The organism is Flagellimonas olearia, from assembly GCF_009184425.1.
Classification (GTDB): domain Bacteria; phylum Bacteroidota; class Bacteroidia; order Flavobacteriales; family Flavobacteriaceae; genus Flagellimonas; species Flagellimonas olearia.
On the sequence record NZ_WELG01000002.1, the window covers coordinates 805,186 to 862,856 of the forward strand.

Annotated in this window: 49 protein-coding genes (2 of these 49 only partly in view); 26 read left to right on the plus strand and 23 right to left on the minus strand. The window is 45.6% G+C overall.

Going from position 1 to position 57,671, the window contains the following annotated elements:
* The 4 genes in view from hemH to F8C76_RS13055 are tightly spaced (at most 57 nt apart) and all read left to right on the plus strand, a layout consistent with a single transcriptional unit that may run on beyond the window.
* Window positions 1–705, plus strand: partial view of a ferrochelatase gene (gene hemH / locus F8C76_RS13040; protein WP_152132164.1) — the 3' portion only. 342 nt of this gene lie to the left of the window's left edge; 705 of the gene's 1,047 nt are visible here — the last part of the coding sequence; the start codon falls outside the window, past its left edge; its stop codon occupies window positions 703–705.
* Window positions 706–731: 26 nt separating this feature from the next.
* Window positions 732–1,523, plus strand: a complete 792-nt coding sequence (locus F8C76_RS13045; RefSeq protein ID WP_152132166.1) for a DUF3050 domain-containing protein — start codon at window positions 732–734, stop codon at window positions 1,521–1,523.
* Between the two features lie 57 nt (window positions 1,524–1,580).
* Window positions 1,581–2,969, plus strand: a complete 1,389-nt coding sequence (locus F8C76_RS13050) for an MATE family efflux transporter (protein WP_152132168.1) — start codon at window positions 1,581–1,583, stop codon at window positions 2,967–2,969.
* A 35-nt stretch (window positions 2,970–3,004) separates the two neighbouring features.
* A complete protein-coding gene (locus F8C76_RS13055) occupies window positions 3,005–4,117 on the plus strand; it encodes a lactonase family protein (RefSeq protein WP_152132169.1) in 1,113 nt (370 codons plus the stop codon).
* A 43-nt stretch (window positions 4,118–4,160) separates the two neighbouring features.
* Here F8C76_RS13055 and F8C76_RS13060 read toward each other — a convergent pair whose 3' ends face one another.
* From F8C76_RS13060 to F8C76_RS13095, 8 genes are all read right to left on the minus strand, one after another.
* Window positions 4,161–5,093: an SMP-30/gluconolactonase/LRE family protein gene (locus F8C76_RS13060; RefSeq protein WP_152132170.1), complete on the minus strand. Its 933-nt coding sequence runs from the start codon at window positions 5,091–5,093 to the stop codon at window positions 4,161–4,163.
* A 71-nt stretch (window positions 5,094–5,164) separates the two neighbouring features.
* Window positions 5,165–5,629 carry a DUF4440 domain-containing protein gene (locus tag F8C76_RS13065; protein ID WP_152132171.1) on the minus strand — a complete coding sequence of 155 codons (465 nt, stop codon included), beginning with the start codon at window positions 5,627–5,629 and terminating at the stop codon, window positions 5,165–5,167.
* 90 nt (window positions 5,630–5,719) lie between these two features.
* Window positions 5,720–6,484, minus strand: a complete 765-nt coding sequence (locus tag F8C76_RS13070; protein ID WP_152132172.1) for a LytR/AlgR family response regulator transcription factor — start codon at window positions 6,482–6,484, stop codon at window positions 5,720–5,722.
* A 45-nt stretch (window positions 6,485–6,529) separates the two neighbouring features.
* On the minus strand, window positions 6,530–7,618 hold the full coding sequence (locus F8C76_RS13075) for a TFIIB-type zinc ribbon-containing protein (protein ID WP_152132173.1): 1,089 nt from the start codon (window positions 7,616–7,618) through the stop codon (window positions 6,530–6,532).
* Window positions 7,619–7,735: 117 nt separating this feature from the next.
* Window positions 7,736–8,875: an SPFH domain-containing protein gene (locus F8C76_RS13080; protein WP_152132174.1), complete on the minus strand. Its 1,140-nt coding sequence runs from the start codon at window positions 8,873–8,875 to the stop codon at window positions 7,736–7,738.
* Window positions 8,876–8,999: 124 nt separating this feature from the next.
* Complete coding sequence (locus F8C76_RS13085; RefSeq protein WP_152132175.1) at window positions 9,000–10,118, minus strand: DmpA family aminopeptidase; 1,119 nt, start codon at window positions 10,116–10,118, stop codon at window positions 9,000–9,002.
* A gap of 12 nt (window positions 10,119–10,130) precedes the next feature.
* Window positions 10,131–11,558, minus strand: coding sequence for a Gfo/Idh/MocA family protein (locus tag F8C76_RS13090; protein ID WP_152132176.1), 1,428 nt, complete (start codon window positions 11,556–11,558; stop codon window positions 10,131–10,133).
* A gap of 17 nt (window positions 11,559–11,575) precedes the next feature.
* On the minus strand, window positions 11,576–12,364 hold the full coding sequence (locus tag F8C76_RS13095; RefSeq protein WP_152132177.1) for a 3-keto-disaccharide hydrolase: 789 nt from the start codon (window positions 12,362–12,364) through the stop codon (window positions 11,576–11,578).
* A 105-nt stretch (window positions 12,365–12,469) separates the two neighbouring features.
* On the opposite strand from F8C76_RS13095, the gene F8C76_RS13100 reads away from it, so the two are divergent.
* The 11 genes from F8C76_RS13100 to F8C76_RS13150 all read left to right on the plus strand — a co-directional run bounded on the left by F8C76_RS13100 (window position 12,470) and on the right by F8C76_RS13150 (window position 29,410).
* Window positions 12,470–15,604: a VPS10 domain-containing protein gene (locus tag F8C76_RS13100; RefSeq protein WP_152132178.1), complete on the plus strand. Its 3,135-nt coding sequence runs from the start codon at window positions 12,470–12,472 to the stop codon at window positions 15,602–15,604.
* Between the two features lie 24 nt (window positions 15,605–15,628).
* Window positions 15,629–18,751, plus strand: a complete 3,123-nt coding sequence (locus tag F8C76_RS13105) for a VPS10 domain-containing protein (RefSeq protein WP_152132179.1) — start codon at window positions 15,629–15,631, stop codon at window positions 18,749–18,751.
* An 18-nt stretch (window positions 18,752–18,769) separates the two neighbouring features.
* Window positions 18,770–19,315, plus strand: a complete 546-nt coding sequence (locus F8C76_RS13110) for a CopD family protein (protein ID WP_152132180.1) — start codon at window positions 18,770–18,772, stop codon at window positions 19,313–19,315.
* A 183-nt stretch (window positions 19,316–19,498) separates the two neighbouring features.
* Entirely contained in the window at window positions 19,499–20,908 is a 1,410-nt protein-coding gene (locus F8C76_RS13115; RefSeq protein ID WP_152132884.1) for a sensor histidine kinase, read from the plus strand.
* Window positions 20,909–20,953: 45 nt separating this feature from the next.
* Complete coding sequence (locus F8C76_RS13120; RefSeq protein ID WP_152132181.1) at window positions 20,954–21,736, plus strand: enoyl-CoA hydratase/isomerase family protein; 783 nt, start codon at window positions 20,954–20,956, stop codon at window positions 21,734–21,736.
* Between the two features lie 27 nt (window positions 21,737–21,763).
* Complete coding sequence (locus F8C76_RS13125) at window positions 21,764–23,314, plus strand: hypothetical protein (RefSeq protein ID WP_152132182.1); 1,551 nt, start codon at window positions 21,764–21,766, stop codon at window positions 23,312–23,314.
* A gap of 158 nt (window positions 23,315–23,472) precedes the next feature.
* Window positions 23,473–24,426, plus strand: coding sequence for a DNRLRE domain-containing protein (locus F8C76_RS13130; RefSeq protein WP_152132183.1), 954 nt, complete (start codon window positions 23,473–23,475; stop codon window positions 24,424–24,426).
* A 337-nt stretch (window positions 24,427–24,763) separates the two neighbouring features.
* A complete protein-coding gene (locus tag F8C76_RS13135) occupies window positions 24,764–25,777 on the plus strand; it encodes a hypothetical protein (RefSeq protein WP_152132184.1) in 1,014 nt (337 codons plus the stop codon).
* A gap of 703 nt (window positions 25,778–26,480) precedes the next feature.
* On the plus strand, window positions 26,481–27,554 hold the full coding sequence (locus tag F8C76_RS13140) for a PA0069 family radical SAM protein (protein ID WP_152132185.1): 1,074 nt from the start codon (window positions 26,481–26,483) through the stop codon (window positions 27,552–27,554).
* A gap of 145 nt (window positions 27,555–27,699) precedes the next feature.
* Entirely contained in the window at window positions 27,700–28,050 is a 351-nt protein-coding gene (locus tag F8C76_RS13145) for a YciI family protein (protein ID WP_129654937.1), read from the plus strand.
* A 79-nt stretch (window positions 28,051–28,129) separates the two neighbouring features.
* A complete protein-coding gene (locus tag F8C76_RS13150) occupies window positions 28,130–29,410 on the plus strand; it encodes an RNA polymerase sigma factor (protein ID WP_170284028.1) in 1,281 nt (426 codons plus the stop codon).
* Between the two features lie 18 nt (window positions 29,411–29,428).
* On the opposite strand, the gene F8C76_RS13155 is transcribed toward F8C76_RS13150, so the two are convergent.
* The 5 genes from F8C76_RS13155 to F8C76_RS13175 all read right to left on the minus strand — a co-directional run bounded on the left by F8C76_RS13155 (window position 29,429) and on the right by F8C76_RS13175 (window position 34,372).
* Window positions 29,429–30,910, minus strand: a complete 1,482-nt coding sequence (locus F8C76_RS13155) for a vanadium-dependent haloperoxidase (RefSeq protein ID WP_152132187.1) — start codon at window positions 30,908–30,910, stop codon at window positions 29,429–29,431.
* A gap of 87 nt (window positions 30,911–30,997) precedes the next feature.
* Window positions 30,998–32,422, minus strand: coding sequence for a Gfo/Idh/MocA family protein (locus F8C76_RS13160; RefSeq protein ID WP_129654943.1), 1,425 nt, complete (start codon window positions 32,420–32,422; stop codon window positions 30,998–31,000).
* A 55-nt stretch (window positions 32,423–32,477) separates the two neighbouring features.
* The gene (locus F8C76_RS13165; protein WP_152132188.1) at window positions 32,478–33,137 is read right to left on the minus strand and encodes an HD domain-containing protein; all 660 of its coding nucleotides are present in this window, start codon (window positions 33,135–33,137) and stop codon (window positions 32,478–32,480) included.
* Window positions 33,134–33,877, minus strand: a complete 744-nt coding sequence (locus tag F8C76_RS13170) for a lysophospholipid acyltransferase family protein (RefSeq protein WP_152132189.1) — start codon at window positions 33,875–33,877, stop codon at window positions 33,134–33,136. The genes F8C76_RS13165 and F8C76_RS13170 overlap by 4 nt, the downstream gene beginning before the upstream one ends.
* A gap of 84 nt (window positions 33,878–33,961) precedes the next feature.
* The gene (locus tag F8C76_RS13175; protein ID WP_152132190.1) at window positions 33,962–34,372 is read right to left on the minus strand and encodes a BrxA/BrxB family bacilliredoxin; all 411 of its coding nucleotides are present in this window, start codon (window positions 34,370–34,372) and stop codon (window positions 33,962–33,964) included.
* 122 nt (window positions 34,373–34,494) lie between these two features.
* On the opposite strand from F8C76_RS13175, the gene F8C76_RS13180 reads away from it, so the two are divergent.
* Complete coding sequence (locus tag F8C76_RS13180) at window positions 34,495–35,232, plus strand: TerB family tellurite resistance protein (protein WP_129654950.1); 738 nt, start codon at window positions 34,495–34,497, stop codon at window positions 35,230–35,232.
* On the opposite strand, the gene F8C76_RS13185 is transcribed toward F8C76_RS13180, so the two are convergent.
* A complete protein-coding gene (locus F8C76_RS13185; RefSeq protein WP_152132191.1) occupies window positions 35,229–36,383 on the minus strand; it encodes a PepSY-associated TM helix domain-containing protein in 1,155 nt (384 codons plus the stop codon). The genes F8C76_RS13180 and F8C76_RS13185 overlap by 4 nt on opposite strands.
* Window positions 36,384–36,436: 53 nt before the next feature.
* Entirely contained in the window at window positions 36,437–38,821 is a 2,385-nt protein-coding gene (locus tag F8C76_RS13190) for a TonB-dependent siderophore receptor (protein ID WP_152132192.1), read from the minus strand.
* Window positions 38,822–38,981: 160 nt separating this feature from the next.
* On the opposite strand from F8C76_RS13190, the gene F8C76_RS13195 reads away from it, so the two are divergent.
* The 3 genes from F8C76_RS13195 to F8C76_RS13205 all read left to right on the plus strand — a co-directional run bounded on the left by F8C76_RS13195 (window position 38,982) and on the right by F8C76_RS13205 (window position 41,732).
* On the plus strand, window positions 38,982–39,566 hold the full coding sequence (locus F8C76_RS13195; RefSeq protein WP_152132193.1) for a HupE/UreJ family protein: 585 nt from the start codon (window positions 38,982–38,984) through the stop codon (window positions 39,564–39,566).
* 86 nt (window positions 39,567–39,652) lie between these two features.
* Window positions 39,653–40,090, plus strand: a complete 438-nt coding sequence (locus F8C76_RS13200; RefSeq protein ID WP_152132194.1) for a deoxycytidylate deaminase — start codon at window positions 39,653–39,655, stop codon at window positions 40,088–40,090.
* A gap of 16 nt (window positions 40,091–40,106) precedes the next feature.
* Window positions 40,107–41,732: a S41 family peptidase gene (locus F8C76_RS13205; protein WP_152132195.1), complete on the plus strand. Its 1,626-nt coding sequence runs from the start codon at window positions 40,107–40,109 to the stop codon at window positions 41,730–41,732.
* Window positions 41,733–41,736: 4 nt separating this feature from the next.
* Here F8C76_RS13205 and F8C76_RS13210 read toward each other — a convergent pair whose 3' ends face one another.
* Both F8C76_RS13210 and F8C76_RS13215 read right to left on the minus strand, forming a co-directional pair.
* Window positions 41,737–41,940 carry a hypothetical protein gene (locus F8C76_RS13210; protein WP_129654962.1) on the minus strand — a complete coding sequence of 68 codons (204 nt, stop codon included), beginning with the start codon at window positions 41,938–41,940 and terminating at the stop codon, window positions 41,737–41,739.
* Window positions 41,941–41,949: 9 nt separating this feature from the next.
* The gene (locus F8C76_RS13215) at window positions 41,950–42,534 is read right to left on the minus strand and encodes a MarC family protein (RefSeq protein WP_129654964.1); all 585 of its coding nucleotides are present in this window, start codon (window positions 42,532–42,534) and stop codon (window positions 41,950–41,952) included.
* A gap of 121 nt (window positions 42,535–42,655) precedes the next feature.
* Here F8C76_RS13215 and F8C76_RS13220 point away from each other — a divergent pair, with 121 nt between their 5' ends.
* Window positions 42,656–43,234 carry a DUF3109 family protein gene (locus F8C76_RS13220; protein ID WP_152132196.1) on the plus strand — a complete coding sequence of 193 codons (579 nt, stop codon included), beginning with the start codon at window positions 42,656–42,658 and terminating at the stop codon, window positions 43,232–43,234.
* Here the strand turns inward: F8C76_RS13220 and F8C76_RS13225 are convergent.
* Complete coding sequence (locus tag F8C76_RS13225) at window positions 43,224–45,125, minus strand: tetratricopeptide repeat protein (RefSeq protein WP_249042414.1); 1,902 nt, start codon at window positions 45,123–45,125, stop codon at window positions 43,224–43,226. The genes F8C76_RS13220 and F8C76_RS13225 overlap by 11 nt on opposite strands.
* Before the next feature lie 81 nt (window positions 45,126–45,206).
* On the minus strand, window positions 45,207–45,941 hold the full coding sequence (locus tag F8C76_RS13230) for a LytR/AlgR family response regulator transcription factor (RefSeq protein ID WP_129654970.1): 735 nt from the start codon (window positions 45,939–45,941) through the stop codon (window positions 45,207–45,209).
* Window positions 45,942–46,842: 901 nt separating this feature from the next.
* Between F8C76_RS13230 and F8C76_RS13235 the strand changes: the two genes are divergently transcribed.
* Both F8C76_RS13235 and F8C76_RS13240 read left to right on the plus strand, forming a co-directional pair.
* Window positions 46,843–47,829: a ribonucleotide-diphosphate reductase subunit beta gene (locus F8C76_RS13235; RefSeq protein ID WP_129654972.1), complete on the plus strand. Its 987-nt coding sequence runs from the start codon at window positions 46,843–46,845 to the stop codon at window positions 47,827–47,829.
* Between the two features lie 132 nt (window positions 47,830–47,961).
* Window positions 47,962–50,433, plus strand: a complete 2,472-nt coding sequence (locus F8C76_RS13240) for a ribonucleoside-diphosphate reductase subunit alpha (protein ID WP_152132198.1) — start codon at window positions 47,962–47,964, stop codon at window positions 50,431–50,433.
* Between the two features lie 173 nt (window positions 50,434–50,606).
* Here F8C76_RS13240 and F8C76_RS13245 read toward each other — a convergent pair whose 3' ends face one another.
* Together F8C76_RS13245 and F8C76_RS13250 are read right to left on the minus strand one after the other, a co-directional pair.
* Window positions 50,607–51,260, minus strand: coding sequence for a gluconate 2-dehydrogenase subunit 3 family protein (locus F8C76_RS13245; protein ID WP_152132199.1), 654 nt, complete (start codon window positions 51,258–51,260; stop codon window positions 50,607–50,609).
* Entirely contained in the window at window positions 51,260–52,978 is a 1,719-nt protein-coding gene (locus F8C76_RS13250) for a GMC oxidoreductase (protein WP_152132200.1), read from the minus strand. The genes F8C76_RS13245 and F8C76_RS13250 overlap by 1 nt, the downstream gene beginning before the upstream one ends.
* A gap of 137 nt (window positions 52,979–53,115) precedes the next feature.
* On the opposite strand from F8C76_RS13250, the gene F8C76_RS13255 reads away from it, so the two are divergent.
* Genes F8C76_RS13255 through F8C76_RS13270 form a run of 4 tightly spaced genes read left to right on the plus strand, consistent with a single transcriptional unit; the run spans window position 53,116 to window position 56,980 of the window.
* Entirely contained in the window at window positions 53,116–54,114 is a 999-nt protein-coding gene (locus tag F8C76_RS13255) for a sugar phosphate isomerase/epimerase family protein (RefSeq protein WP_152132201.1), read from the plus strand.
* Window positions 54,115–54,138: 24 nt separating this feature from the next.
* The gene (locus F8C76_RS13260) at window positions 54,139–54,582 is read left to right on the plus strand and encodes a DinB family protein (protein WP_152132202.1); all 444 of its coding nucleotides are present in this window, start codon (window positions 54,139–54,141) and stop codon (window positions 54,580–54,582) included.
* 16 nt (window positions 54,583–54,598) lie between these two features.
* The gene (locus F8C76_RS13265) at window positions 54,599–55,828 is read left to right on the plus strand and encodes a nucleoside permease (protein ID WP_129654984.1); all 1,230 of its coding nucleotides are present in this window, start codon (window positions 54,599–54,601) and stop codon (window positions 55,826–55,828) included.
* A 12-nt stretch (window positions 55,829–55,840) separates the two neighbouring features.
* Window positions 55,841–56,980, plus strand: a complete 1,140-nt coding sequence (locus F8C76_RS13270; protein ID WP_152132203.1) for a Gfo/Idh/MocA family protein — start codon at window positions 55,841–55,843, stop codon at window positions 56,978–56,980.
* Between the two features lie 45 nt (window positions 56,981–57,025).
* On the opposite strand, the gene F8C76_RS13275 is transcribed toward F8C76_RS13270, so the two are convergent.
* Both F8C76_RS13275 and F8C76_RS13280 read right to left on the minus strand, forming a co-directional pair.
* Complete coding sequence (locus F8C76_RS13275; RefSeq protein ID WP_152132204.1) at window positions 57,026–57,490, minus strand: ASCH domain-containing protein; 465 nt, start codon at window positions 57,488–57,490, stop codon at window positions 57,026–57,028.
* 9 nt (window positions 57,491–57,499) lie between these two features.
* A protein-coding gene (locus tag F8C76_RS13280) for a GMC oxidoreductase (protein WP_152132205.1) crosses the window boundary here: on the minus strand, window positions 57,500–57,671 show its 3' end. 1,535 nt of this gene lie beyond the right edge of the window; only the last 172 of its 1,707 coding nucleotides appear in the window; its start codon lies off the right edge, out of view — the gene reads right to left on this strand; its stop codon occupies window positions 57,500–57,502.

Below are 57,671 nucleotides of genomic sequence, written 5' to 3' on the forward strand. Positions count from 1 at the left end.
GTGGATGAGGTGTTGTTGGTGCCCCTGTATCCCCATTATGCCATGTCATCATACGAAACGGTAGTGGTAAAGGCCATGGAAGTGCAGCAAGAGCATTTCCCTAGCATGCAGTTGACCACCTTGCCAGCCTTTTATAGCAATCCGGATTACATCAAAATATTGTCCAATAGTATAGCAGAAGGTCTAAAGGGTTTTGATTATGACCATATCCTTTTCTCCTATCATGGGATTCCCGAGAGGCACATTAAAAAATCGGACCCCACAAAATTCCACTGCCAATTGAATGGGGCCTGTTGCAAGGTCAATTCGGTGGCCCATCATACCTGTTATAGACATCAATGTTATGATACCACCGAGTTGGTGATAGCACAATTGGGATTGCCCAGGGATAAAGTGAGTACTTCGTTCCAATCCCGATTGGGAAGCGACCCTTGGCTACAACCTTTCACCGACCATGAATTTGAACGATTGGGCAAGGAGGGCATTGAGCGTTTGGCGGTAATCACCCCTGCTTTTGTAAGTGATTGTCTGGAGACCTTGGAAGAAATCGCCATGGAAGGCAAGGAACAATTTGTAGAGGCCGGCGGGAAAGACTACATCCATGTCCCTTGTTTGAACGATAGGGATGATTGGGCAGGTCTTATGGCACAGTGGATCAATACTTGGTCAGCAAATCAAACCCTGCCGGAATATAACATCCAATAATTTTTGGAGTATCGAAAAGCAAGTATATGAGCATTGAAAACTTGGAGCAGAGCCTCAAAGAAGTACGGGAACAACTCAAAAACCATGAGCTTTACGCACAGCTGGATTCTGTTGAGGACATCAGGACCTTTATGGAGAGCCATGTGTATGCCGTTTGGGATTTTATGTCGCTATTAAAGGCCCTTCAAAGAGAGCTTACCTGTACGGACCTGCCATGGAAACCCGCTTCGGATACAGTAGTGGCAAGGTTCATCAATGAGATTGTTTTGGAGGAGGAAAGCGATTTCAATGAAGAAGGAGTGGCCAAAAGCCATTTTGAAATGTATCTGGACGCCATGGAGGAAGTCAATGCCAATACCTCCAAGGTCAAGGATGTCATTGGAAGCTTTGGGAATCTTGAAGAAATTACAGGGCAAATCAAAAAGGCGGATTTGAATCTGGCTGAAAAGAACTTTTTAAGCTTCACTTTTGAAGTCATCAATACTCAAAAACCGCATATAGTTGCTGCGGCCTTTACCTTCGGAAGGGAAGAATTGATTCCGGATATGTTCTTGGGCATCATAGAACAATCTGGAAAAAAAGGACCGGAACAGTATGCCAAACTTTCCTATTACCTAAAACGGCACATTGAACTGGATGGGGATGAACACGGACCCATGGCGGTGAAAATGATGAAGATGCTCTGCGGTCAGGATGAGCAGAAATGGACCGATGTCGCTGAGTACAGCCAAAAGGCTTTGGAGCATAGAGTGGCTTTATGGGACAGCATCACCAAAAAACTAAGGGAGAACAAAGGTAATTTGATCGAGGCATTGTAGATTTGGGTCAGATTTAGCACTCACACAAAGCCTTATACCCAAAGAATAACCATTGGCATGGCCAAAGCAACCTCTGACGCACTTGGGAAAGAACCCATCGGAAAATTATTGATCAAACAGGCCGTCCCTGCATCCATAGGCATTCTGGTGATGTCCTTGAACGTGCTGGTCGACTCCATCTTTGTGGGCAATTGGATTGGCTCCATTGCCATTGCCGCCATTAATGTGGTGTTGCCTGTTTCCTTCTTTATTGCTGCTTTGGGAATGGCCATAGGTATTGGAGGTTCCAGTATTGTGTCCCGAGCCTTGGGGGCCAACAACAAGGAAAAAGCCCTCAAGACTTTTGGAAACCAAATCACGCTGACCCTTTTGGTTACGGTGGTCATGGTGGCCTTGGGACTTTATTTTGTGGACACCTTGATACCGGCCTTTGGTGGCAAAGGTTCCATTTTTACCCCGGCCAAAATTTACTATACCATTATCCTGTATGGGGTCCCATTTTTGGCGCTTTGTATGATGGGAAATACCGTGATCAGGGCCGAAGGGAAACCCAAATTTGCCATGGTGGCCATGATCATCCCTTCGGTGGGGAACCTGCTCATGGACTACATTTTTATCTATGTGTTTGATTGGGGCATGCACGGTGCCGCTTGGGCCACTACTGCTGGGTATTTAATGTGTTTTGGGTATATTCTCTACTTCTTTCTATCAAAAAACTCCGAGTTAAAGATTAGTCTTTCCCATTTTGGGTTGGACAAATCCATTCTTCAAGAAATCAGCTCCCTAGGATTTGTGACCTTGGCGCGCCAGGCCGTGACCAGTATCACCTATCTGCTCATGAACAACATCCTCTTTAATTTGGGAGGGGAGGCCATGGTGGCGGTCTATGCCATTATCGGCCGAATGCTCATGTTTGCCCTTTTTCCTGTTTTTGGGGTCACCCAAGGGTTTTTGCCCATTGCAGGCTTCAATTATGGGGCAGCACAATATAATCGAGTGAAGGAATCCATTTACACGGCCATAAAGTATGCCGCTTTGGTGGCGACCCTGGTCTTTGTGGTCCTCATGGTTTTTCCGGTTGAGATAGCATCACTTTTCCTGAGCAACAAACCCCATATGCCTGCAGAGGAATTGGCCACCAATGCGTTTGTGTTGCAGCACTCCCCTTTAGCCATGCGGTTGGTCTTTGCGGCTACGCCAATTATTGCCCTACAATTGATAGGTGCCGCGTATTTTCAAGCGGTGGGGAAGGCCATTCCAGCATTATTGCTCACACTTACTCGACAGGGCTTCTTTTTTATACCGCTCATCCTTTTACTGCCCCAATTTATGGGGGAGATGGGCGTGTGGCTATCCTTTCCCATAGCCGATGTTCTTGCCACCATTGTCACAGGGATTTATTTGGTCCGTGAGATTAAAACAAAGTTGTCTGGATTAGTTGCATAAGATTGCTTAATTTGGGACAAACATTTTAATCATCCATGAAGAAAACACTATTGCTCGGTCTAGTACTAATAGCCGGAATTGCCTGTAAGGAAAAAGCAGAGAAAAAATCAGAAGAGAAAACCACCCACACCCTATTTGTTGGAACGTATACCAATGGAGACAGTGAGGGAATCTACAAATATACCTTGGATGCCACTACGGGTGCACTTGGCACGCAAGAATTGGCCGCCAAATTGAAAAGCCCTTCCTATTTGACGATTTCCGAGGACAAGAACAATCTATATGCCATACAGGAGACCGGCGATTTTGATAGTCTTGGGGGAGGAGTCACTGCATTCCGCTTGAATGAAGGTGTTTTGGAAGTCCAGAACAGCAAAGGGACCCATGGAAATGGCCCTTGCCATGTTTCCTTGTCAGGGGATGGTTATTTGGCCGCTGCCAACTATGGTGGGGGCAATGTGGCCCTGTATCAATTGAATGAGGATGGATCGCTTGCCGGAGAAGCCCAGGTAATCGATCATAAGATTTTGGATACCACCAAAACCTCCCGCGCACACATGGCAAAGTTTACCAAGGACGGACTTTTTGTGGCGGATTTGGGATTGGATGGCATAAAGCGCTACAAAAGGGAAGGGGACCAATACGTGGTTGGGGACCAAGCCTCAATCGATTTGGCCGCTGGGGCTGGCCCTAGACATTTTACCTTTGGTAAGAATAGCAACATCCTATATGTGATCAGTGAGTTGAACAGCACGGTTTCCGTTTTTGAAAAAGATAACCAAGGGTCTTACCAAGAAATTCAAACAGAATCTACATTGGCCGAAGGCTATGCTGAAAAAAGCTATTGCGCCGATATCCACTTATCGCCTGATGGTAAGTTTTTGTATGGTTCCAATCGAGGGGAGAACACCATTGTCATCTTTGCCGTGGACCAAGAATCCGGAAAGCTGACCTTGGTGGGTAGGGAATCGGTTCGTGGAGACTGGCCCAGGAATTTCTCATTGGACCCCACAGGTGAATTTTTATTGGTGGCCAACCAAAGGAGCAATAACATCATTGTTTTCAAAAGGGATGCCGAAAAAGGAACCTTACAATTCTTAAGCGAGACAAACTTGGGCAGTCCGGTTTGTATTGCCTTTTTGGATTAGAATCCATTTAATGGGTTTACAGGGCTAATCAGGAAAGAAGACCTTAGATTTTTAGACGGACCAAGGTATACTGCTTCAATTGGTCAGGATGGATAATGGCATTTTTTTCCTGATCAAAGTTGTCCAACTGGGAATCTGAAACAAAGTACATATGGTCATCATGGATGGCAAATGTCGTTGGAATGTCAGATGGATCGAAAAACGACATGATCCTCTTTTCGGATAGGATTTCGGTACGTTCCGGATTCAGCTCAAATTGAAAGACCCCATTTTGGGACAAGTCCCTTTTCCCATTGACTATGGCAATCAATGTGTTCTTATGGAATTTCATTCCATCAATTCCCTTGAACTCATTGGGTGGGTTCAACAACTTCTTTGAGACAATGTCCAAAATCCGGATGCCGGAGGTATAGGTGGCCAAATAGAGGTATTTGCCATCATCGGATGCTGCGATGCCATTGGAATGTTTGATCTCTTCATGGGTAAAGAAGACCTCCAAGGCCTTTTTGGCCCCGGTTAGGGCATAGAGGGTATCACTTTCAGAATCGGTGATGTAGGCGTCCCCATTTGGCGTTGTGGCAATGTCATTCAGATAGATAACCTCATCCGAGTTTAGGGTGTATGAGGCAATGAATTCTCCAGAGGTGCTGTTCATCATCAAAAGAACGGATGAATTGTTGCTTTTGGGCAAACTGTTTCCCAGGGCGAAGAGGGTATCTCCTTGAATGGTCATCCCAAAACCGGAGAGGTACCCATATTCCTTGCTTCCAATAAAGTCTTCGGCATGGGTCCCATCCAAATTACAGCGTACAATTTTATCCTTCTTCAAACTGTTGAGGTATACCTTTTTGGAGGAAGGGTCAATGGCGATGCCTTCGGGAATCAAATCCTTTTTGAATGTAAGTGGAACGGAATGGGTTTCTTGCGCGCCGGCAAGGGTACAGACCAACAGCAAAAGCCCCATAACCATTTTCATTGAATAAGGATTTTTAGGGAAAATACTAAAATATGGATTTGTTTAGGGAGACATTACCAGAACTTTAAGGTTTAGGGTACCTGTTTGATGCCGGATACATGGGAAGCAATCGCCTTCCATTGCCCTTCCCTTTTTATTAAGACATTGCTGGACTGATAAATGGTTTTAACGGAGTCCTTGAAGATATGCCCGGTACCACAGATCATGGCTGTGCCGTTGGGCAGGATGTCCAAGCGTTTTATTTCATAAAAAAAGGAATCATGGGTACTGGCATGTTCCTTGATCCAGGCGATTTCTCCTTTTTTATCGGACCAGTTTCCTTGGTCGTCGATCATTTGAAAATCATCCCCTAAGATAGAATCGAGCAAGAGAGTATCCTGTTCCCGATAGGCTTTGGGCCATTTCACCTCTTTCAATTGGGTCAAGAGTTGCCGATCTTGCCCAGTGATGCGGTTTTGTTCTGTTTCGTCTTCCGTTTTGGAGGTACAGGACCATAGGATGAAACAGCCCATGGTTACACTCAGAAAAGTCTTCATGTGTTCAGTTTTCCCAAATGTAGCAGGAGTGATACAAGAGATGTAATAACACTGGGTAAGCTGCGGGAAAATAAGGGCAGGTTGATGCCGTTAAACCTCCACCAAGTTCTTTCGGTAGGTCCTGCTGAATTTAATTTTGTCCCCATTTTTTAAGTGGAGCACCCCATCGCCACTACTGTTTTTCTGATGGAAATCCATAAAATTCATATTCACCAAATAGGAACGGTGTACCCGTTTAAAGGTTTTTGGACACAGCATTTTCTCCACTGACCTAAGGCTTTGGTATTTTACAAAAACCCCTCTTTCCGTATGGAGCACAATGCAGTTGTTGCTGGTTTCAATATAGAAGATTTCTTCAGGAATCAGTAAAAAATGGGAGCCGTTCCTGGACACTTCCATTTGAATTTTCGCTCCAGAAATGGGTGTGATTGGAGTGTCAATTTTTTGGTTGTGTTCCTTGTTTACAAAGTAAAATAGGAGTGCAAAATAGCAAAATAGGTTAACGGCGATATTGTTGGTAAGCCCGGCATGCAATAGATTGAAATTGGGGGAAGCACAACGAAATACCACAGTCATCATAAAGACTACCAAGGCCTGTCCAATAAGAATGTTCGTTGCCGTGGCGGTGATGCCCAATCCTCCTTGAAGGACCAAGGTTTTGCCAACAGGCTTTTGCCCACAATTTTGGGCCCAAACTTTTATGTGTTGGGCGGAGAAACTCCAAAAAGCAAAGCTGGTAACGGCCAAAATGGTCAATTCAGAAAAGCAGGTCGTTCCCAAACTTACTTGGAACATACGGCCAATGCCCATATTGAGCAGCACAAAAATCGATATCAGCGAAATGGGCCTGACCATATTTAAAGATACGGATTTTACAACTGTGAAGTCAAGCAAGGAAAATTACCCTGCAAAGTAAATCAGCAGTGCAATGACTGTCAGCCCGAATAGGACGGCCAAGAAAATCTTCCAAGCACTGTACGGACGTGTACCGGAAATCTGTCCATTTTCACCATTGATAAAGAAATTATACTCTTTGCCCTTATAGCGATAGGCACTTACATACACGGGCAACAAGATATGTTTGAAGGTCTCTTCGGAGAGCTGCATGTCCATATGGGTCACCCGTTGGGTGTCCCCACCAATATCCTGTCGGCACCAGCGCATGGCAATGTCACGCGCCACATCTTTGGAATGGAGATGACCTTCCTTCAGCGGGATGGTATATTTTTCGGTAACAAAGCCTGAAAGAAAACCACTATTGAATGGTTGCAGTCTTTGAAGGTTCCAATGGGCGATTTTTTGGGGAATCCTCCCCGATTTTTGTTGGGATGCCTTGATAAGGGTATCATCCACAAAACCAGAAATCTCCCCTGAAGCAGGATACCAACGGGTTTTGCGAACCTGTTGGGTCACCATTTTGCCGTTGGAGTTCCGGACCCTTCGGGTTTCGTAATAGTATTCGCCCCGTTGACCCGTATAGCTTGCCGCAAGTTGGGCATCAAAAGTCCAATACGGTAAATAGAGCCCTTTGGTAAATTGGGGGTCCAAAGCGGCCTTCTTCAGTTTATTTGGGGCAAACCACAAGCGTTTTACCCAATTCTTGAAAATGATAAAGGATTTCTTTTGATCAATCTGAAAGGGGAGTACCGCGCCGGGTAAGATCCAATCTTCCTTATAGGCATCTTCAATTACCAGAGGCATGCCGCAGTATACACAATGAAGCGACTTATAGTTTTCTTCCACATGTTGATTGGCCCCACAATTCTTGCAGTGTAACATGGAAATTTCCTCGCTGTTCCTTTGCTCCCCCATTTCCTTGAGATAGGGATACAGCTCCAGCTCCTCAAACCCGGAATCACCAGTTTTGATGACTTCCTCGTAACCGCAATATTCACAACTGATATTGGTCGTGCCCGGTTTGTACTTGAGCTCTGCACCACAATTGGCACAGGCTTTTTTAAGCTCGGTTTTTTGGATGGATGGCTCCAAAGACGTGTGTTCTTTTAGTGTTAAAGGTCATTTCGAACGAATGTGAGAAATCTCAAAAGAGTACTTGATGATAAGATTTCTCAGTCGCTAGCTCCTTCGAAATGACAACGAATGTGATTATTCCGTTGGCAATGGCGGCGGCGTGTTGCCTCCCAAGAACGATTTCAATTCTTCCACTTCTTTTAAAGAAGCCCATGTGGACATTCCCTGCTTCCATACCAAACTATCTCGGTTGATGGCCCGCGATGCAAAAAGAGATTGCATTTGCTCAAAGGTCACTGGTCCATGTTGTACCCCGTTGGAGGCATAATAATATAGGGTTTGTGTTGGCATTGGCGGAGGAACGGCGCCTCCAACAGGTTGGGCGGTTTGTTGTGGTGAGGCTTGAGAGTTTCCGCCCATCATTCCACCCATTTGTTGAGCCAAAACAAAGCCCATACCCATGCCCATTCCGGCTCCAGCGGTTCCCCCTTCATTTTGGGCAGCGGCCTCAATGGCCTTGGCAGTTTTGAATTTGGTCAATTTGTCCAAATCAAGCTTGTCAATACGGCTGTATTCGAAGATTTCCTTTTTGAGATCTTCGGGCATGGAGACATTTTCGATATAGAATTTTTCCAAGGAAATGCCCACACTTTCAAACTCAGGTGACATCACTTCGCGGCAGGTGTCTGAAAGTTCGGTGGTATTGGCAGCATACAATTCAATAGGCAAATTGGCTTGGCCCACGGTATTCGTGAATCGTGTGGCAATCAAACTCTTAAGGTGCTCGTTGATCTCAAAATTGGTGAAATTGCTATCCGTACCAACTATGTCTTTGATAAACTTGCCTGCATCTGAAATTTTAAAGGCATAGGTGCCAAAAGCGCGAATTTCAACCAGGCCAAATCGGTCGTCACTTAACGTAATCGGACTTTTGGTGCCCCATTTTTCATCAGTGAACAAATGGGTGTTCACAAAATACACTTCGGCCTTGAATGGGGAATTGAATCCGTATTTCCAACCTTTCAAGGTTGCCAAAATTGGTAAGTTTTGCGTGATAAGGTCGTAGGTGCCTGGTTCAAAGACATCGGCCAATTGACCTTCGTTGATAAAAACAGCGGTCTGTCCTTCACGAACAATCAACTTTGCGCCGTTTTTTATTTCATTCTGATAGCGCTCAAACCGATAGGCAATGGTGTCATCGGTATAGTCGAGCCATTCAATAATGTCAATAAACTCGTTAGTGAGTTTCTCCTTGATCTTTCCAAAAATATCCATGGTAGTGTTTTTTAGGTATTATGCTTTTAAAACTATAAAAAAACTATAGAGTTTCTATTAGGTTAGTGTAAAATTCAAGGGGAATGTTACGCCACATGCGAAGAAAAAAGGATGGAATGAAGTGTTAGTCCATTTTATGGGCCGCTTGGAGCATTTTAAGGACTTTTTCCTTGGGAAGTGACTCAATGGTATGGCCATCGCGACCTGTCATGGTTTCCGCAGCGAAAAGAGAATTGAGGATGGCCTCTTCGGTGGCTTCAATGGTGGCTAGAAAAAGTGGGGTCATGGCCTCATTGCGCAAGGTCGGTACAGTTTGAACGGGATTTTCACTTTCATACGGGATTCTACATTCCTCTGCTGTGGAAACCGCAATCACATAATCCCCACTGCCGTTACTGGCAATCCCTCCGGTTTTTGCCAAGCCCAGCATGGCCCGTTTGGCCAATCGCTCCAAATTGCGGGTATCCAATGGAGCATCGGTCAGAACCACCATCATGCAGGAACCATCTGCTGAATATTTGAACGTTTCAGAATAACGGTTGAGCTGCTTGTCCACATCCACTCCCGCTATTTGCAAAACACCACCAAAATTGGTCTGCACCAATACACCTATGGTGTATCCTCCCAGTTTTTTGGGAAGTATACGGGAAGAGGTTCCTATCCCTCCCTTGAATCCAAAACAAATGGTGCCCGTTCCCGCACCAACATTGCCTTCAGGAACTGCTCCTGTTTTTGCTTTTGAAATGGCTTGCAGTACATCCGTTTCGCTGACATGGCGTCCTCGAATGTCGTTTAAGTACCCATCATTGGTTTCACCCACTACCGCATTTACGGAACGAACCGTTTCGTTGCCTTCTTGATGTAAAGTGTATCCAATCACGGCATTGACTGCTGTGGGCACACTCAAGGTATTGGTTAGGATGATAGGGGTTTCCAAATTGCCCAATTCCTTCACTTGGGTGCTGCCGGCCAGTTTTCCAAAACCGTTGCCCACATGTACGGCTGCCGGAACTTTTTCCTGGAAGAGATTCCCGGAATGGGGAAGAATCGCCGTGACCCCGGTACGGATGCTGTCGCCTTTTATCAAGGTAACATGTCCCACCCGTACCCCAGGCACGTCGGTAATTGCATTGTATTGTCCAAGTCTGAGCACTCCAATCTCAACACTATAATCCCGAATACGCTTCTGCGAAAACGAAAGTAATGGTAGTAGGATCAGGAGGGTCAGTACGGACCTATTCATAATAGGGGAGTTCTAAAAATCCCTATAGTCTCCTGAAAGGTAGGCATTGGCCTTTTCCTCCTTGAACTTAGCCGCTTGTGCGTCCCAGTGGAGGGTCTCCCCGGGGAACCTTCCGGCAATGGTGCCCAACAATATGGTCTCGGTGAGCCTGGCCCCATACTCAAAGGGTGCCGTGGTCTGGGCCTTGCCCAAACAAGCGTCCACGAACTGGTGGTAGTGCTTGGGTCCTTCGGACTCATAATTCCTGATGGGCTCGCCCAGATTGTGCTTCTCGCTCAACTTGGCAATCTCCTTGGAGATGTCCACGTACTTTCCTCGAACAATTTTCTTGGGCAACTGCATGAAGTGGGGCAACAAAAGACGTCCCTTCTCGCCCACGAACATGGCACCCTGCTCCGGAAGTTCGCCCTCACCGGCCACCTTGGCGTCAAGGGATATCTTGTCGGCCATGCTCTCTTCCTTGTTGGATTTCTTTGCCGCTGTGTTCTTGGCGCCGGGCAGTACAAGGTCCTCGTGCATATTGGGTGCCCCGGGGCCATCGTACCAGACCCATTTGAAGGTCTTGGAGGTATATGGGGTGCTCGGGAACTCATAGGTCACCACGTTGTTCTCCGGGTATCCGAACCCATTGGAGGGTCGGCAGTCGGTCTTCACGGTCATGGGAACGTCCAGCTCAAGGGCGTTGTACGGGGTGTCGAAGATGTGCACGCCCATGTCACCCAAAGTGCCACAGCCGTAGTCCATCAGTTTTCTCCAGTTCCCGGGATGGTACATTCCTTCTTTATAGGGTCTTTCGGCAGAGGTCCCCAACCAAAGGTTCCAGTCCAACTGTGCGGGGACTTTGTCCTCTCCTTGCGGAAGGGGTCCATCGTACCCCCAGTTCTTGGGGGACCAGGCATGTACCGTGTGTACTTTGCCTATGATCCCGGATTGGATCAAGAGCGTGGCCAGTTTATAATCGTAGAAGGAGTGTACCTGGATGCCCATTTGGGTCACAAGGCCCTTTTCGGCGGCCATCTTCTTCATGGCACGGGACTCCGATACATAGTGTGTCAACGGTTTTTGGCAGTAGACGGGTTTGTTCATCTCCATGGCCATCATGGAGGCCGGTGCGTGGGTATGGTCCGGAGTGGACACGATCACGGCGTCGATCTGATCGGCCATTTCCTTCAACATGGTGCGGTAATCGAAGAACACCCGGGCGGTTGGGTGCAGCTTGCGCGCAGCGGAAAGGTTCACGGCATCCACATCGCAAAGGGCCACCACGTCCACGGAACCGTGGGACGATATGGCACTAAGGTCGGCGGCGCCCATGTTGCCCACACCAATGTGGGCGGTGCGTAATCTTTCCTTGAAAGGGGCTCCTTTCAACAACGAAGGGGCCACCATGATGCCCAGGGCACCTACACTACTTTTTTTAATGAATTCTCTTTTATTCATAGGTTGGATTTAGCGGGTTATAATTTCTTGATTTTTATGTTGCGGAACCATATCGGGCTGGAATGGTCCTGTAGCGCGATGTAGCCCGTCTTGAACTTTCCGTAATCGGGACTGTTCTTCCATTTGTCCGAGTTCTTCTTTTCCTGCCAGGCCTCGTCCCAAGGGACAAATGACAACAACAGTTCGCCATTGAGCCAGTGTTCCACCTTTTCAGGGGTGAAGACGATCTTGGAGCTGTTCCATTCCCCAACGGGGTGCAGGGTCTTATCGGCCTTCGGGGGGTGCATGGCATAATCGGCCCCGGTCTGTTGCAAGGGCTTGAGCTCTTCAGGTTTATCGGTGTAGCCCAGACTGGTATTGTAGGCCGTAAGGTCATGGATGCGGGCATAGTTCTCGTCATCGATGAGCTGATATTCGGGCGATACCACTGGGGGACCGTCATAGCCTTCCTTGACGTGGTAGAAAATACCACTGTTGCCCCCTTCGGGGAGTTTCCATTCCATGTAGAGCTCAAAATTTTCGAACTCCTCGGCGCCGTAGATGATGTCCTTTCCGCCCTTGTAGTCCTGCTCCATGCCCAGTTCGGTATCGAAGGTAAGGGTGCTGTCCTTAATGATCCAGCCGGGGGGAAGGGTCTCCATGTTGTAGCCGCGCCAGCCCTCGGTGCTGGTGCCGTCAAACAGATAGATCCATTCGGACTCTTCCTGTGTTGGCGTTTGTGCTGTTTGTACTTCTTGGGATTTTGATTGGTTTTTGCAGGCTGACATCAGAATAACAAGAACGATGAGCCCAAAATAATTTCGCATAGTGTGGGTTGAGATTTAAATGAGGGAGTTAAAATACAAAATATTGTGAAACCTTTTTTCTTCCTTTTTCATTACATTTAGACACGACTAATTAACACTTTGAAAATGAAGACTTGCTTTTCCAAAATGGGTATGCTGCTGCTTACCTTCACGCTCTGCGTTGCTACCGTTCAATCCCAACGAAAAAAGAAAACCCAAACCACTCCCGAGTATCCCGAGGAAATCTATTCCAGTTTGGAATATCGATTGATCGGTCCGTTTCGTGGCGGTCGCTCCGCTGCGGTTACAGGAGTACCCGGGGAACCCAATCTTTTTTATTTTGGCGCCACTGGTGGTGGGGTTTGGAAGACCACGGATGGGGGTCGATCATGGGAGAATATTTCTGATGGTTATTTTGGAGGAAGTATCGGTGCCGTTGAGGTAGCCAAAAGTGATCCCAATGTAATTTATGTTGGAGGAGGTGAAAAAACCGTACGGGGGAATGTCTCTTCAGGATATGGTGTTTGGAAAACCGAAGATGGAGGAAAGACCTGGGCATCCATGGGGCTTGAAAAAACAAGGCATATCCCCAGGTTAAAGGTACATCCCACAAACCATGATATCGTTTATGCCGCAGTGATGGGCAATATTTATAAACCTACCAAGGAACGCGGGGTCTATAAAAGTACCGATGGGTGCAAAACCTGGAAACAAGTTCTTTTTGTGAACGAGCATGCGGGTGTTGTAGATCTTACCTTGGACCCCAACAATCCAAGGGTCTTGTATGCTTCTACATGGAGAGTGCAACGAACCCCATATAGTCTAAGTAGTGGTGGCGAAGGTTCTGCACTTTGGAAAAGTACCGATAGCGGAGAGACTTGGACAGAGATTTCAAAAAATGACGGTTTCCCAACAGATACCTTAGGGATTATTGGTGTGACCGTATCCCCAAAGAACAGCGAAAGGGTATGGGCCATTGTGGAAAACAAGGAAAAAGGAGGCTTATACCGTTCAGATGATGGAGGAAAAAAATGGACTCGCGTAAACGAGGAGCGCAAATTGCGTCAAAGGGCTTGGTACTACACCCGTGTCTATGCCGATACGGAAGATGAGGATGTGGTCTACGTGCTCAATGTCCAATACCACAGAAGTACGGATGGTGGGAAAACCTTCAATACCTTTAATGCACCACACGGTGACCATCACGATCTTTGGATTGCCCCGGAGAATTCAAAACGGATGATCATTGGGGACGATGGTGGCGCACAGATCAGTTACGATGGCGGGGAAACTTGGAGTACCTATTACAATCAACCCACGGCCCAGTTTTATAGGGTAACTACGGATAACGCCTTTCCATACCGGATCTATGTGGCACAGCAAGACAATTCCACTTTGCGTATCAACCATCGGAGTGATGACAATTCCATAGGCGAGGACGACTGGGAAGAAACTGCCGGAGGTGAATCCGCACACATTGTAGTAGACCCTACCAATGATGATATTGTGTACGGAGGTAGTTATGGAGGATTCCTGACTAGGGTCAACCATAAGAACAAAACTGTTAGGGGCATCAATGTTTGGCCGGATAATCCTATGGGTTACGGTGCCGAGGGAATGAAATACCGTTTCCAATGGAACTTCCCAATTATATTCAGCAAGCATAATCCCAAAAAGCTCTACACCTTTTCCAACCATGTGCATATGAGTACCAACGAAGGGCAAAGTTGGACTTTGTTGAGCGATGATCTTACTCGAAACGATCCCACAAAATTGGTATCCAGTGGTGGTCCCATAACCCAGGACAATACCAGTGTGGAATATTATTGTACCATTTTTGCTGCCAATGAAAGCCCTTTAAAGGAAGGTCTGTTATGGGTAGGAAGTGATGATGGTCTCATCCATGTGACCCAAGATGGTGGAAAAACATGGGAAAATGTAACGCCCAATATCATGCCGGAGTGGAGCATGATCAACAGTATTGAACCCTCCGCTTTTGATGAAGGGACCTGTTACGTGGCTGCGACCCGATACAAATTGGGGGATTTCACGCCCTATCTGTACAAAACCACAGATTATGGAAAAACCTGGTCCAAAATCACCAATGGGATCAACAATGAACATTTTACCCGTGTGGTACGTGAAGATCCAAAAAGAAAAGGATTGTTGTACGCCGGAACGGAAACGGGCATGTACATTTCCTTCAATGATGGCCAAAATTGGGAGAAATTCCAATTGAACTTACCCATTGTTCCCATTACCGACTTGACTATTAAAGACGACAACCTCATCGTGGCCACCCAAGGGCGAAGCCTTTGGATCATTGATGATCTTACGGTTTTGCATCAACTGGATGGCTCCAAAAAATCGGCAGAGGCCATTTTGTTCCATCCCAAGGACAGTTATCGTACCAAGGGAGGAGTGGCAAAGACTCCTTCCAAGATAGAGGGACAAAACCATCCCAATGGCGTGGTCACCCATTTTTATCTCAAAAACCTTTCGGAAAAAGACAGCGTGGCCTTGACCTATACCAAAATGAATGGGGATACTTTGGCGTCATACAGCACCTATGCGAAGGACAAGGACAAAAAGCTTACGGCCAAGAAAGGGGGCAATACCCATGTTTGGGATACCCGTGGCAAAGGAGCGGAAAAATTAGAGGGAATGATTCTCTGGTGGGCCAATTTGGATGGTGCCAAAGCGGTTCCGGGAAGCTATAAAGTGCTCTTGAATGTGAATGGTGCCGATCAGACCCAGGAATTTAAGATTCTTCCCGACCCCAGGGCGGAAGTTTCAGTGGCCGATATGCAAAAGCAGTTCGATTTTATTACCGACATCAATGAAACGGTGGACAGGGCCCATCAATCCATAAAGAAAATTCGGAAAATCAACGAAAAGCTGGACGCTTTTGTAAAACAGTACAAGGACAATGAAGCTACCAAGGCCTTGGTGGAAAAGGCCGAAAAAATGAAGGAAGATTTCGGGGAAATTGAAAAGGCTTTGTACCAAACCCAAAACCGAAGTAACCAAGACCCCTTGAACTTTCCCATACGGTTGACCAATAAACTGGCCCACTTGAACAGCTTGGTGTCCATAGACGATTTCCCTCCAACAGAGCAGGATATGGCCGTGAAAAATGAACTTTCAGGAAAGATCAAGGAACAATTGAATGCTTTTGATGCTTTGGTGGACAAAGAAATTGATGCGTTCAACAATGAGTTCAACCAATTGGAATTGGACTATTTGAGTATTGAGGATTAAAAAGAAACCTAAACCCGACCGGACATGAAAAAAGTAAGTTTTCTTTTAGGGGTGCTTTGCGCTACCCTGAGCTTTGGACAAACCGCCAATGACTATTTCAAACCCATGAAATTCAGGAACATTGGTCCATTTCGTGGTGGACGGTCTGTAACCGCCAGTGGTGTTGTGGGAGACCCTTTGACCTATTACATGGGCACAACGGGTGGTGGATTGTGGAAGACCAACAATGCCGGGCAACAATGGGAAAACATTTCAGATGGTTTCTTTGAAATGGGTTCTGTTGGGGCGGTTTCCGTATCGGCCTCCAATCCCAATGTGGTGTATTGCGGCATGGGTGAACATGCCCCCCGTGGGGTAATGACCTCTTATGGGGATGGCATTTACAAATCCAATGATGCGGGAAAGACATGGATCAAGCTGGGATTGGAAAAAACTCAGCATATCTCACGCATCATTGTGCATCCCACCAATCCAGATATGGTTTATGTGGCGGCCCAAGGAGCACTTTACGGCCCCAACAAGGAACGTGGGGTGTACCGCTCCACCGATGGGGGAAAAACCTGGAAGAACATTCTTTTTGTCAATGAACTCACGGGAGCCGTGGAACTTTCCATGGATGCCAATAATCCCCTGGTTTTATACGCGGCCATGTGGGAACATCAACGCAAACCCAATATCGTAATCAGTGGGGGTGATGGAAGCGGATTGTACAAAAGCACCGATGGAGGAGACACTTGGACTGAGTTGACCGAAGGGCTTCCCAAAGAGAAAGGGAAAATGGCCATTGCAGTGAGTGCGGCCAATTCCGATAAGGTATATGCCCTGATTGAAAGCGATTCCAATGCAGACAAGGGCGGACTTTTCGTTTCGGGTGATGCCGGGAAAAGCTGGAGTATGGTGAGTGGCGATAACCGATTGGTGCAACGGGCTTGGTATTATATTGAGGTGTTCGCCGACCCCAATGACGAGGATACGGTATATGTGCTCAGCGCAGAAATGTTCCGATCGGAAGACGGAGGAAAAGCTTGGGAGACCATTTCCGTGCCGCATGGCGACACCCATGATCTTTGGATTAATCCAAATAACTCCAAGAATATGGTAATGGCTGACGATGGCGGAGCCACCATAAGCTTTGATTATGGCAAAACGTGGACGCTTCAAGAGAATATGCCCACGGCCCAATTCTATCGCATCAGTACCGATAATCTTTTTCCATACAACATCTATGGTGGGCAACAGGACAATACCTCGGTGAAGATTGCAAGTCTTTCTTTAGGTCGATGGAGCATCAGCCGGGAAGATTGGCATTATTCCGCAGGGGGTGAGAGTGCCTTTTTGGCTTTCGATCCTGACAATCCCAGATATGTGATGGGCGGAAGTTACTTGGGAACCATTGAATTGTTGGATATGGAAACCAAGATGGCCACGGATGTCATGGCGGCTCCCATCCAATATTTGGGGCGCGAGGCCCGCAACATGAAATATTTATACAATTGGAATGCCCCTATTATTTGGTCCCAACATGAACCCGGAACGTTTTATCACGGCGCTCAGCTAGTGCTTCGCACTAGGGACAACGGGGTTACTTGGGAAGAAATTTCACCCGACCTTACCCGTGATCAAGATGACAAACAGGGCAATGGCGGAGGGCCTTATACCAATGAAGCTGTGGGCGCCGAAAACTACGGCACCCTGTCGTACATGATTGAATCCCCCCACGAAAAAAGGGTTTTCTATACGGGAAGTGATGACGGATTGGTGCACATTACCAAAAATGGAGGCGAAACATGGGAAAATATCACCCCAAAAGGACTTAGAGAGTGTTTGATCAATGCCATTGAAGTGTCTCCCCATGACCCGGCCACGGTCTATATCGCCACTACGCGCTATAAGTTCAATGACCATACCCCGGCTTTGTACAAAAGTTCGGACTATGGCAAGACATGGGCCAATATCAGCACAGGAATCCCGTATGGTTCCTTTACCCGCGTGGTACGGGAAGATCAAGTCCGTAAGGGATTGCTCTATGCAGGAACTGAAAAGGGGCTTTATATTTCTTGGAACGATGGTAAAAACTGGGAACCATTGCAGTTGAATCTGCCCAAAACGCCCATCACCGATTTAAAAGTGCATCAAGGAGATTTGATCGTGGCCACTTCAGGACGGTCTTTTTGGATTTTGGACAACATCACGACCCTGTCCCAGTACAAGGCCAATGTCAATGCGCTGCAACTCTTTCAACCAGAGGATGCCGTGAACGGATTTTGGTTCAGTCCCCTTGACAGCAGCTCAAAAGAGGTGGAAGGGACCAACCCTTACGAAGGGGTGAATCCCGCCAATGGCATGGTCATCCACTACAATCTTCCCAAAGCCATGGACAGTACCGAGATCACTTTGGAGATTTTGAACCAACAGGGCAAGGTAGTGCGCAGTTTTACCTCGGAAAAGGACAAGGACTACAAACCTCATCATGGGGGTGGGGCACCTCCGGCACCAGTGTTGGGTACGGACAAAGGGTTGAATCGCTTTGTATGGGATTTAAAGACCCCCATAATCCCGGGCATACCCGATGTGTATATTGAAGCCAATTTCACAGGGCATAAAGTCCCTCCAGGAACCTACACTCTTCGGTTAAAGGTAGGTGGGGAAACCGTTACCACTACAGGAACTGTGCTAAGCCCTCCCAATACCAATATGACTCCCGAACGATACCGGGAACATGATGTGTTCATGACAGAACTGGAGACCAACCTAACTGACATGCACCAAAAGATAAACGACCTTTTCAAGGTGCAGGGGCAGTTAAAGAAGTTATTGGAAGAGTTGGACAATGAAACCCTGAAAGCAGAAGGCAAAGCCCTACTGGAGAAGCTCAAGGCATGGGATGAGGATATGGTACAGCGAAAGTCGCAGGCCTATGACGATGTGGAGAATTTCCCCAACAAGTTCTCGGCGGAATATTTGTTTTTGATGAACCAGAGCAACAGTGCCTTGCCCCGAATCAATCAGCCGTCAAAAAATCGAAAACGGGAATTGGATGCGCAATGGGTTGGACTTAAACAAAGAGCCGTAACTTTGATGACTGCCGATATCCCCAATTTTAACATGAAGCTTTGGGAAAATGGGGTAGGGGCACTTCGATTGTAATCGTAAAAAAGCGTACTGTTGATTTACCCATATATTAAATCCTTGCACCTCATTTTTGTGGTCACCTGGTTCGCGGGACTGTTCTATATTCCGCGATTGTTCATATACCATATTGAGGCATGGCAAAAACCCTCCCCGGAGCGGGAGATATTGACGGACCAACTCAAACTGATGACCAAACGCCTGTGGTATATCATCACATGGCCATCGGCCATTCTGTGCACCCTGTTCGCTGTTTGGATGCTTATTTTGATGCCCTCTTGGCTGCAACAGCCTTGGATGCATGTAAAATTGGGATTTGTATTGCTGTTGTTTGTATATCATTTGAAATGCCATCAAATTTTTAAGCAATTGCAGCGCGATGAGGTAAAATACACCTCCAAGTTTATGCGCATCTGGAACGAGGGGGCCACCTTGATCCTCTTTGCCATTGTGTTTCTGGTGATTCTTAAAAGTGCCTTTAACTGGATTTATGGGGTCATTGGCATTGTGGTGCTGGGCATTCTTTTGATGTTGGGGATTCGACTTTACAAACGTATACGGGACAAGAATCCCAATGCTTAGGAAAGTTCAAATATCAAGTTCAAGCGCAAGCACAGTTAAATTAGTAGGAACCTAATTTTGAGCTTGAAACTTGAACTTGTACTTACTCTTGCGCCTCATTTGGCTCGATAATTGCTTAAATTTACCTCAAACCAAATACGCTTGTTCAGTAAATTATCCTTACGATCCCGGATATTCTTCAGCATGATATTGTTGGTGGTCATTGCCTCCGTATTGATTGCCGGGGTTACCATTTACCAGTATAGCGAACAGGGCAGGGACTATCATGAGAATAGGGTGGAGCGTAAGGAAGAGCAGGTGCTCCAAAGCATTGCCTACACCATACGGGAAACCACCTACCCGGTGAACACGGAAAACCTCGGATTGATCTTTAGGGATGAAATCTACAAGATTGCTGATGTCCAAAATGTCAACTTTAATATTTACGACCTCGAGGGCAGTCTGATCAAAAGCTCTAGACCCAGTTTTGAGGCCGACTCCATTTCCAATTGTTTGGATGCACAGATTCTGAACCATCTACGGGACAGTGATGACAAGCGATATGTTCAGGAACAGCGTGCCGCCGGCGATAATTACCAAGCCACCTACACCTACATCAACGATACAAGGTTTAAACCCATCGGGATCGTAAACCTTCAGTACTTTGAGGACAATACCTTCAACAATAAGGAGCTTACCGAGTTTCTCTTGCGTTTGGGAGGGGTGTACCTGATCATGTTGTTCTCCGCCATTTTCCTCGCGTACTTCATTTCAAAATACATTACCCGATCCCTCCAGACCATTTCCGATAAGATCAACCGGACCAACCTTACTAGGCGGAATGAAAAAATATACATTGAAAGCCCCGGGCAGGAAATTGGGAAACTGGTGGATTCGTACAACAGAATGATCGATGAATTGGAGGAAAGTGCCGTAAAATTAGCCAAGAGCGAACGCGAACAGGCATGGCGTGAAATGGCCAAACAAGTGGCTCATGAAATTAAGAATCCCTTGACACCCCTACGGCTTACCGTTCAGAATTTTGAACGCAAGTTCGACCCCCAGGACCCCGAGATCCAAAACAAGGTCAAGGAATTTTCAAAGACTTTGGTGCAGCAAATCGACACCATGAGCAATATTGCCACGGCCTTTTCCAGCTTTGCCAATATGCCCGCCCAACAAAATGAGACCTTGAATGTGGTGAAGATCGTGAAGCTGGCCTTGGAAATTTTTACCGAAGACTACATCCATTTTATTGCGGATGAGGAAGAGATCATTGCCAAATTGGACCGCACCCAATTGATCAGGGTCATCACCAATCTGGTGAAAAATGCCATACAGGCCGTTCCCGATGTGTCATCTCCCCGCATATTGGTGACCGTTTCCTCGGAAGGGGAACAGGTGAAGATTTCGGTTGCGGACAATGGGGTGGGCATTTCGGATGGGTACAGGCAAAAGGTCTTTGAGCCCAAGTTCACCACCAAATCCAGTGGAACGGGCCTTGGTCTTGGAATGGTAAAGAACATTGTGGAAAACTACGGCGGAACCATTAACTTTACTTCACAAGTAGGCAAGGGAACCGTGTTTACGGTTAGATTTCCAAAGCAATCTTAGATAGCAGTCAGGTCGAGCGCAGTCGAGACCCTAAAATAACAACACATGGACTACGAAAACATCTACATCGAAGAAGAGAACAATATAGCCACCATCACCATTGATCGGCCCAAAAAACTGAACGCCCTCAACAAACGGACCATAGAGGAACTGCATGTGGCCGTAAAGGAGTTGGATGAAGACCCAGATACCAAAGTCATCATCATTGTGGGAAGTGGTGAAAAGGCCTTTGTGGCCGGGGCGGACATCTCGGAATTTGCCCACTTTTCGGTCAAGGAAGGGCGTCAATTGTCTGCCATGGGTCAAAAAAACCTGTTCGATTTTATAGAAAACCTATCCACACCCGTGATTGCGGCCATCAATGGCTTTGCCTTGGGGGGTGGATTAGAGCTGGCCATGGCCTGCCATTTTAGGGTGGCGAGCACCAATGCCAGAATGGGTCTCCCCGAAGTCTCCCTCGGGGTCATCCCCGGTTATGGGGGTACACAGCGCCTCCCACAGCTTGTGGGCAAGGGTAGGGCCATGGAAATGATCATGACGGCAGGTATGATCGATGCGGACAAGGCCTTCGCCTACGGTTTGGTGAACCATGTGGTGTCCCCAGAGGAATTAGTGCCCTTGTGCATTAAAATAGCAAGCAGGATATCGAATAATTCCACTGTGGCGTTAAAACAGGCAATAAAAGTGGTAAATGCTGGTTTTAAGTATGATGTTGATGGTTATGCCGCCGAAATAGACGCCTTTGGCCATTGTTTTGGGACCGATGACTTCAGGGAAGGCACATCGGCCTTTTTGGAAAAGCGCAAGGCAGATTTCCCCGGCTCATGACCGTTGGCGCGACCAACCCAAATCGAAATGAAAAAACAAATCGTCCTGTTGGGCCTTCTTCTCATGGGCATTGTGGCACAGGCCCAAAAAATGCCCGTTTCCTATAATTTTGGTGAAAAATACAACGACCGCTACCGCTATTCCAACCTCTTGACCATTGATGATGACGGTACCGGGGGCTATATTTTGGTCCGAGCCTACTACCAAGGCCTGATCTTAAGGCCCAAAGGCTACCTCATAGAACACTACAATGCCGATCTGGAACTGGTCACGGAGTACAATTACAAGCTCAAGGGACTCGACTTTGTGGACGGGTTTCTGAAAAATGGCCAATTGAACCTGATGTTCCTCAACTACAATGAGGGTAGGCACGAATACGAATATTGGGTGCATACCAGCCCCATAATTACATTTGATTTTAAGGAGAAAAAACTGCTTTCCATCAGCTCGGAGCAGGTGGACGATCCGGTGGGGAAAAACTACTACAACCGGAACTTTTCCAAAGGATTTACCACGGCCATTCTTTTTGATGAGGACAAAAGGGGCTTTGTAATCAGTACCCACCACAAAAGAGGCAAGGACAACAAGCATATGATCCATATGTTCGATACGGCCCTCAACAAAAAATTCGAGTTCGACTTCTCTGGCGAGATCGAGGAAAAGAACTACGCTTTTGAGAACGTGGCCTTCTCGCAGGACCTGCAGACCGCGTATATTGTGGGGAAAGCCTATTTTAAGAAGAAACGCTTTCAGGTGGACGAGCGCAAGTTCCAGTACGAGCTTATAAGGGTTAACACCAACGGAAGCAGCGCACAATCGTTTGTGGATCCCGGAAAATATCCCGAAGCGCTCTATCCGGTTCGGTTTAAAAACAGACTGGTCTGTATCGGATTTTATGCCGATAGAAAGGACAATCGCTACAACGGAATCGCCTATTTTGACCTAGATCCCACCTCGCTCGACATCAATTCCCAAAAATACAATCCCTTTTCCCAGCAGTTCATGGAAGACAAGTTTGGTAGGGAAGAGGACAAGGAAGTAAAGAATTTGGTCTTCAAAGGGGTGCAGATCGCCCCAAACGACGATATCTTCTTTAATGCTGAGGAATACTTTGTGACCACGGGCATGGAGGTCACAGGTGCCGGACAGCGCATTAAAACGGAACGCTACCACTATAACGACATTGTAAGCGCCAAGTTAAAGCCCAATGGCGAAATGGACTGGGTACGCAACATCAACAAAACGGAGGTTACCCGAGGCGATGGCGATTATGCCTCCTACAGCTCGTACTGCAAGGATGGCAATACCTACTTCTTTATCTGTACCGCGGCAGACAACCCACAACTTATTGGCAACGAACGTCTTATCTTTAAACAGGGTTTTAGCCGAAACCGCAATGTGTTCATGATCTCCTTGGACCCGAACGGTGTTTTGGACTACGAAAAGATCATAGACCAACAAGAGGCCCGTTTGCCCCTTATGGTCTCCAAACCCTTAAAGGATGCCATGGCGGACCATATGTTGTTCTATGCCAAACGGGGCGGTAAAAAGCAGTTGGTCAAGGTAGATTTCAACTGATCGCCCACAAAAAGCAGCTTAAAATTCCCACAGCAGATTTCATCCGTCAATCCTAAAGGGCAACCCGTCAATCCAAACGGGTCAAGGGTCAACTAGGCCCCAAAATACCCAATGGGCCCGCGTACTTTTGGTTTCAGATAACAATTAAATAAAAAATTATGAAATCAATTAAAGTACTGGGCATGGCCCTTTTGGGAATGTCCATCATTTTGGCCTCTTGTTCTGCAGAAGATGGGGAAAAAGGGGATCAAGGATTGCAAGGAGCCAAGGGTGACACAGGAGATAAAGGTGATCAAGGAGAACAAGGTCTTCCTGGGGAAGACAAGCCCAATGTGGATTTTTATTTCCAAAATGGTTTTAGCGATTATACAGATACTCAAGATGCAAGCATTGTACCGCCTAATATTGGAAGTGATGACCAGGAATTACAACTTCTCTATTCAAATAATGGCCTAGTGACAACGGAAAGGAGATCAGTGTTGCGCTTTGACAATATTGCTGATGAAATTACTGCTACCTTGGTTGGTGATGGGGAAAACTGTGCAGACGCTTTTCGTGTAAACAAGGCAACTTTATATGTATACCTAACTGGCTATACAAATCAAGATTATGATAATCTATTCATGAAAATTGGTTTTTATGGAGAGGACGAACCAACTTTTGAGCAAACAGAAGCTACATGGACATTTGCCCATGAGAATGAGTATTGGGCGGCAGATGGAGGAGAAGCAGCTACATGGGCAGGATTCTCAGGCTCTGACGATTATACATTCTTGCTCCCCAAGGGTTCCGGTGAAGCTTATGGTTGGTTTCCAATTATGTTGCCGAGAAGTGTAGTAGAGAACTGGATCTGTAATACTGGCTCCAACAAAGGAATGCGTTTGCGTATTGACCCTAACAGTGTCGATCTTGGACAGGGTTCAATTGATATTGCTTCAAGTGAAAATCCTAATACAGACCTAAGACCCCTTTTGGTCATCGAGACCGAGGATGTAGAGCCATCTGCTGTCACCAAAATGGCCCCAAGCAGCAAGACCCAAGATTGGGACAATATGTCCTATGAAGAAAAAATGGCGCCCCTGTACCGCTACTTTGCGGCCAAGGGCCTATAACAAGCTTTCCTTTTTCCCATACCTACCTGCAGAGAGAGTCCCGTCCGGGGCTCTTTCTTTTTGTGTCATTTCGAACTGTCATCCTGAGCGAAGACGAAGGAGCATGTGAGAAATCTCAAAGTTTCCAGTGAAACGAGGAATCTCATTCCGTTCCCATCATTGGCATACTGCAATGGGATTTTTCGGTCTTGGGCCCTCTCAAAATAGCAGGCGGATGTACACGTCCGTCAATCCTGAAGTGCCATCCGTCAATTCAAAGGGGTCAGGGATCAATTCACTACTAAAGTAGTGAACGGCTGAATGTACTTTTGGTTCAAATAACATTAATAAAAATAGTATGAAATCAATAAAAGTACTGGGCATGGCCCTTTTGGGAATGTCCATCATTATGGCCTCTTGTTCCGGGGAAGATGGAAAAGATGGTTTGCCTGGAGATAAAGGAGACAAAGGCGCACAAGGTGACCAAGGGCCAAAAGGTGATCAGGGTGATCAGGGTGATCAAGGTGATCAAGGAGATCCGGGTGCCGATGGCCAAGACGGTAGCGACAAACCCAATATGGAGTTCTATTTCCAAAATGGGTACAATGATTATACAGGAACACAGGATGCACAGATCAGTCCTGATGGGCTTAATGATACCAATAATGAGTTTATGGTAATACGTGAAGATTTGGGAGATCCTAATGGAATGAGGCAATCCGTAATACGTTTTGACGGCATTTCGGGTGTTGTTAATACAGCATTTGATACAGATGGTGCCAACTGTGGAGAAAGTTATAGGGTAGATCAAGCGATTTTATATTTGTACTCCCATTTCTCTACTGTTGATGTTGCCACCCCTGGATATATACATCTTGGTTTCTATGAAGATGGAGACCCTTTATTTGATGAGTCTTTGGTTAGTTGGACAGCAGCAAATTCTATTGACAATTGGAATTTTAACGGAGCAGGTAGTTGGTGGGCTGACAACCCATTCCCAGGAACAGATGGCTATACCAACTATATGCCATCGATTACTACTACTTCAAAGGCTTTGGGTTGGATTGCCATTCCCTTGCCACGAGATATTGTGTCAAATTGGATTTGCGATGCCAGTGGGGAGAATAACAAAGGTATCAGACTACGATTAACAACGGATTTGGGAAATGGTGAGTCAACCCGAATGGGATTTTTCACAAGTGAAAATGGCAACACAGATTTAAGACCGTTGTTGGTGGTACAAACTACAGAGGTGGAGCCATCCGCTACTACCAAAATGGCCCCAAGCAGCAAAGCCAAAGATTGGGACAGTATGTCCTACGAAGAAAAAATGGCGCCCCTGTACCGCTACTTTGCGGCCAAGGGCCTATAACAAGCTTTCCCTTTCCCATACCTACCTGCAGAGAGAGAGTCCCGTCCGGGGCTCTTTCTTTTTGTGTCATTTCGAACTGTGATCCTGAGCGAAGACGAAGGAGCATGTGAGAAATCTAAAAGTTGCCAGTAAACTATGGGATTTCTCGTTCCACTCGAAATGACATCAAGACTTCATCCTATTTCTAACCCTGTCCTGAGCCTTGCCTTGAGCGCAGTCGAAGGGTAGCCCAAGGAGTGGGTGGGAAATCCAAATATTCAGGACTTCAAGTCATTTCGAACTGTCATCCTGAGCGCAGTCGAAGGAGTTGTGAGAAATCTAAAAGTTACCAGTGAAACATGGGATTTCTCGTTACACTTGAAATGACATCAAGACTTCATCTCTTTTCTGAGTCTGTCCTGAGCCAAGTTGAGGGATTGGTTGAGAATCGTTCCCAACGGGCACATTGTCATTCTGAGCAGAGCGAAGAATCCCTTTTAGGTACCCATCCCTATGGAAACAGGTCAATGCGATGCTGAACTAAATTCAGCATGACGGCTTCATTTAACTTTTATAAACGTATTGCCCATTCAAGCCTTGTCCAGAGCAGTCGAGAACACTTACTGGCACCCTTCACCCTCCACCTTTTACCCTTCACCCATTTAACACTTACCCAAAACCAATCAAAGGAAATAATCCATAAATTTGGAATAAATCCAAAAACATGAAACCCAAAGAATACCAAAAAGGCCGAGGCGCCCAAAAAAACACCCCCAATCAATTTTTGCAGCAGGTGTACGAAGTGAGGGAAGATTTTCTGGAGTTCTGTCGTTTGGAAGGCGAGGAGGCCGAGAGCAACAAGACCCAATACATCCCTATTTTCCCCAAGACCATTGTGAACAAGGTAGACAGCCCCGATGTGGGGATGCTATACTCCATGAACCCCTACCAAGGTTGCGAACATGGCTGCATTTACTGTTATGCCCGCAACACCCATGAGTATTGGGGCTATAGTGCCGGACTGGATTTTGAGCGCAGGATTTTGGTCAAGAAGGCCGCACCGGAACTGTTGGAGGCCAAGATCAAACACAAAAACTGGAAGGCGTGCACCATTGTGCTTTCGGGCAATACGGATTGCTACCAGCCCGCCGAGCAAAAGTTTGAAATTACCCGTAAATGCCTGGAGGTCTTTCTAAAGTACCGCCACCCGGTGGGCATCATCACCAAAAATGCATTGGTGTTGCGCGATCTGGATATTTTAAAAGAGCTCAATGCCCATCAATTGGTAGGGGTCAATGTATCGGTGACCTCACTTTCAGAAAAGACCCGAAGAAAACTGGAACCACGAACGGCTTCCATCCAAAAAAGGTTGAAGACCATTAAGGTCCTGTCCGAAAACAACATTCCCGTCAACGCCATGTTGGCGCCCATGATACCGGGCATCAACAGTCACGAACTCTTGCCCTTGGCCAAGGCCGTGGCCGATCATGGGGCCCGTTCGTTTGCCATTACCGTGGTGCGTTTGAACGGGGCCATTGGACAAATTTTTACAGATTGGATCAAAAAGGCCATGCCGGACCGGGCCGAAAAGGTCCTGCACCTGATCCAAGATTGCCATGGCGGGTCCATCAACGATAGCCGGTTTGGGATTCGGAGTCGCGGAGAAGGGAAAGTAGCCCAACAGATTCATGATATGGCCCACTTGGCCCGTCAAAAATATTTTAGGGACCGGCAGTTTCCCAGATTGCGGACCGATCTGCACGAACCCTATAAAAATGGTCAGATGAAATTATTTTGATATGGTCATTTCGAGCTAGTACGCGACGGGGAAATCTATTTTTCAACTATTTTTAGAGGAAATGTCCAATCCTTGTCCTTGGTTTCGTCCTTAGGATGAAAACAATGTATAACCAGTCCTGAAAAAGGACGCAAAACGAAACGTGATGAGTAATTTTCTGTATCTGTTCAGAGGTGGTGATGACGCCTTTGACAAATTGTCCCAAGAAGAAAAACAGGCCCATATGGAAGTTTGGGGTGCATGGATGGGAGGCTTGAGTGAAAAAGGCAAGTTGTTGGACGGCCTCCCTTTGGGAAAGGATGGCAAAGTGGTCCGCGATAGGGGCGAAGTGGTCACCAACGGGCCCTTTGCGGAAGGTGCCGAAATGGTGGGCGGATATTTGATCGTATCGGCCAAGGACTATGACGAGGCTGTGGAGATTTCCAAGGGCTGTCCCATTTTTGATTATGAGGGAAGCTTTGTGGAGGTACGTGAGATCCTTTCCATGGAACACTGATGTACAAAAAGTCATTTCGAGTGAAACGAGAAATCTCTTATGGCAATTTTATCATTTAGATTTCTCACATTCGTTCGAAATGACACAATTAAGAAAGAGTCTTTTAAAAGTAATGTCACAGGACCACCACGCAACCGTAGAACACCTTTTTAGACAAGAATATGGAAAAGTGGTGGCCCTATTGACCCATAAGTTCGGGACGTCCCATTTGGAACAGATAGAGGATGCCACCCAGGACACCTTTGTGAAAGCCATGCAGGTATGGGCCTACAAATCCGTTCCGGATAATCCAACGGCTTGGTTGTATCGCGTGGCCAGCAATCGGTTGATCGATGTATTGCGGCGGGACAAGAAAATGGATTTTCATGATACTGAGCAATTGTCCCAACACAACGCAACGGAACAAGATGGCAATCCTACTTTGGATACCACCCTTTCGGACAGTCAATTGAAAATGATATTTGCCTGTTGCCACCCTGCGCTTTCCCAAGAGTATCAGATTGTGTTGAGTTTGAAACTTATCGGTGGGTTCAGCAATAAGGAACTGGCAGAGGCCCTATTGAAAAAGGAGGAAGCGGTGGCCAAATCCTTTACTCGGGCCAAGAAAAAGTTCCGGGAAGAGGTAAGAATGCTCAAGATTCCTGTGGAAATGGGCCTTCAGTCACGTTTGTTCCGGGTATTACAGGTCATTTATCTGTTATTTTCGGAAGGCTATGCCGCTACTTCGGGGGCCTTGATCATTAAAAGGGACATTTGTTATGAGGCCCTGCGGTTGGCCTTGTTGATGCAACAAAATACCTATTGCCAACACCCCAATTTGGAAGCATTGATCGCTTTGATGTGTTTTCATGCGTCCCGTTTTGATGCCCGACTGGATGATGAAGGTGCATTGGTCACCTTGGAACATCAGGATCGGAGCAAATACAACCAAGAGTTGATTGTGATAGGGATGCGGCATTTGGAGCGTGCAGGGACCCAGGACCGAACGCCCTCCAAGTATCATTTGGAAGCAGCCCGATCGTATTACCATTCCACGGCCAAAAGTTTTGCGGAGACCGATTGGAAGAACATCCTGTATCTATATGACTTGCAACTGAAGTTAGAGCCTTCATCCATAGTGGCCTTACATCGCATCGTGGCCTTTGCCAAGATGCATGGTGCTGAAAAAGCATTAGGGGAACTTAGGCAATTGGAGCAGAAAAACAATTTTGCAGATCAAGCCCTTTTCCATGCCATTAAAGCCGAACTATACTTCGATTTAGGAAAAACCAAGGAGCAAAGGGCTGCTTTGGAAAGAGCCATCGCCCTCACCGAAAACGAACTGGTCAAGGCACACTATCGAAAAAAAATGGGAACCTAACGCCCTTTAGGGCGTAGGCTACATCTCTTCTTCACCAACATGTTTTTTATAGAATTTCCAAGCTTCGTGGGCTACATCGCGGCCCAATTCCAATCCGGCAATATTGTCCGACTGAATATGGTATCCGCCAAGCACCCTTGAAATCCCGGCCATTTCGGCTGTTTTGGTAAACGTGGGAAACTTTAGGGTCACGGTGTCCCCAAGGTTTTCCGGCTCGGTAAGCGAACCGGCCACCAGTTCAACTTCGGAACCAAACTCATCGCTTCCCGTCCAAAGTTTCAATGCTTCGGCGCAGCCTCCACTAATGGTACTGTGACCCGAGGTATAGCTTGGAAAAGGAGGGCACAGGAACGTATCCGGGGAATAAGGCCGCCATTGGCTGCCATCCATCTCGACCATCCCTTTTCCGACGCCGCCCCAAGCTTTGATTTTCTGTTGGGCGTAATATTCGTGTACCAAGGCGAACGGTCTGGCAAAGTCATAGAACATTTTGCTGTCCCAAGAGGCAATGAAGGCATCCATGGCCACCACTTGGTTGTAGAAGAACATTTTTACATCTTGATCTAAGGTGTGGTTGTCCCTAATGGATACTTCTTGGGCAAACTTCAACCAGTGTCCTGCTTGTTGTACCGATTGGGGTCCATCCCGCATGAACTCCACCAAGGCTTTTTGCTCATCGGTGAGGTTGGCCTGCATTTCAATGACTTCCTGTACTTCTTTCTCCAACTGTTCCGAGCCAATTTGTGGAGGAGGTCCGGGTCTGAATTGATCCCCAGATTTCATGGATATGGGGGTTACCTTGTCCCAAAAAGGGGTAAGGCACCCTGGGGCAAACTGCCCACCTTTTCCATCTGAAAAGTATTTGGGTTGCCAGCGGTTGGGATCCACATTGTTGTCCACGGAATTTATAGGCTCATACCCAACATAATTGAAATAAGGAACCCCATTGGAACCTTCTTCCTCCCCATATTGATTGGCACCATCTCCCTTTCGGGCCTCAATGACCGCTTTGGCGGCCAAATTACCGATGCCCTCTGGGGTATTGGGGTCCAAACTTTCATTATTGGGGTCCAAGCCGAGCTCTTTCATGAAATCGGTAAAGAGCTCTTTATCCGAATAATAATACTCGTTCATGGCCCTATATGCAGCATAACTGATGGCAATCTCCTTGTTTTTCAGGGTCTGTTCATCCATTGGACGTCGGTCCACCCCCTCCAGATACACAGGAATCGCTTTTTCATCATAACGGGACCAAGCATCAAAGATGGAAACAAATATCAACCCTAAAAACCTAGAGGTTATAGTGGGTCTTGGTTTAAATTTTTCTGTGTCGTTGGCGGTTGCAGTAATGGCCATTTGGCTCCATTGATAGGCAAGGTTTTCAGCTCCGAGGGGTTGGGTCGCTTCCGCCACATTTTGGCCTTCTTTTCCGTTAGAGCCTTGCTTACAGGCCATAACGACCGCCAATGCAAATAGCAGTAAGAATGCTTTTTTCATCATAGGTGTGTTGTTTAGAGAAGTTACATCAGATGGATATGGAGCGTTTGCTGCCCATATCCATCGTGCAATGTAGTAATTTTGAGAAAATTACGACAGTTCCCAGCCTTTACGGTAGTTCCGGGTGACCCATTCGTTGGCCTTGTCGTAATTGGTGATCTTCATGTTCTCACCATCCCAGAAAAGTTTGCGTCTTCCTGGGTAATCGTATGGATCCCAGTCTCCCACTTTTTTACCTTCTTTCAATACTTTGTATTGATAGGCTTTTACGGCCAAGTTGCCCATAAGTACGGTTTCGGTCAACGGACCGGCTTTGGAGAAATCTGAAGAAGTGGATCCCCCATTGAGGCACACATCAACAAAATTGGCAATGTGACCGCCCATGCTACCGGGAACTCTAGGATATTTTGGTTTTGGAGCTTTGTAGAGGTCCATCATATCGGTAGGGAGCAAACGTGCATTTTGGGAATAGGTATCGCAAACCAAAATACCTCGTTCCCCATACATGATGGTTCCACCATCCCGGTTACCGACCATCTCACCATCTTTCAACTCATCGGGCAAGTTGGGCATAATGCCTCCGTCATACCAGTTCAAGGCAATATCTCCGTGGTATTCATGGTCAAATTTCAAATGTATTTTGGAAGAAGGAGGGCAGGAAGGGCTATAATCGGCCTCCACAAAATCGCCTACCCAAACCGTGGTACAGCTAGCTTCGGCTTCAGTGGGATATCCTAAATCCAGCACACTGAACGGGGTTTCCATGATGTGACATCCCATATCGCCCAAAGCACCGGTTCCAAAATCCCACCAACCTCGCCATTTAAAGGGAAGGTAGGCCTCATTATACTCCCGCATGGCGGCCGGACCCAGCCAAAGATCCCAATCCAATCCTTTTGGAACTCTTTGTTTTTCGGTAGGTACGGCAACTCCTTGTGGCCAAACAGGGCGGTTGGTCCAACAATCTATCGTATGGATTTTTCCGATAATTCCTGACTCGACCCACTCTCTTGCAATTCGGCTATCATCACTGGAAGCGCCTTGATTTCCCATTTGGGTTACAATGCCATTTTCTTTGGCCACCTGGGTCATCAGACGGGCTTCATGGATGTTATGGGTGAGTGGTTTTTCTACATAGGCATGCTTTTTCTCCCGCATAAAAGGGAGTGCAATGGTGGCGTGCATATGGTCGGGGGTAGCTACCATTATAGCATCAATATCATTCAAATGCGCGTCAAAGACCTTTCTAAAATCCTTGTATCGTTTTACATCAGGGAATTTTTCGAAAGTATCTTTGGCCCGTCTATCATCTACATCACAAAAGGATACAAACTTCACCTTTCCAGTCTCATTGAGACCTTTGATGACACCACTTCCCCTGCCGCCAACACCAAAAGCACCAACATAGAGGGTATCACTGGGGGGAACATGGGTTTTGCCCAGAACATGACTGGGTACAATAGAAAACGCAGCGGAGGCCGCTGCGGCATTTTGAATGAATTTTCTTCTTTGCATTGTGTTAGTTTTGATTGCGATTACAAGATACAAAAAACTGAAAGAGACCAAAGATCTATTGGGTACCTTCCCATTCACCAAAAAACTGATCTAGGAAGGTTTCCATGAATTGGTGTCTCTGCCGGGCCAATCTTTTTCCTGTTTTCGTGTTCATGCGGTCCTTGAGCAGCAATAACTTTTCGTAAAAATGGTTGATGGTAGGGGCCTTGGAGGCCTTGTACTCCTCTTTCGTCATCTGAAGATTGGGAGCAATTTTTGGGTCGTACAATGTCCTATTTTTGAAACCCCCATAGTTGAAGGCACGTGCAATGCCGATGGCACCAATGGCATCCAATCGGTCTGCATCCTGGACCACTTCCAGTTCTTTGGAAGTAAAGGTAGCTCCGTTATTCTCCAGACTGTTTTTAAAGGACATATGCTGAATGATGTTCACCACATGATTTATGGTGGCGATATCTACCTGTTGGGATTCCAAAAACGTTTTGGCCAGTTTCGGGCCTACGGATTCGTCCCCATCATGGAATTTTGGGTCTGCTATATCGTGGAGCAAAGCAGCAAGTTCCACAACAAGGGCGTTGGTGTTTTCGTGTTCCGCTATGAATTTGGAAGTGTTGTACACCCGTTCAATGTGAAACCAATCATGACCTCCTTCCGCATGTTCAAGCGCTTTTTTGACAAATGAGATGGTGTTTTGGATGAGTTGGTCGTGATTCATTGGTCTGTGATTATTCCCGAAGCGATAGTGGCTTCGATTTGGGCAATGAGCTCATCGGAATTGCCCTTGTTCTCTACCGGGGCGTGTACCTTTAGGGTAAGATGGGAGCCCAATCCCATCGGAAATTTTCCATACCGCAATAATTTCCAGGAGTTGTTTATGCTGATGGGCACAATCAGGGCGGAAGGGGCGTTTTTCATCAATACTTTGAGCCCGGTGGTCCTAAAAGGCTTGGGAACGCCATTGCGGCTGCGAGTCCCCTCTGGAAAAATCACGGCGCTTCGGTTGTGCTTCTCAATATACTTGCCCAGCTTTTGCAACTCGGCAATGGATTGTTTGGGATCTTTTCTATCGATCAATGCCGAACCGCTATGCCTTAAATTGAAAGATACGCTTGGGATGCCTTTTCCCAGTTCAATCTTGCTTACAAACTTAGGATGGTGTTTCCGCATATACCAGATAAGGGGAGGGATGTCGTACATGCTCTGGTGATTGGAAACCACGATCAAAGGTCGGTACGTGGGAATGTTGTGGGTGTTTTCAAAGGTATATCGTGTGCCCAATAGGTTGGTACATCTCATAATAAACCAATTGAGGATGGAAACGCTTCTTTTATGGGCATTGTAGCCAAATACCTTAAGGCAGATCCACTGAATGGGGTGAAAAATGACCAAGACCAATCCAAAACTAATAAAGAAAAGGGAGGTAAAGAGATAGGAAAGTAATTTGGCAAGTGTCATTTTCGGATGTTCAGTTTTTGGTAGAGTGTAAAAATAAAAAAACCACCCTTTAAGGGTGGCTTGTTTTTTGGACAGAAGGGATATTTAACAAAATTCGTTATACGCTTCCATCAAATTTTCTGCAATAAGCTCTGCCGGTCTACCTTCAATATGGTGTCTTTCGATCATATGCACCAATTCCCCATCCTTAAAAAGGGCCATACTTGGTGATGATGGAGGGAAGGGAACCATATGGTTCCTCGCCGTGTTCACGGCATCGGTGTCCACTCCGGCAAATACGGTCGCCAAATGGTCCGGTTTTTTGGAGTTCAGCAGGCTCAATTTGGCCGCTGGTCTTGCATTGGCCGCTGCACAACCACAGACTGAATTGACCACGATCAACGTGGTGCCCTCTTGCTTAAGGGCATTCTCAACGGCTTCACTTGTATATAGTTCTTCAAACCCGGCGGTGGCCAAGTCTGCTCGCATAGGTTTTACCAATTCTTCAGGATACATAGGCTACTTTTTAATTAGAGTCCAAAGATACGGTTTTGTTGGTTTATTTTCATGTCCCTTAACATTGTATAAGGTATAGCTTCTTGCGCAAAGCGCTATCTTTGGGCTTTAATTTTTGTAGGATGATCAAATGGGTTGCGGCCTTAATTGGATTTTTTATTAGAGGAATTGTCGGAGCGGTCTTAGGGTTCTTTGTGGGCAGTCTACTGGATGGACTTGGAGGCTCATCAAAATCATCCAGAAGTGTTTTTCAGGATTTTACCCGCCAGAGCGTTTCCCCGGCCGATTTTGAACTGAACTTGCTCTCCCTTTGTTCCATCATCATCAAGGCTGACGGACAGGTAAGCCAACGTGAATTGGACTATGTACGCCAATATTTTTTAAGCACCTATGGCAAGGAAAAGGCCAATGCCATTTTCAGGACTTTCAATGAGGTGATCAAAAAACGGGAGGTATCCGCCCAACGGATTTGTACCTATATGGTCCAACGTACTCGTTACGAGGTACGGTTGCAATTGCTACACTTTTTGTTCGGAATTGCCCAAGCCGATGGGCAGGTAAGTCAGGCGGAAACTTCCAAGCTGAGGGAAATTGCCGGGTACCTTCGAGTGGGGATGCACGATTTTGAAAGTATTATGGCCATGTTCATCAAATCAGCGGACAATGCCTATAAGATCTTGGAGATAGAAAGGAGCGCCACGGACGAGGAGGTGAAAAAGGCCTATAGAACCATGGCCAAAAAATACCATCCAGACCGTGTAGTCACTGAAGACAAAGCCATTCAAAAAGGGGCCGAAGAAAAGTTCAAGGAGGTGCAAAAAGCCTACGAGACCATCCAGAAAGAAAGAGGGATGTCCTAGGCTGTTGCCAATTTTCTTCTTCGCTTACTTTTCTTTTTCAGTTTATTGATATAGATAATGGTTCCCGTTATGGGTAAACTGGTCCCTATCAAACAGGCCAAAAAATACAACCACTTACTAAAAGTCCCATAGATTTCTCCGGTATGGATGGGTCTAATGGCCGATGCGATTTTTACGTTCAAGGGTTTGTCCGCATAGAGTTCTTTGTGAATGATTTTCCCGGAGGTGTGGATTTGCAATTGATCTTGGGCCACAGTGGACCAAGAGTCGTCCGCTATTTTTCTGAATCCATAAACGGGATTTTTTTCATTGGGCAAAGTTATGGTGAGTGTGCCCTTGTAATCCAAGGTATTGTTGGCCAAAAGTACTGCTTGTTCCAAATCAATTGTCTTGTCGTTGTCCAGATTCTCCAAATCCACTTTGGGTTGAGCCCCGCGGTTTCCAAAGACCTTGGCGCCCATAAGGGAGCTCAAACCATCCCTATAACCTTCAAAAGACCAACATAGTCCGGTAATTCCCATAATCAAAATAAGTAGACAGGAATAAAAACCAAGGGTGTTGTGCAGGTCATGGTTGATACGTTTCCAATTGGCGCTGGTCTTGATCTTGAAACCAGCCTTAACGGTTTTCCATTTTACCTTTTTGGGGAACCAAAGAACGATTCCGCTAATGGACAGGATCAAGAAAATAATGGTGGCGATGCCTACTATGGGCCTTCCCAATTCAATGTCCATCAACAGCCATCGGTGCAGTTTGAACATGCTGAACATAAAATCATCCATTCCGGTCTTTTGGGGAGCCAAAATCTCGGCGGTGTATGGATTTACCTCATAGGTAGATCCCCTTCGTTGTTTGGGGTCCTCTTTAATGGACAATTGGTAAGGGGCAGCGTTATCAGTAGACACGGTTATGGCCATGAGTTGCCCTTTGGCTTGTATGATGGGATCATCCACAATTTGGGAAAGGGATATTTTGTTACCAGTTGCCTGGACCTTCATTTCCTCTTTGAACCACTGCTCTATCTCCTTTTCAAAAGTTAGTATGGTACCGCTAAGGCAGACCAAGAAAATGATGATGCCGCTAGTCAATCCAAGCCATAAATGAACATCGTTGATAAAAGCCCGTATGCCGTAAGTTTTACTTTTTCCCATAACCATAAAAAGGCCCAACGCTTCCGCTGGACCTGTACATTTTAAATTTTCTGTTAGAATGAATAGGTGACTACCCCTGCCAAGTTGAATGGATCGGTTTGATTGATGAATCGGGTTCTATAGGCGTTGTACCCTATTTCATCAAAAACATTGTTGGCGATGACCCTAAAGTTCCAATTTCGATTGAATCGATACGAAGCTTGAAGGTTGACCAAGGTGTAGGCATCTACATCAAAAGGTTTTTGATTGGGTACTATACCTTCATGGGTAACGGCGCCGGCACTCCAGTCGTTGATGGGTCTTTTCCCGGTGTAGTAGGCGCCCCCACCAAAGGTGAGGCCTTCCAAGGCTCCTTTGAACCCGTAGTTCATGTAAAGGTTGAAAGTGTGCTTAGGGGTATTCAAGGGTGCAGATCCATATACAAATGAGGTGTGATCCTTGTACTGTGCATCAATATAGGAGTATCCTCCGATCAGTTCCAGATTGTCCAATAATCTTCCGGTCAACTCCAGTTCCACACCTTTGCGTTCATCGTTACCTCCTTTTTGGTAAAACCCAGTGGCCACCCAGTTTTCATCATAAACAGGTAGGTTGATGTTTTTGTTGTTGATTTTAAAATACGTAAAGTTAAATCGAAGCTTGTTGTCCAACCAGTTGGTTTTGATTCCTGCTTCCAACTGATCAAAACGCTCGTTGCCCAAAGGTTCCCCATTCTCATCCAATCTGGATGCTGTTCTGGGGTAGGCGCTGTTGGTGTAAGAAGCAAATACATTGATGTTTTGGTACGGGGTCACAATAATACCTGCCAAAGGATTGAAGGCATCATTGGAAACAGACTCGGTGTCCGTATCCGTTTTTGTGGTGCTGTAACGAATGCCCAAGAACGACTTCAGCCAGCTGTTGAAGGTGACCACATCCTGCGCCACAAACCCTAGGGATCGTGATGAAGCTTCTCCCTCGTTGGGAGCCCCAAAGGCAATGTTGGAAGGCAAGGTGTTGTTTATGGGGGCAAAGACATCAATGGTGTCCAGGTTGGATATGGTTTGGGAGAAGGTGCTGTAGCTGGAAGATCTATAGTCCATACCCACTTGGAAGGTATGTTTGATGCTCCCTGTTTCCAGTTTATCCCCAATAAGATCTACTTGTAGGACGCTGTTCTTGTCATTTCGCTCAGAATTGGAGAACCCTCTGATGCGTTGGTTATAAATGGCATTGTCTTCGTTGTCCGTGATGGCATTGCCCAAGCTGGCACCTCTGCTGTCCAAATCCAAATTGGAGTGGTAATAGGCCACTTGAAGATCAAGCTGATCATCCAACTCCCTGTTGAAACGAATGGAGTAAGTTTGGTTCATGGTGTTGGATCTATCGGTCTCAAAGCCCAAGAACTGATCATATGGCATATCGTAAATGGCATTGGTGTTGTTCTCGCCCAAGTTTACGGTTCCTATGTCCGGGGTACGGCTATCATCCAAGTAATCCATTTCCATGGTAAGCTTGCTCTTGTTGTCAATACGCCATTCCAAGGATGGGTTGATGTAAAAGCGCTCGCCTTCGACCTTGTCCCTAAAAGAATCCCCCTTTTCAAAGGTTCCATTGATTCTAAAAGCAAGATTTTTACTGTTGTTGAGAGGTCCGTACACATCGTAGGTGGTCCTGGCTTGTCCAAAACTGCCCACACGTCCGCTCACATTACCGCCAAATTGATATCTGGGGGTTTTGGTCACAATGTTGATGACCCCACCTGGGCTTCCCAAGTCGGTGGCCACCCCTTGTGTAATGGAAGCGGCACCTTTCAATACTTGGATATTATCCACCCCTTGCATATCGGTGAGTACGCCAACTCCCCTAAAATCAGAATTGATCCGCACCCCATTTTTGAGGATGGGGATTCCCCTAAAACCGCGGGACGACATACTTTCCCTTTGATTGCCATAGGTGGCAAAGGTGTATACGCCGGGTACGTTTTTGGTGGCTTCGGATATGGTTAGGTTACCCTGTTGCTCAATAAGCTTTTCAGAAACCACTGAAATACTCTGGATCTGTTCATATGGAGCCAAAGGCAGTCGAGTAAGGGCCTCGATTTTATCGGGATGTTCATAACGGTTCCCAAACACTTCCACTTGTTCCAACTCGTTCCCTTGCTCAAGCGTGAAGTTTAGGGTCACTTCGGTGTTGGAGCGCACCTCCACCTGTTGTTTTGCGGAATGATATCCCACGGAAGAAACCACTATTTCGTAGGTGTTGGGAAGTAGATTTTTGAGTTCATAAGCGCCATTTTGATCGGCCGAGACCCCAATGCCGTCAGCTTTTATGATCACATGGGCAAAAGGAACAGGCTCACCCGTAGTATCGGTAATGGTGCCGGAAACACTCCCTTGTTGGGCGGAACAGACCCCTATGGTTGTAAATAAAAAGATTGAGAATAGGTTTTTGAACATTATAGTGATTATTTAGACTTATTAAAAATAGATGGCAAATATAAGGCTGGGGGCTATAACCAAACAAGGATTATTTAGATTAATTAAAAATAATTTTAAAGGGATTTCAATTCCTGCTTTTAAAGCGGTGATTATTACCTATTTTTGGATTTAAAAGAGTATGCAGGAATTCTTGTTTTACATCAAATTGGGGCTTAACCACGTCTTGGACTTTGGGGCTTACGACCATATTTTGTTCCTATCTGCCTTGGCGGTGCCCTTTACGTTCAAAAATTGGAAACGGGTGTTGATCTTGGCCACCATTTTTACTGTTGCACATTGTACGTCCCTGGCCCTTTCGGTATATGAAGCGGTTACGGTTGATGTTGGCCTTATTGAGTTTCTGATTCCGGTCACCATTTTATTGACGGCCCTCTTCAATTTTGCCTATGTGTTCAAAGAGGCGTTGGATGTTGGACTTTTTCTTCATGTTCTGGCCACGGCTTTTTTTGGGTTGATCCATGGTTTTGGATTTTCCAACTATTTTAAAATGCTCATGGCCGAGGAAGAGGATAAAATCACGCCGCTTTTGGGCTTTGCCACAGGAATAGAACTTTCCCAAGTGACCATCATTTTGGCGATTTTGACCTTGGCATTTGTGGTTTTGGATGTATTGAAGGTCAAAAGATCCATTTTTATTGCTGTGACCTCCATTTTGGTGATTGCCATTACAATACCCCTGCTCATTGCAACGTTTCCCATGTAGGCCCTTCGTTAAAATTAATCGAATAAGGTTGTACGGGTCTTTCAAAGCGGGTATATTTAATTATTCTCGATTTTTTTATTGGATGTATGAAGGAGAGTAAACAAGAAAAGTACGACAAAGCGTATTTGCGAATGGCCTTGGAATGGGGGAAACTTTCCTATTGTCAGAGAAGACAGGTGGGGGCCATTATCGTAAAAAATAGAATGATCATTTCCGACGGGTACAACGGAACACCTACGGGATTTGAGAATATATGTGAAGATGATGAGGGATATACCAAATGGTATGTACTTCATGCGGAAGCCAATGCCATTTTAAAGGTGGCGTCCTCAACCCAATCCTGTGAGGGGGCCACTTTGTACATCACCTTGTCCCCGTGCAGGGAATGTAGCAAATTGGTGCATCAGTCTGGCATAAAACGTGTGGTGTACCAAACCGCGTACAAAGACGATTCAGGATTGAAATTTTTGGAACGGGCCGGCGTTGAAATCGTGCACATGCCTGTTCTGGAGGAAATGGTGTAAGCCTCAACTTGCTATTATGAAGAAAATTAATGGATATATCTGGCCCACACTGCTGGCCCTTGCCGTAGCCATAGGGATTTTTATAGGGGGGAAACTCCATTTTAACGATACTCCGGAAAAATTGTTTTCCACCAATTCCAAGAAGGACAAACTCAACCGACTTATAGATTATATCGACTACGAATACGTGGACGAAATTGACACGGACAGCATAGTGGATGTGACCGTGAACAATATTTTGGGCAAGCTAGATCCCCATTCCGTGTACATTCCCAAAAGCGAAATGGATGAGGTCTCCGAAAACATGAAAGGTGATTTTGCCGGAATAGGCGTCAGTTTTTATATGTTTAGGGATACCATTACGGTGATACGGACCATTAAAAACGGTCCAAGCTATATCAGCGGTATAAAGCCTGGAGATCGCATATTAACGGCCAATAGCGACACACTCTTTGGAAGAAGGGTGCCCAACAATGAGGTGGTCTCCAAACTCAAGGGCAAGATAGGCACCAAAGTGGACCTTAAAGTGTTTAGAAAGTCGGAGAACCGTACCATGGATGTCACGGTTACCCGCGGGCATGTACCCATTCGAAGTGTGGATGCCTACTATATGCTCACCAAGGATTTGGGATACATCAAGATCAATCGCTTTGCCGAATCAACCTTTAAGGAATTTCAGGATGCCCTAAGAAAGCTAAAATTACGGGGAGCCGAGAAGTTGGTGTTGGACCTAAGGGATAATCCCGGGGGTTATCTGGGCATTGCCGAGAAATTGGCAGATGAGTTTTTGGAAGATGACAAGTTGATTCTCTTCACCAAAAACAAAAAGGGAAGAATAAAAAAGGCCTTTGCGACCAGCAAGGGTGATTTTGAGAACAAACCGGTATATGTACTGATCAATGAACGTTCCGCATCGGCAAGTGAGATCATAGCCGGTGCCCTTCAGGACAATGACATAGGGACCATTGTGGGAAGGCGTTCCTTTGGAAAAGGCTTGGTGCAACGGGAAATGGACTTGGGAGATGGTTCCGCGGTGCGACTAACCGTATCCCGATACTATACCCCAACGGGCCGTTCCATTCAAAAATCATACAAAAAAGGACATCGAGACTACTACCAGAAATTTATGGAACGCTACACCAATGGCGAACTGGTTTCTGCCGACAGCATTAAAGTAGCGGACTCCCTAAAATTCCGTACCCCAAAAGGGAAAATCGTCTACGGAGGGGGAGGCATTATTCCGGATGTTTTCGTGCCTATTGGAAGTAATGAGGAAGAGGCCATTGAAAGTATGGACGATACCTACCAATTCTTTTCCCGATTTGTTTTTGAACACTTGGAAGAGGATAGAGACCGATACGCTTCCTATAGTATGAACCAATTTTTGGAGGAGTTCCGTGTGGACGATATTCTTTTTGATCAGTTCCTCCAATTTGTGCTGAACCGGAAGATAAAGATGGACTTCTATGCCCAAGAGGACAAAATAAAGGCCTACATCAAGGCCAATATTGCCGAACAGTTGTTTTCGCCCAATCTATCTGCGGAAATCAAAGGAGAATATGACCCTATGCTCAACAAGGTGCTTGAATTGGATACCATTACATTTGACCAACCCGAAGTGGGTGCGGCCATCAAAAAATAAGGGATTAGTTGTCCTTTATCTTTTTTTCAATCTTTTTTGAAGTCATAAAGATCAATAGCAACACAATGGCGCACAATGATGCCACGATTCCAATCAAGGCAATGGTGCTGTCCCCTTGAAATGGGTTTTCAAAATCAACCAGGGTTACGTTATAAGCGATTAGCGCCAAGGCCAAAACAATAAGGACGATACTGAAGGGTCTGTTCATAAACGAATTTTAAATGCCATGCGTAAAGAGCTCATTGATATTGGCGGCAAATAGCTTTACGGCAATCGCCAAAAGAATCACCCCAAACACTTTTCGGATAATGTTGAGGCCGTTTTTGCCCAATACACGCTCAATTTTGGCACTGGACTTCAGTACCAGATATACAAAGATAATGTTTAGGATAATGGCAACGATGATGTTTTCCACATAGTATTCCGCACGGAGGGCCAACAGGGAGGTCATGGTCCCGGCCCCGGCAATAAGCGGAAATGCAATGGGAACTATGGAAGCACTTTCCGGTTCATCATCTTTATAAAGGCTGATGCCCAAGATCATCTCAATGGCAAGAAAAAAGATAATGAAGGAACCTGCCACGGCAAAGGAGTTCACATCAATCCCTATCAAAGACAAGATTCTTTCCCCCACAAAAAGGAATGCTACCATGATACAGGCTGCCACAATGGAAGCTTTTTCAGATTGAATATGCCCTACCTTGTTTCGCAATGAGATAATGATCGGGACACTTCCTACAATATCTATCACCGCAAAAAGAATCATGCTGGCGGTCGCTATTTCCTTAAAATTGAAATTCATGGCTGTATTTTTTTCAGTCTGCAAATGTACGTGTAAAAAAGACTTTTGGATGATATAAAAATGTTTGGAAAAGGTCAAATTTTGGGTTTTGGACTACCTTTGTCCCAAAACAGGCATAATTATGTTCCAAATAGGGAAAACCATAGTGTCCGAGGAGATTTTGGAGAACGATTTTGTGTGCAACCTGAATGCGTGTAAGGGCGCTTGCTGTGTAGGAGGGGAATATGGTGCCCCGGTAGAGGATTCGGAAACCGATATCTTGGTCAATATCTATCAAGACGTAAAGCCCTACTTGCGCCCAGAGGGAGTTAAAGCCATTGAGGAACAGGGTGTTTTTGTGAAAGGAGAGGATGGCGAATGGGAAACCCCTTTGGTAAACAACAGCGAATGCGCGTACGTTATTTTTTCGGAGGATGGCATCACCAAATGTGGAATAGAAGCAGCCTATGAGGACGGCGCCACAAAATGGAAAAAGCCTGTTTCATGTCATCTTTATCCGGTACGTACCCGGGAATATTCAGAATTTACTGCCGTGAACTATCACAAATGGGAAATCTGCGACCCGGCCTGCAGCCTTGGGAAGGAGTTGAAAGTGCCCATCTATAAATTTGTCAAGGAAGCTTTGATCCGCAAATTTGGCAAGGCGTGGTACAGTGAACTGGAAGAGGTGGCGTCCGGGAACCAGGCCTCTAAATCGTAGGAATATCCAAAATGACTTTGGTGCCTATTGGATTTCCCCCTTCATCAAAAAGGTCCACAATATCCACATCAAATTTATTCTGATAATCTTTTGAGAAGTTGGCCAAACGTTCCTTGGTTATGCGGATACCCACGGATTTTCTTTTGAGCACCCTGTTTTCTTTGTTGACCTCTGCAGCGCCCCTGCCCACACCGTTGTCCATAATTTCTATGGAAACGTGGCTTTGGTTCTTTCGTTTGACGTTCACATGGATTTTCTTTTCCCCTTCTTTTGGCGAAAGCCCATGCCATAAAGAGTTTTCCAAAAAAGGCTGCAATGCCAGGGAAGGCATTTTAATATTGGTGGGGCATACACTTTCGTCCACGGTGATTTTAAAGTCTATTTCGTTGGAAAAGCGAATGTTTTCAATGTTCATGTATAATTCCACGGTTTCCAGTTCCTCCGCTAAGGTAATTTCCTTTTGGGAAGAAGCCTCCAATATCTTTCGGACCAATTTGGAAAATTTGTTGAGGTAGTGAACGGCATTTTTTTGCTCGTTGTTGATGATGTAAAGCTTGATGGAGTTCAGTGAATTGAACAAAAAATGGGGGTTCATCTGACTGCGAAGCATGGTCTGTTCCAAGGAAAGCACACGCTTCTCGTTCTTGCTCTGGTATTGCCGATATAGAATATAAAGGATGGATGATATGAGCCCCACAATAAGGGCGCTGACCAATAGGGTGGTCTGGTTTTTTCGAAGTCTAAGGCGTACGATCTCATTCTCTTTGGCCAACACGGAGATTTGGTTGTTCTTCTTGTCTGCCTCATAACGGACAATGACATCGTTCATGTACCTGAGGTTGGTGGCATTGGAGATCTGGTCGCTATATTCATCAACCTTTTTAAAGTACTCATACGCCTTTTGATAGTTTCCCCTTGCTTCCTCAAGTTCCGAAAGCTTTTGATACCCATTGAGCATGTTGCTGGGCATATTGTGGCTTTTCGCCATTTCCAGGCCCTCTTGGATAAATGTATTGGCCTTGTCGTACTGTGCCAATTTGGTGTAGGCCCATCCCGTATTGATAAAAACAGAGGAGGTAATGGAAAAATCGCCTATTTTTTTGGATTCCTTGTGCAGCGGCTCCAAGAGTACAATGGCCGCATAAGGCATATTTTGTTTCAGATAAATTTGGGCCAAACTGTTTTTACAGATGACCCTGCCATAGGCAGAGTTGATTTCCTCATTATAAGCCAAGGATTTCCGATAATTTTCCAAGGCTGCTTCCAAGTCACCCTTTTGCTCCAAACAGTCTCCGATGTTCTGATGGTTAATGGCCAGGCCGAGCTTGTTTCCGAGTTCCTCTTCCAATTTCAATGCCCTTTTAAACTGTGCAATGGCCAAGTCGTACTGCTCCAAGGTTTGGTAGAGGTTTCCAATGGAGTTCAGGGAAATATTGATGTGCCGTTTAATATGATGGGAAGGGTTTTCCACTTCTTCAGCCAACTCCATTGCTTTTTGGTGGTAATCCAAGGCTGTTTTTATGGCGTCAGTTCGTCTGTATACCACCCCAAGCATGTTCAGGCTTAAGACTTTTAGTTCGGTGTTGTTGGCGCTCTCCGAAAGTTCCAAGGCTTTTTCGTGTAGGTCCGCCGCTTTCTTGTATTGGGAAATGTTCCTGTATTTGGTCCCCAATTGGTTAAGGGCGAATGCCTCTCCTTCCAAATAATTGTTTTCCTTGGAGAAGTTGGCAAAGTAGCGTATCAGGGTGGTATCCCCTTTCTCAGGTTTCAACTCGGTATCCAATGCCACATACGTCTTGGGCATCAATTGTACGATCCTTTCCACCTTTTCCTTAAAAGCTTCAGGAATTTCTTGGGCGTAAAATGTTGCAACAAACAAAAGGTAGGCCAAGGAAAATAGAGTTGCCCTTCGCAGTCGACCTAATTTTTCGATGTGTGTGGACTCTATTTTGGACACAGGGATTGAGGGGGATTACAGCATATCCAAAAAATCGGATTTTTTTTGCCGGGAGACAGGAATCTTGTGGTTGGACTCCAAGACCACATAGCCGTCCGTTTTTAGAAATTCTTTTATCTTGTTCAGGTTGATGATGTAGGAATTGTGTATCCTGAAAAAGCTGTTATCAGGTAAGAGGGCATTTACTTCTTTGAGTTTTTTGGTGAGAAGTATTTTTTGCCCATCGCTCAAAAAAATGGTGCTGTAGTTTCCGTCAGATTCGGCATACAGGATATCGTCACTGTTCAGGAACAGCAATTTACCATCCGTATTGATGGTTATTTTTTTGCTGTGGGATTCTGCATTGAAATTCAGTAGAATCTTTTCCAACCGATTAACGGTCAAATTTTTGGCATTGAATTTCTTGATTTTTGCAATGGTCACTTCCAAATCATCCGTATCAATGGGCTTGAGCAGATAATCTATAGCTTCGTTCTTCAAGGCCTGTAGGGCATACTGGTTATAAGCTGTGGTAATGACAACGGGGAAGTCCTTGTTTTTAAGGCTTTTAATGAACTGAAATCCATCCATGGCCGGCATTTCAATGTCCAAAAAAAGGCAGTCCGGGGTATTGCGTTCCAGATACTCCAAAGCCTCATGGGCATCGGTGAAGGAAGCTACAATATCCACCTCATCGCTCAAGTTGGTCAATTCCCAACTCAAGCTTTGAAGAGCCTTTATTTCGTCGTCAACAATAACAGCTTCTAGCATGCTACGGTAATTAGGTATACCAAATTTATGATTATTCTTTCAACGCGTCCTTAAATTATGTGCTAATGGATGTATTACACGTATAATCGGTAAAAAAAGCCGAATCAAGCGAAAAAGCTGGGCTTTCGGGCTTGTGTATCAATTTTTTAACCAAATGTCCATGGATACCAAAACCAATTATACATAAAAGACAACCGTTTATACATACCCAAGGAGGAGCGGTGGCATTGTTGGCTATCTTGGCTCTGTCAAAAATTGGAGTATCATAAAGTACTGTTATGAGAAAATGTGTTGTATTGTTTGTGATTTTGGTGGCGGCTTTGATTTTTGCGGCAATTTCCGAGAAAAAGGAGTTGAAAATACAATCGCATTGGAATGAGATGGCTGTTGAAAGCAATCATCTATCTAGATAAGAAGTTCATATACATATTGCCAAGACTTGTACGGCCGAAGCAACCATTCTCTTGATTATAGAAACCGCTTGCAAAATAAAATCTTCGGTCTGCCCAGGGGTCAATTTTGGTTTTTAGGTTTCGGGGGAACTACCTAAATATTCCAAAGATCCTATCGGAAAGGCATGGAGAGGCCGTACTGTTTGGTAATATCCCGTTAAGCTCCTGAGTTTAATCATCATAAAAACAAGACCAAAAAGTATATTTTTGATATACTTTTTGGTCTTTTTCTTTTTGGTCGCCCAACATCAAAAACTTATCATTTTTTCCCATTTTGGTCAAACCCAAGAAACATCGTTGGCGACCCTAGATTTCAACAGTTTGTGTTAAAAACTTTGCCCCGGTTTTGCAAAAACCAACTTTACAATCTAACAACAATTTTGAATCTTTGTTAGCCTATTCGCATGGAAATTTCCTTCCAGATTATAAACCTTTAGTAACAAGAAACTATGTCGGCAGCCATTGAACCCATATTGCAAGAAAACAAAGACAGATTTGTGATTTTCCCCATAGAGCATCATGATTTGTGGGAATGGTACAAAAAATGTGAAGCTTGTTTTTGGACTGCCGAGGAGATTGACCTACATCAGGATCTGACGGATTGGAACTCCAAGCTGAATGACGACGAGAAATATTTCATAAAGCATATTTTGGCCTTTTTTGCCGCTTCGGACGGGATTGTGAATGAGAACTTGGCAGAAAACTTTGTGAATGAGGTACAGTACTCCGAAGCCAAATTTTTCTACGGGTTCCAGATTATGATGGAGAACATCCACTCGGAAACCTATTCATTGCTCATAGACACCTATGTGAAGGATGAAAAGGAAAAGAATGTGCTCTTCAAGGCCATCGAGAATTTCCCTGCCATCAAAAAGAAAGCGGATTGGGCCCTAAAATGGATAGAATCCCCAAGTTTTGCGGAGCGCTTGATTGCCTTTGCCGCGGTTGAGGGAATTTTCTTTTCCGGTGCATTCTGTTCCATCTTCTGGTTGAAGAAAAGAGGGTTGATGCCCGGGCTTACTTTTTCCAATGAACTGATTTCAAGGGATGAAGGAATGCATTGTGATTATGCAGTGCATTTGCACAATAACCACTTGGTCAATAAGGTGCCAAAGGAGCGTATCAAGGATATTATCGTAGATGCCCTGAACATAGAAAGGGAATTCATTACCGAGTCATTGCCGGTGAGCCTCATTGGGATGAACGCAAAACTAATGACCCAGTACCTGGAGTTTGTAACCGACAGGTTGTTGGTGGAATTGCAGTGCGAAAAAGTGTACAACGCGACCAATCCATTTGATTTTATGGACATGATCTCCCTTCAGGGCAAGACCAATTTCTTTGAAAAACGAGTGTCCGAGTACCAGAAGGCAGGTGTTTTGAACAAGGAGAAGGATTCTGATTCGCAGAAAATCAGTTTCGACGCGGACTTTTGATCCATTTTTTGTTGACTTTCCATGCCCCCGGAAGTCTTCATGACCTTAACCTAAAAATGTTAAAATTTTAACATCGCGGTATGCAATTGGGCAAACACAACATATCAATTCAAATAAAACACTAGTAGCGCCATGTATGTAGTAAAAAGAGACGGAAGAAAAGAGCCGATCATGTTCGACAAGATAACGGCCAGGGTTAGAAAACTTTGTTATGGGCTCAATGCCCTAGTGGATCCCGTTAAGGTGGCCATGAGGGTCATCGAAGGACTTTATGATGGTGTTACCACCTCAGAGCTCGATAATCTGGCGGCCGAGATTGCGGCCACGATGACCACAACACATCCGGATTATGCAAAATTGGCTGCCCGTATTTCCGTTTCCAACCTGCATAAGAATACCAAAAAGTCTTTCTCCGAGACCATGAAGGACTTGTACGAGTATGTGAATCCAAGAACCGGAAAAAAAGCCCCCTTATTGTCCGATGAGGTGTTCAAGGTAATTTCAGAGAATGCGGAGACTTTGGACTCCACCATTATTTATAACCGGGACTTTGGCTACGATTATTTCGGTTTTAAAACCTTGGAACGCTCCTACCTGCTCAAGTTGAACGGTAAAATTGCCGAACGCCCCCAGCACATGCTCATGAGGGTAGCTGTTGGGATCCACTTGGATGACATGGACGCTGCTGTGGAAACCTATGAGTTGATGTCCAAAAAATATTTCACCCATGCTACGCCGACCCTTTTCAACTCAGGGACGCCAAAGCCGCAGATGTCATCTTGCTTTCTTTTGGCCATGAAGGACGATAGCATCGATGGAATTTACGATACCCTAAAACAAACGGCCAAGATTTCCCAGTCCGCTGGTGGGATTGGGTTGTCTATTCACAACATTAGGGCAACAGGATCTTATATTGCAGGAACCAATGGAACCTCCAACGGAATTGTTCCCATGTTACGGGTTTTCAATGACACGGCCAGATATGTGGACCAAGGTGGTGGAAAAAGAAAAGGAAGTTTTGCGATTTATGTAGAACCATGGCATGCCGATATTTATGATTTTCTGGAACTTAAAAAGAACCACGGGAAAGAAGAAATGCGGGCCAGGGACCTATTCTATGCCATGTGGATACCGGATTTGTTCATGAAAAGGGTAGAGGCGGATGACACATGGACCTTGATGTGTCCCAATGAATGTCCGGGATTGTTCAATACCCATAGTGAGGAATTTGAGGCCCTATACACCAAATACGAAGCTGAAGGAAAGGGAAGAAAGACCATAAAGGCCCGAGACCTTTGGGAAAAAATATTGGAGTCCCAGATAGAGACGGGCACCCCCTATATGCTGTATAAGGATGCAGCCAATAGGAAGAGTAACCAAAAGAATTTGGGGACAATCCGCTCCTCCAATCTCTGTACCGAGATTTTGGAATACACTTCCCCAGATGAGGTGGCCGTTTGTAATTTGGCCTCCATTGCATTGCCCATGTTCGTGAAGAATGGGGAGTTTGATCATAAAGAATTGTTCCGGGTGACCAAAAGGGTGACCAAAAACCTCAACAAGGTCATTGATCGTAATTTCTATCCCGTCAAGGAGGCGGAGAACTCCAATATGCGACACAGACCTATAGGTCTGGGTGTTCAGGGATTGGCCGATGCCTTCATCATGTTGCGATTGCCTTTTACTAGTGATGAGGCCAAAAAATTGAACCAGGAGATTTTCGAGACCCTTTATTTTGCTGCCGTTACCGCTTCCATGGAACAGGCCCAAGAAGAAGGAGCCTATTCTACCTATGAGGGTTCGCCCATGTCCAAAGGGGAGTTTCAACACAATCTTTGGGGCATTAAGGATGAAGAGCTTTCCGGAAGATGGGATTGGGGAAAACTCCGAAAAGAGGTCAAAAAACACGGGATACGAAACTCCTTGTTGGTAGCCCCAATGCCTACCGCATCCACGTCCCAGATTTTGGGCAACAATGAATGCTTTGAGCCCTACACCTCAAACATCTACACCCGAAGGGTATTGTCCGGAGAGTTCATTGTGGTGAACAAGCACCTATTGGAAGATTTGGTACGATTGGGTCTATGGAACGAAAACCTAAAACAGGAATTGATGCGTGCCAACGGTTCCGTTCAGGGTATAGATGCCATTCCAGAAGATATCAAAGAGCTTTACAAGACCGTCTGGGAACTCAGTATGAAGGATATCATCGACATGAGTAGACAAAGGGGCTATTTCATTGACCAGAGCCAATCGTTGAACCTGTTCATGGAGAATGCCAATTATCCCAAGCTCACCTCCATGCACTTTTATGCTTGGAAGAGCGGTCTTAAGACCGGAATGTATTATCTGAGGACCAAAGCGGCAGTGGATGCCATTAAGTTCACTTTGGACAATACCAAGAAAAAAGAAGAGCCTGTGAGTGTTGCGGTCGAAACTACGGAAACTGCCGCGGTGGCAACGGAAGCCATTAAAGTGGAGGCAGTGGCCGTAAACCAACAGGAAGTGGACATACAGCCCCTCACACCAGAAGAAATGAAAGAAATGATCGAGCGCGCCAAGGCAGGTCAAGCAGATGACGATTGCCTAATGTGTGGATCATAAGTCTGTACTGGACTCAAAACAGTACATGTGATAGTGTTTATTGATTAGATGCCTCGGAAAAGTTCACCCCACCATGAACAACTTCCGAGGTATTTTTTTGCCGTAATTAAGAAAAGGGCCAAAAACAAAAAGCCTTCCATATGGAAGGCTTTTATGTGTATAAAGAACAAAACTTACAACGACCAGGCCTTGCCTCCGGTCAGTGTATTTAAATCTCCACAGCCAATATATTCACCAGGGATGGGCAAATAGGCCAAGACTTCTTCACCTACATATTCTGATGATTTATAGGCCCATGTGGCCAAGTTCCTCAAATCATTGGCAAAAGAGAAACTGGCAATATCCTCATTGAGGGTAGCTTCTCCTCCCTGTTCTATGGCATCCATATAACTGCTTATGGCTTCCGAATGGGCTGTTTCTTCCTCATCGGTTCGTTTTTTGAGATAGGTCTGTAAAACAGGCTCTATATCGGTAGCCTCAACATCCATTAGGGATGATTTTCCAGAATCGGCCAAGACCTTATCAAAGAAGTTGCCCATTTTCAATTTAACAAAATCTTGTTGTTCCTCAGGTAATACCTCATTCATGTACGAATCGATAAAAACATGCACATTCATCTCAGTAGCAGAGGGTGTGTCTGTCTTGGGAAGGATTACATCCAAGGTCTGGGCCAGGGCATATCCCTGTTCTTGGTTCAAAAAGGAAGGAGTCCATTCGGCATAGGCCGGTTTGTCCTTGCAGCTTTGAAGCAACCCTAAAAGGGTGGGAGTGGCCACGGCATAGCCAAAGGCCATACCCATATTCTTAAGTGCGGATCTTCTTTCCATTATATATTTCCTTTTTTAAGTTCTTGAGCGGCGTGGTGTACGGCTCTTGCTGTAAATGCCATATAGGTCAATGATGGGTTTACGCAACTGGCGGAGGTCATAAAGGCCCCATCGGTAACATAAACGTTCTTGCAGGCATGCACCTGGTTGTTTCCATTGACTACCGAAGTTTTAGGGTCGCGACCCATACGGGCAGTACCCATTTCGTGGATACCCAGTCCTAAGGCGTACGGACGGTCGTAGGGCTCAATATCACGGGCACCTGCCTTCTCAAGCATTTTAACGGCTTGGTCCGTCATGTCCTTACGCATGTTCAACTCGTTTTCCTTGATTTCAGCATCAAAGGTCACGGTAGGTAGTCCCCACTCATCTTTTTTGTCGTAATCCAAGGTCATTTTATTGTCGTGATACGGAAGGATTTCTCCAAAAGCGGTCATGCCCATGCTCCATCCCCCTGGAGATAGGACAGCATCCTTGTATTCTTTTCCAAAGGAAGCTTCGGCAATCATTTCCTCATAATTTCCACGACCGGCACCACCTTGGTAGCCATAGCCACGGACAAAATCCTTCATATTGGAATCTCCACCAAGATTTCGGAACCTTGGAATATAAATGCCATTGGGCTTTCTACCTTTGTAGTATTTGTCTTCGAAGCCATCAAACTTTCCACTGGCACCAGCCAAGAAATGGTGGTCCATGATGTTGTGGCCCAGTTCTCCTGAATCGTTCCCCAATCCATTTTCAAACCTATCCGATTTGGATTGCATCAAAATGGAAGTGGATGCGATGGCAGAGGCGCAAAGGAAAATTACCTTGGCCTTGAACTCAAACTCTTCCTTGGTTTCCCTATCGATTACTTTTACCCCAGTAGCTTTTTTGGTATTGGGATCGTAAATGATCTCGTGAACAATGGAATCGGGTCTTAGGGTCATGTTTCCGGTTCTCTCGGCGGTAGGTAGGGTAGAGGATACACTACTAAAATAACCTCCAAAAGGACATCCCCTAATACATCTATTCCTAAACTGGCAACGAACCCGGCCATCGCCTTCAAATTTTTTATCACTGTTGATGTGTGCCACTCTTCCAGCGGTAACGGCGCGACCGTTGAAATGCTCGGATACTTTTCCCCTAAATAGATCTTCCACGCAGTTCAGTTCCATCATGGGCTCAAACTGTCCATCGGGTAATTGGGGCAATCCTAGATTTTCACCCGAAACCCCAATGAATTTTTCTACTTTATCATACCATGGTGCAATGTCCTTGTAACGTACCGGCCAATCCACGGCAATGCCTTCATTTTTATTGGCCTCAAAATCAATATCGCTCCAACGGTAGCTATGGCGTCCCCACATAATGGAACGTCCACCAACGTGGTAGCCCCGCATCCAATCAAAGCGCTTTACCTCATTGTAAGGGTGTTTCAAATCGTTCACAAACCAATGCTTGGAGGCAGCACCGGTGGTATATCCTGTTCTGGATTGTTTTTCCTGTTGTTTTATATCTTCCCTTGTGGCCTGTCCGGCATGGGGAAAATCCCAAGGGTCCATATTGGCTGTGGGATAATCATCACGGTGTTTTACCATGGGGCCACGCTCCAAGACCAAAGTCTTGAGTCCATTTTCACAAAGCTCCTTGGCAGCCCAACCACCACTGATGCCCGTTCCCACCACAATGGCATCGTAGGAATCCTGCTCCTCGTTGTAATAAAATTTACTCATTTATTCGGATTGTTTATTTCCTAAATGTATTAATTATTAAATTAATTTTCTACATTTAAACCCTATGTTTATTGAGAATTCGCTACTATAACGTTGTAGTTTTTTGTATTCCATGTGAAATTTTATTATAGAATCTTATGAAGAAACATTTTTTTGCCAAGAATGGTACTTTGGCTGTAGTCATGTTTGTATTACTGGGAATTTTTTCCTGTAAACAGAACCAGAAAAAGGAGGAAGGGGAGAGCCAAGAAGTGGCCCAAGAGGCAATGACAACCACTGATGACCCCGCCTTTAAAATTTCCTTGGCCCAATGGTCCATACACAGAATGATCCGCGAAGAGGGAATGGATCCCTATCGTTTTGCCGAGAAGGCCAAAGAATGGGGTTTTGAAGGATTGGAGTATGTAAGTGCTTTGTACAATGCAGAATTGGAAAAAGAAAACTTCTCCGAAGAAGCCATGAAAAAGTTTGTGGAAAAGAGTAAGGCAGAGAGTGACAAGTATGGATTGCAAAACCTAATCATCATGATCGATGGCCAAGGGGATTTGGCCGCAGCCGATGCGGCTGAACGCAAAGCGGCCGTTGAAAACCATTATAAATGGGTAGATGCCGCAGCTGCTTTGGGTTGCCATTCCATTCGGGTGAACCTGAACGGAACCATGGAACCCGAGGCGTGGACCACTGCGTCTGTAGATGGACTCACACAACTGTCTACCTATGCCAAGGACAAGAACATCAACATCATTGTGGAAAACCACGGAGGACCTTCTTCAAATGCGGCTATGCTCGCGGGGATCATGAAGCAGGTGAACATGGACAATTGTGGCACCTTGCCCGATTTCGGCAATTTCTGCATCAAAAGGGAAGCGGGGGATTATTACGAATCCAAATGTTTGGAGGAGTATGACAAATACCAAGGGGTAAGTGAGTTGATGCCCTACGCGAAAGCGGTAAGTGCAAAATCCTATGATTTTGATGAAGAGGGCAATGAAACCACCATTGACTATGCGAAAATGATGGATATAGTTGAAAAAGCAGGCTATTCCGGCTATGTAGGTGTGGAATATGAAGGCAACGAACTAGGCGAGGAAGCAGGGATTTTGGCCACAAAGGAATTGTTGGACAAACTGCGTTAAGCGTTCACCATAAGGTAAAGAGGTATGAAGGGATTCTTGCAACAGCTCTTCGATTACAATTTCTACTGCAATAAAAAGCTGATAGGGCAGTTCCATTCCATGGATCAAGTTCCTGAAAATTGTATTCGCCTTTTTAGCCATATCCTGAATGCACATCACATCTGGAACCAAAGGATATTGGAAAAACAACCGGACTTTACGGTTTGGCAGGAACAGCCTGTGCAAAACTGGGAAGATATCCATTATGATAACCAAAGGACATCCTTTGAGATTATTACCAATACCGACGACCTTAACAAGAGGGTGGAATATGAAAACAGTGAGGGAAGGACTTATGCCAATGACATCAAAGACATCCTTTTCCACGTTGTGAACCACTCCACCCACCATAGAGGCCAGATTATGATGGATTTACGCGCATCAGGAATAGCACCTGAACCTCTGGACTATATTTTTTACAAACGATAAACTAAACCGACTAAATATGAGTTTTAAAACCAAATTCCAACTGTCCTTTATGATGTTCCTCGAATTTTTTATTTGGGGCGGATGGTTTGTGACCCTAGGAACATTTCTGGGGAACAATTTAAATGCAACTGGGGGAGAGATTGCCCAAGCCTTTTCAACACAATCGTGGGGAGCCATCATTGCTCCTTTCATTATTGGTTTGATTGCCGATAGATACTTTAATGCCGAACGAATCTTGGGAGTGCTTCATTTGGTTGGGGCTTTCCTTATGTACCAAATGTACCAAGCCGATGAGTTCGCGTTATTTTACCCGTACATTTTGGGGTATATGATTCTATATATGCCCACATTGGCTTTGGTGAACTCTATTTCATTCAGTCAAATGAAGGATCCTGCCAAGGAATTTTCGCCAATCCGTGTTTTTGGAACCATCGGCTGGATCGTTGCCGGGTTGGTGATCAGTTATATTTTTATTTGGGATTCCCCCGAAAGCATTCAAGCTGGAATGTTGAAGAACACCTTTTTAATGGTGGGAATTGCTTCGGCCGTTTTGGGGCTTTTTAGTTTTACCTTGCCCAAGACCCCTCCTAGCGTTAACAAGGACGAAAAAGTATCCGTTGCCGATATGCTTGGGTTGGATGCCTTGAAACTTTTGAAGGACAGAAACTTTCTGGTTTTCTTTATCTCTTCAATCTTGATTTGTATTCCGTTGGCCTTCTATTATCAAAATGCCAATCCGTTTCTATCTGAGATTGGAATGGAGAACCCAACCGGAAAGATGACCATAGGGCAAGCCTCTGAAGTTTTGTTTATGCTCCTTTTACCGTATTTCTTCACCAAATTCGGATTCAAGAAAACCATAATCGCAGGGATGTTGGCTTGGACCGCTAGATATTTGCTTTTTGCTTATGGAGATGCGGGAAGCTTGACATTTATGCTCCTCTTGGGGATAGCACTGCACGGCATATGTTATGATTTCTTCTTTGTTTCGGGACAGATCTATACCGACAGCAAAGCTGGTGAAAAATACAAGAGTGCTGCCCAAGGGTTGATTACCTTGGCCACTTACGGGGTGGGGATGCTCATCGGATTCTGGATTGCTGGTCAGATTACGGACAACTATCTTATTTCAGAAAACAGCCATGATTGGGCAAGTATCTGGCGCTTTCCTGCTATTTTTGCCTTTGCGGTGGCAATTATCTTTGCCCTGCTGTTCAAAAATGAAAAAATAGAGTACAAAGAGTAAATTAATCGAAACATGCCAAAAAAAATCAGATTAGGAATACTTGGAGGAGGCGGTGATTCCCTTATTGGGGTATTGCACAGAGTGGCTTCTTTCGTCAATGATAACTATGAAATTGTGGGGGCCGTCTTCAACCCCAATCTTGAGGACAGTTTGAATTTTGCAAAACAAATAGATATTCCCACCAACCGTATCTATAAGGATTTTGATACGTTGATTGAGGAGGAGTTGAAGCTTCCTGAGGAGGAACGTATTCAGGTGTGTTCCATCCTTACGCCCAACTTCCTGCATTTTCCCATGGCCAAAAAGTTGTTGGAAAACGGCTTTCACGTCATCTGTGAAAAGCCCATGACCACCACCTATGAGGAAGCCAAGATCTTACAGGAAACCTTGGCCAAGGCCGGGACGGTGTTTGCGGTTACCCATACCTATACCGGGTATCCCATGGTGCGCCAAATGCGCGAGATGATCAAGGAAGGTGTTTTGGGGAAAATCCACAAAGTGGATGCACAATACTACCAAGGTTGGATCAACCCTATCATACACGACAAGGAAAAACGGTCGACCGTATGGCGCTTGGACCCTAAAAAAGCGGGCATCAGTTCTTGTATGGGAGATATTGGCGTCCATGCCTTTAACATGATCGAGTACACTACTGGACTTCAAGTGAAATCCTTGTTATGTGATTTCAACTACCTGTACGCAGACAACCAAATGGATGTAGACGGAACGGTGTTGTTGCGCATGGGAGAACATGTAAAAGGGCTTGTTCGGGCAAGTCAGGTCGCTACTGGAGAGGAAAACAACCTTACCATAGCCATTTACGGGGAAAAAGGAGGTTTGCGATGGGAGCAGGAAAATCCTAATTACCTGTATAAGCTGAACGACCCAGAACCGCTACAGGTTCTAAAACCAGGGCATGCCTATAATTCAGAATTGTCCTTGGACGGTACCAAATTGCCTCCGGGTCACCCAGAAGGGATTTTTGATGCCATGGCCAATATCTATTTGGGTGTGGCGAGGGCCATACGAGGTGAAAAATATAATAGCGGGGAGTTCCCAACCATGACCGATGGGGTCCGTGGCCTCAACTTTATAGAAAACACGGTAGCTTCACACAAACAAGGGAATGTTTGGGTGGATATGGTGGATTGAATCCGCTTATAAAATAAAGATATGATGGCTGCCTTTCGGCGGCCATTATTTTTTATAAAGCATCTCAAACTGTTCAAAGACCACGATCATACTGTCTTTAGGCGCGGCACCGAACTGGCCAAGTTCCCGGGAGAAATAACCCCAATGCGTGTTTTTCCATTGGTCCAGACTTTTATCACCCTCACCTTCCAATCTGGCATGCTCATCACGAATACTGAAATAGGGCAACAACTTTACTGAAGTGGTCCGGATGACACATTTGGCATTGCCGTTCCAATCGGTCACTACATAGAAATCACCAATCTTGGGAAGTGGTTCATTGCGTAATTGAAGACCCTTTAGCGCATGGGACATGGCTCTTTTGGTTTCCTTGCAGGCCAAATCGGCACAGACATTGGCATCTTTTTCATTATCATAAAAATGAATTACCCTTGGAGCATCCTCGGAGGCAAACTCCAGATGGGCGTCCAAAAAATCGCCCCACAGATTCCGGGCTGAAGCATTTTCCATAAGCAGGTTTTAAGAAGATTTGTGTTGTTTAAATTGATTGGCGGCATGATTGGCGGCCCTGGCCGTGAACGCCATATAGGTCAATGAGGGGTTTACGCAACTTGCTGAGGTCATAAAGGCACCGTCCGTTACATAGACATTGGGTACGTCATGCAATTGATTGTGCTTGTTCAATACCGAG

Bases quoted from the DNA above. Each gene is read 5' to 3' on its own strand.
- F8C76_RS13265 (WP_129654984.1), top strand. From the start codon at position 54,599: ATGAGTTTTAAAACCAAATTCCAACTGTCCTTTATGATGTTCCTCGAA.
- F8C76_RS13180 (WP_129654950.1), top strand. From the start codon at position 34,495: ATGATCAAATGGGTTGCGGCCTTAATTGGATTTTTTATTAGAGGAATT.
- F8C76_RS13220 (WP_152132196.1), top strand. From the start codon at position 42,656: ATGTTCCAAATAGGGAAAACCATAGTGTCCGAGGAGATTTTGGAGAAC.
- F8C76_RS13255 (WP_152132201.1), top strand. From the start codon at position 53,116: ATGAAGAAACATTTTTTTGCCAAGAATGGTACTTTGGCTGTAGTCATG.
- F8C76_RS13065 (WP_152132171.1), bottom strand. From the start codon at position 5,629: ATGAAGACTTTTCTGAGTGTAACCATGGGCTGTTTCATCCTATGGTCC.
- F8C76_RS13215 (WP_129654964.1), bottom strand. From the start codon at position 42,534: ATGAATTTCAATTTTAAGGAAATAGCGACCGCCAGCATGATTCTTTTT.
- F8C76_RS13135 (WP_152132184.1), top strand. From the start codon at position 24,764: ATGAAATCAATAAAAGTACTGGGCATGGCCCTTTTGGGAATGTCCATC.
- F8C76_RS13125 (WP_152132182.1), top strand. From the start codon at position 21,764: ATGAAAAAACAAATCGTCCTGTTGGGCCTTCTTCTCATGGGCATTGTG.
- F8C76_RS13260 (WP_152132202.1), top strand. From the start codon at position 54,139: ATGAAGGGATTCTTGCAACAGCTCTTCGATTACAATTTCTACTGCAAT.
- F8C76_RS13230 (WP_129654970.1), bottom strand. From the start codon at position 45,941: ATGCTAGAAGCTGTTATTGTTGACGACGAAATAAAGGCTCTTCAAAGC.
- F8C76_RS13235 (WP_129654972.1), top strand. From the start codon at position 46,843: ATGTCGGCAGCCATTGAACCCATATTGCAAGAAAACAAAGACAGATTT.
- F8C76_RS13250 (WP_152132200.1), bottom strand. From the start codon at position 52,978: ATGAGTAAATTTTATTACAACGAGGAGCAGGATTCCTACGATGCCATT.
- F8C76_RS13105 (WP_152132179.1), top strand. From the start codon at position 15,629: ATGAAAAAAGTAAGTTTTCTTTTAGGGGTGCTTTGCGCTACCCTGAGC.
- F8C76_RS13205 (WP_152132195.1), top strand. From the start codon at position 40,107: ATGAAGAAAATTAATGGATATATCTGGCCCACACTGCTGGCCCTTGCC.
- F8C76_RS13195 (WP_152132193.1), top strand. From the start codon at position 38,982: ATGCAGGAATTCTTGTTTTACATCAAATTGGGGCTTAACCACGTCTTG.
- F8C76_RS13175 (WP_152132190.1), bottom strand. From the start codon at position 34,372: ATGTATCCTGAAGAATTGGTAAAACCTATGCGAGCAGACTTGGCCACC.
- F8C76_RS13210 (WP_129654962.1), bottom strand. From the start codon at position 41,940: ATGAACAGACCCTTCAGTATCGTCCTTATTGTTTTGGCCTTGGCGCTA.
- F8C76_RS13140 (WP_152132185.1), top strand. From the start codon at position 26,481: ATGAAACCCAAAGAATACCAAAAAGGCCGAGGCGCCCAAAAAAACACC.
- F8C76_RS13155 (WP_152132187.1), bottom strand. From the start codon at position 30,910: ATGATGAAAAAAGCATTCTTACTGCTATTTGCATTGGCGGTCGTTATG.
- F8C76_RS13270 (WP_152132203.1), top strand. From the start codon at position 55,841: ATGCCAAAAAAAATCAGATTAGGAATACTTGGAGGAGGCGGTGATTCC.
- F8C76_RS13095 (WP_152132177.1), bottom strand. From the start codon at position 12,364: ATGCGAAATTATTTTGGGCTCATCGTTCTTGTTATTCTGATGTCAGCC.
- F8C76_RS13275 (WP_152132204.1), bottom strand. From the start codon at position 57,490: ATGGAAAATGCTTCAGCCCGGAATCTGTGGGGCGATTTTTTGGACGCC.
- F8C76_RS13090 (WP_152132176.1), bottom strand. From the start codon at position 11,558: ATGAATAAAAGAGAATTCATTAAAAAAAGTAGTGTAGGTGCCCTGGGC.
- F8C76_RS13085 (WP_152132175.1), bottom strand. From the start codon at position 10,118: ATGAATAGGTCCGTACTGACCCTCCTGATCCTACTACCATTACTTTCG.
- F8C76_RS13170 (WP_152132189.1), bottom strand. From the start codon at position 33,877: ATGACACTTGCCAAATTACTTTCCTATCTCTTTACCTCCCTTTTCTTT.
- F8C76_RS13050 (WP_152132168.1), top strand. From the start codon at position 1,581: ATGGCCAAAGCAACCTCTGACGCACTTGGGAAAGAACCCATCGGAAAA.
- F8C76_RS13145 (WP_129654937.1), top strand. From the start codon at position 27,700: ATGAGTAATTTTCTGTATCTGTTCAGAGGTGGTGATGACGCCTTTGAC.
- F8C76_RS13245 (WP_152132199.1), bottom strand. From the start codon at position 51,260: ATGGAAAGAAGATCCGCACTTAAGAATATGGGTATGGCCTTTGGCTAT.
- F8C76_RS13160 (WP_129654943.1), bottom strand. From the start codon at position 32,422: ATGCAAAGAAGAAAATTCATTCAAAATGCCGCAGCGGCCTCCGCTGCG.
- F8C76_RS13100 (WP_152132178.1), top strand. From the start codon at position 12,470: ATGAAGACTTGCTTTTCCAAAATGGGTATGCTGCTGCTTACCTTCACG.
- F8C76_RS13045 (WP_152132166.1), top strand. From the start codon at position 732: ATGAGCATTGAAAACTTGGAGCAGAGCCTCAAAGAAGTACGGGAACAA.
- F8C76_RS13130 (WP_152132183.1), top strand. From the start codon at position 23,473: ATGAAATCAATTAAAGTACTGGGCATGGCCCTTTTGGGAATGTCCATC.
- F8C76_RS13150 (WP_170284028.1), top strand. From the start codon at position 28,130: ATGACACAATTAAGAAAGAGTCTTTTAAAAGTAATGTCACAGGACCAC.
- F8C76_RS13190 (WP_152132192.1), bottom strand. From the start codon at position 38,821: ATGTTCAAAAACCTATTCTCAATCTTTTTATTTACAACCATAGGGGTC.
- F8C76_RS13200 (WP_152132194.1), top strand. From the start codon at position 39,653: ATGAAGGAGAGTAAACAAGAAAAGTACGACAAAGCGTATTTGCGAATG.
- F8C76_RS13115 (WP_152132884.1), top strand. From the start codon at position 19,499: ATGATATTGTTGGTGGTCATTGCCTCCGTATTGATTGCCGGGGTTACC.
- F8C76_RS13120 (WP_152132181.1), top strand. From the start codon at position 20,954: ATGGACTACGAAAACATCTACATCGAAGAAGAGAACAATATAGCCACC.
- F8C76_RS13185 (WP_152132191.1), bottom strand. From the start codon at position 36,383: ATGGGAAAAAGTAAAACTTACGGCATACGGGCTTTTATCAACGATGTT.
- F8C76_RS13070 (WP_152132172.1), bottom strand. From the start codon at position 6,484: ATGGTCAGGCCCATTTCGCTGATATCGATTTTTGTGCTGCTCAATATG.
- F8C76_RS13055 (WP_152132169.1), top strand. From the start codon at position 3,005: ATGAAGAAAACACTATTGCTCGGTCTAGTACTAATAGCCGGAATTGCC.
- F8C76_RS13060 (WP_152132170.1), bottom strand. From the start codon at position 5,093: ATGAAAATGGTTATGGGGCTTTTGCTGTTGGTCTGTACCCTTGCCGGC.
- F8C76_RS13240 (WP_152132198.1), top strand. From the start codon at position 47,962: ATGTATGTAGTAAAAAGAGACGGAAGAAAAGAGCCGATCATGTTCGAC.
- F8C76_RS13165 (WP_152132188.1), bottom strand. From the start codon at position 33,137: ATGAATCACGACCAACTCATCCAAAACACCATCTCATTTGTCAAAAAA.
- F8C76_RS13080 (WP_152132174.1), bottom strand. From the start codon at position 8,875: ATGGATATTTTTGGAAAGATCAAGGAGAAACTCACTAACGAGTTTATT.